This window comes from Pseudomonas sp. NPDC088885 (assembly GCF_044750025.1).
Taxonomy (GTDB): Bacteria; Pseudomonadota; Gammaproteobacteria; order Pseudomonadales; family Pseudomonadaceae; genus Aquipseudomonas; species Aquipseudomonas rustica.
In genome coordinates this window covers 1-57671 of record NZ_JBIVJB010000013.1, presented here as the reverse complement: position 1 = coordinate 57671, position 57671 = coordinate 1, and the positions used below count along the sequence as shown (strand labels likewise).

Annotated in this window: 52 protein-coding genes (1 of these 52 running past the window's edge); 26 read left to right on the top strand and 26 right to left on the bottom strand. The window is 58.9% G+C overall.

Annotated elements, in window-relative coordinates; genetic code table 11:
- The 6 genes from ACIP1X_RS09190 to ACIP1X_RS09165 form a co-directional block, all read left to right on the top strand.
- Positions 1-570 carry the 3' portion of a sigma 54-interacting transcriptional regulator gene (locus ACIP1X_RS09190; RefSeq protein WP_400751305.1) on the top strand. It extends 351 nt beyond the left edge of the window, so only the last 570 of its 921 coding nucleotides appear in the window; the start codon falls outside the window, past its left edge; the stop codon is at positions 568-570.
- Between the two features lie 257 nt (positions 571-827).
- Positions 828-1625, top strand: a complete 798-nt coding sequence (locus tag ACIP1X_RS09185; protein WP_007918708.1) for a MetQ/NlpA family ABC transporter substrate-binding protein — start codon at positions 828-830, stop codon at positions 1623-1625.
- Between the two features lie 558 nt (positions 1626-2183).
- Complete coding sequence (locus ACIP1X_RS09180; protein WP_053116495.1) at positions 2184-2849, top strand: amino acid ABC transporter permease; 666 nt, start codon at positions 2184-2186, stop codon at positions 2847-2849.
- Entirely contained in the window at positions 2830-3489 is a 660-nt protein-coding gene (locus ACIP1X_RS09175; RefSeq protein ID WP_400751302.1) for an amino acid ABC transporter permease, read from the top strand. The genes ACIP1X_RS09180 and ACIP1X_RS09175 overlap by 20 nt, the downstream gene beginning before the upstream one ends.
- Positions 3486-4268 (top strand): amino acid ABC transporter ATP-binding protein, encoded by a 783-nt coding sequence (locus tag ACIP1X_RS09170; RefSeq protein ID WP_122594061.1) that lies wholly within the window; start codon positions 3486-3488, stop codon positions 4266-4268. The genes ACIP1X_RS09175 and ACIP1X_RS09170 overlap by 4 nt, the downstream gene beginning before the upstream one ends.
- Positions 4265-5137 (top strand): transporter substrate-binding domain-containing protein, encoded by an 873-nt coding sequence (locus ACIP1X_RS09165; protein WP_053116498.1) that lies wholly within the window; start codon positions 4265-4267, stop codon positions 5135-5137. Before ACIP1X_RS09170 ends, ACIP1X_RS09165 begins: the two co-directional genes overlap by 4 nt.
- Positions 5138-5248: 111 nt before the next feature.
- On the opposite strand, the gene ACIP1X_RS09160 is transcribed toward ACIP1X_RS09165, so the two are convergent.
- Entirely contained in the window at positions 5249-6445 is a 1197-nt protein-coding gene (locus tag ACIP1X_RS09160) for an AAA family ATPase (RefSeq protein ID WP_400751299.1), read from the bottom strand.
- Here ACIP1X_RS09160 and ACIP1X_RS09155 point away from each other — a divergent pair.
- The 4 genes from ACIP1X_RS09155 (at position 6444) to ACIP1X_RS09140 (ending at position 11929) form a co-directional block, all read left to right on the top strand.
- The gene (locus ACIP1X_RS09155) at positions 6444-6569 is read left to right on the top strand and encodes a hypothetical protein (protein WP_400751297.1); all 126 of its coding nucleotides are present in this window, start codon (positions 6444-6446) and stop codon (positions 6567-6569) included. The genes ACIP1X_RS09160 and ACIP1X_RS09155 overlap by 2 nt on opposite strands.
- Before the next feature lie 88 nt (positions 6570-6657).
- A complete protein-coding gene (locus ACIP1X_RS09150) occupies positions 6658-7761 on the top strand; it encodes an efflux RND transporter periplasmic adaptor subunit (protein ID WP_400751295.1) in 1104 nt (367 codons plus the stop codon).
- Positions 7758-8822, top strand: a complete 1065-nt coding sequence (locus ACIP1X_RS09145; RefSeq protein ID WP_400751292.1) for an efflux RND transporter periplasmic adaptor subunit — start codon at positions 7758-7760, stop codon at positions 8820-8822. The genes ACIP1X_RS09150 and ACIP1X_RS09145 overlap by 4 nt, the downstream gene beginning before the upstream one ends.
- Positions 8819-11929 carry an efflux RND transporter permease subunit gene (locus ACIP1X_RS09140; protein WP_400751290.1) on the top strand — a complete coding sequence of 1037 codons (3111 nt, stop codon included), beginning with the start codon at positions 8819-8821 and terminating at the stop codon, positions 11927-11929. Before ACIP1X_RS09145 ends, ACIP1X_RS09140 begins: the two co-directional genes overlap by 4 nt.
- Positions 11930-12070: 141 nt before the next feature.
- On the opposite strand, the gene ACIP1X_RS09135 is transcribed toward ACIP1X_RS09140, so the two are convergent.
- Positions 12071-12697 carry a class I SAM-dependent methyltransferase gene (locus ACIP1X_RS09135; RefSeq protein ID WP_400751287.1) on the bottom strand — a complete coding sequence of 209 codons (627 nt, stop codon included), beginning with the start codon at positions 12695-12697 and terminating at the stop codon, positions 12071-12073.
- 225 nt (positions 12698-12922) lie between these two features.
- Between ACIP1X_RS09135 and ACIP1X_RS09130 the strand changes: the two genes are divergently transcribed.
- From ACIP1X_RS09130 to ACIP1X_RS09115, 4 genes are all read left to right on the top strand, one after another.
- Complete coding sequence (locus ACIP1X_RS09130) at positions 12923-15697, top strand: RHS repeat-associated core domain-containing protein (protein WP_400751284.1); 2775 nt, start codon at positions 12923-12925, stop codon at positions 15695-15697.
- Positions 15698-15766: 69 nt separating this feature from the next.
- A complete protein-coding gene (locus tag ACIP1X_RS09125) occupies positions 15767-17509 on the top strand; it encodes an RHS repeat domain-containing protein (RefSeq protein WP_400751281.1) in 1743 nt (580 codons plus the stop codon).
- Positions 17496-17687, top strand: coding sequence for an RHS repeat-associated core domain-containing protein (locus ACIP1X_RS09120; protein ID WP_400751278.1), 192 nt, complete (start codon positions 17496-17498; stop codon positions 17685-17687). Before ACIP1X_RS09125 ends, ACIP1X_RS09120 begins: the two co-directional genes overlap by 14 nt.
- Positions 17688-17916: 229 nt before the next feature.
- The gene (locus ACIP1X_RS09115) at positions 17917-18258 is read left to right on the top strand and encodes a hypothetical protein (protein ID WP_400751276.1); all 342 of its coding nucleotides are present in this window, start codon (positions 17917-17919) and stop codon (positions 18256-18258) included.
- Between the two features lie 65 nt (positions 18259-18323).
- On the opposite strand, the gene ACIP1X_RS09110 is transcribed toward ACIP1X_RS09115, so the two are convergent.
- The 11 genes from ACIP1X_RS09110 to ACIP1X_RS09060 form a co-directional block, all read right to left on the bottom strand.
- On the bottom strand, positions 18324-18968 hold the full coding sequence (locus ACIP1X_RS09110; protein WP_039756400.1) for a methionine ABC transporter permease: 645 nt from the start codon (positions 18966-18968) through the stop codon (positions 18324-18326).
- Positions 18958-20079, bottom strand: coding sequence for a methionine ABC transporter ATP-binding protein (locus ACIP1X_RS09105; protein WP_400751273.1), 1122 nt, complete (start codon positions 20077-20079; stop codon positions 18958-18960). Before ACIP1X_RS09105 ends, ACIP1X_RS09110 begins: the two co-directional genes overlap by 11 nt.
- A gap of 2 nt (positions 20080-20081) precedes the next feature.
- A complete protein-coding gene (locus ACIP1X_RS09100) occupies positions 20082-20891 on the bottom strand; it encodes a MetQ/NlpA family ABC transporter substrate-binding protein (RefSeq protein WP_159811987.1) in 810 nt (269 codons plus the stop codon).
- Between the two features lie 119 nt (positions 20892-21010).
- The gene (locus ACIP1X_RS09095; protein WP_400646133.1) at positions 21011-22369 is read right to left on the bottom strand and encodes an LLM class flavin-dependent oxidoreductase; all 1359 of its coding nucleotides are present in this window, start codon (positions 22367-22369) and stop codon (positions 21011-21013) included.
- Entirely contained in the window at positions 22369-23562 is a 1194-nt protein-coding gene (locus tag ACIP1X_RS09090; protein WP_400751269.1) for an SfnB family sulfur acquisition oxidoreductase, read from the bottom strand. The genes ACIP1X_RS09095 and ACIP1X_RS09090 overlap by 1 nt, the downstream gene beginning before the upstream one ends.
- A 36-nt stretch (positions 23563-23598) precedes the next feature.
- Positions 23599-24840, bottom strand: a complete 1242-nt coding sequence (locus ACIP1X_RS09085; RefSeq protein ID WP_400751266.1) for an SfnB family sulfur acquisition oxidoreductase — start codon at positions 24838-24840, stop codon at positions 23599-23601.
- A gap of 394 nt (positions 24841-25234) precedes the next feature.
- Positions 25235-25999: a hypothetical protein gene (locus tag ACIP1X_RS09080; RefSeq protein ID WP_400751263.1), complete on the bottom strand. Its 765-nt coding sequence runs from the start codon at positions 25997-25999 to the stop codon at positions 25235-25237.
- Positions 26000-26463: 464 nt separating this feature from the next.
- Positions 26464-27213 carry an L-cystine ABC transporter ATP-binding protein TcyN gene (gene tcyN, locus ACIP1X_RS09075; RefSeq protein ID WP_053116512.1) on the bottom strand — a complete coding sequence of 250 codons (750 nt, stop codon included), beginning with the start codon at positions 27211-27213 and terminating at the stop codon, positions 26464-26466.
- Positions 27214-27217: 4 nt separating this feature from the next.
- Entirely contained in the window at positions 27218-27934 is a 717-nt protein-coding gene (tcyL, locus tag ACIP1X_RS09070; protein ID WP_400751260.1) for a cystine ABC transporter permease, read from the bottom strand.
- Positions 27934-28734 carry a cystine ABC transporter substrate-binding protein gene (gene tcyJ, locus ACIP1X_RS09065; RefSeq protein ID WP_400751257.1) on the bottom strand — a complete coding sequence of 267 codons (801 nt, stop codon included), beginning with the start codon at positions 28732-28734 and terminating at the stop codon, positions 27934-27936. Before tcyJ ends, tcyL begins: the two co-directional genes overlap by 1 nt.
- 309 nt (positions 28735-29043) lie before the next feature.
- A complete protein-coding gene (locus ACIP1X_RS09060) occupies positions 29044-30036 on the bottom strand; it encodes a D-cysteine desulfhydrase (RefSeq protein ID WP_400751254.1) in 993 nt (330 codons plus the stop codon).
- Between the two features lie 190 nt (positions 30037-30226).
- Here ACIP1X_RS09060 and epsC point away from each other — a divergent pair, with 190 nt between their 5' ends.
- A complete protein-coding gene (gene epsC / locus ACIP1X_RS09055) occupies positions 30227-31153 on the top strand; it encodes a serine O-acetyltransferase EpsC (protein WP_212549991.1) in 927 nt (308 codons plus the stop codon).
- 409 nt (positions 31154-31562) lie between these two features.
- Complete coding sequence (gene betT, locus ACIP1X_RS09050; protein ID WP_171057266.1) at positions 31563-33524, top strand: choline transporter BetT; 1962 nt, start codon at positions 31563-31565, stop codon at positions 33522-33524.
- Between the two features lie 24 nt (positions 33525-33548).
- On the opposite strand, the gene ACIP1X_RS09045 is transcribed toward betT, so the two are convergent.
- Positions 33549-33809 carry a hypothetical protein gene (locus tag ACIP1X_RS09045; RefSeq protein ID WP_212549990.1) on the bottom strand — a complete coding sequence of 87 codons (261 nt, stop codon included), beginning with the start codon at positions 33807-33809 and terminating at the stop codon, positions 33549-33551.
- Between the two features lie 396 nt (positions 33810-34205).
- On the opposite strand from ACIP1X_RS09045, the gene ACIP1X_RS09040 reads away from it, so the two are divergent.
- Together ACIP1X_RS09040 and ACIP1X_RS09035 are read left to right on the top strand one after the other, a co-directional pair.
- A complete protein-coding gene (locus ACIP1X_RS09040) occupies positions 34206-34388 on the top strand; it encodes a type II toxin-antitoxin system HicA family toxin (protein WP_400751251.1) in 183 nt (60 codons plus the stop codon).
- A complete protein-coding gene (locus ACIP1X_RS09035; RefSeq protein WP_400751248.1) occupies positions 34385-34849 on the top strand; it encodes a type II toxin-antitoxin system HicB family antitoxin in 465 nt (154 codons plus the stop codon). The genes ACIP1X_RS09040 and ACIP1X_RS09035 overlap by 4 nt, the downstream gene beginning before the upstream one ends.
- Before the next feature lie 5 nt (positions 34850-34854).
- Here the strand turns inward: ACIP1X_RS09035 and ACIP1X_RS09030 are convergent, their stop codons facing one another.
- Complete coding sequence (locus ACIP1X_RS09030) at positions 34855-35892, bottom strand: LacI family DNA-binding transcriptional regulator (protein WP_400751246.1); 1038 nt, start codon at positions 35890-35892, stop codon at positions 34855-34857.
- A gap of 206 nt (positions 35893-36098) precedes the next feature.
- On the opposite strand from ACIP1X_RS09030, the gene ACIP1X_RS09025 reads away from it, so the two are divergent.
- The 3 genes from ACIP1X_RS09025 (at position 36099) to mgrA (ending at position 40877) form a co-directional block, all read left to right on the top strand.
- Entirely contained in the window at positions 36099-38324 is a 2226-nt protein-coding gene (locus ACIP1X_RS09025; RefSeq protein WP_400751355.1) for a TonB-dependent receptor, read from the top strand.
- A 2-nt stretch (positions 38325-38326) separates the two neighbouring features.
- The gene (locus ACIP1X_RS09020) at positions 38327-39646 is read left to right on the top strand and encodes an LLM class flavin-dependent oxidoreductase (protein ID WP_400751243.1); all 1320 of its coding nucleotides are present in this window, start codon (positions 38327-38329) and stop codon (positions 39644-39646) included.
- 193 nt (positions 39647-39839) lie between these two features.
- Positions 39840-40877 (top strand): L-glyceraldehyde 3-phosphate reductase, encoded by a 1038-nt coding sequence (gene mgrA, locus ACIP1X_RS09015; protein WP_016983660.1) that lies wholly within the window; start codon positions 39840-39842, stop codon positions 40875-40877.
- A gap of 222 nt (positions 40878-41099) precedes the next feature.
- On the opposite strand, the gene tauD is transcribed toward mgrA, so the two are convergent.
- The 7 genes from tauD to ACIP1X_RS08980 form a co-directional block, all read right to left on the bottom strand.
- Positions 41100-41942, bottom strand: coding sequence for a taurine dioxygenase (gene tauD, locus ACIP1X_RS09010; protein ID WP_034151870.1), 843 nt, complete (start codon positions 41940-41942; stop codon positions 41100-41102).
- 142 nt (positions 41943-42084) lie between these two features.
- Positions 42085-42924 (bottom strand): taurine ABC transporter permease TauC, encoded by an 840-nt coding sequence (gene tauC, locus ACIP1X_RS09005; RefSeq protein ID WP_158829996.1) that lies wholly within the window; start codon positions 42922-42924, stop codon positions 42085-42087.
- Positions 42921-43715, bottom strand: coding sequence for a taurine ABC transporter ATP-binding subunit (tauB, locus tag ACIP1X_RS09000; protein ID WP_400751238.1), 795 nt, complete (start codon positions 43713-43715; stop codon positions 42921-42923). The genes tauC and tauB overlap by 4 nt, the downstream gene beginning before the upstream one ends.
- A 16-nt stretch (positions 43716-43731) precedes the next feature.
- Positions 43732-44709: a taurine ABC transporter substrate-binding protein gene (tauA, locus tag ACIP1X_RS08995; RefSeq protein ID WP_053116525.1), complete on the bottom strand. Its 978-nt coding sequence runs from the start codon at positions 44707-44709 to the stop codon at positions 43732-43734.
- 437 nt (positions 44710-45146) lie between these two features.
- Positions 45147-46730 (bottom strand): glutamate--cysteine ligase, encoded by a 1584-nt coding sequence (gene gshA / locus ACIP1X_RS08990; RefSeq protein WP_400751235.1) that lies wholly within the window; start codon positions 46728-46730, stop codon positions 45147-45149.
- Between the two features lie 318 nt (positions 46731-47048).
- A complete protein-coding gene (locus ACIP1X_RS08985) occupies positions 47049-47432 on the bottom strand; it encodes a PaaI family thioesterase (RefSeq protein WP_053116527.1) in 384 nt (127 codons plus the stop codon).
- Positions 47432-49756 carry a Tex family protein gene (locus tag ACIP1X_RS08980; protein ID WP_400751232.1) on the bottom strand — a complete coding sequence of 775 codons (2325 nt, stop codon included), beginning with the start codon at positions 49754-49756 and terminating at the stop codon, positions 47432-47434. The genes ACIP1X_RS08985 and ACIP1X_RS08980 overlap by 1 nt, the downstream gene beginning before the upstream one ends.
- A 360-nt stretch (positions 49757-50116) precedes the next feature.
- Here ACIP1X_RS08980 and ompR point away from each other — a divergent pair, with 360 nt between their 5' ends.
- Positions 50117-50857 carry a two-component system response regulator OmpR gene (gene ompR, locus ACIP1X_RS08975; RefSeq protein WP_008080479.1) on the top strand — a complete coding sequence of 247 codons (741 nt, stop codon included), beginning with the start codon at positions 50117-50119 and terminating at the stop codon, positions 50855-50857.
- 114 nt (positions 50858-50971) lie between these two features.
- Complete coding sequence (locus tag ACIP1X_RS08970) at positions 50972-52285, top strand: ATP-binding protein (protein WP_053116529.1); 1314 nt, start codon at positions 50972-50974, stop codon at positions 52283-52285.
- A gap of 130 nt (positions 52286-52415) precedes the next feature.
- On the opposite strand, the gene rimK is transcribed toward ACIP1X_RS08970, so the two are convergent.
- From rimK to ACIP1X_RS08955, 3 genes are all read right to left on the bottom strand, one after another.
- Positions 52416-53321, bottom strand: coding sequence for a 30S ribosomal protein S6--L-glutamate ligase (gene rimK / locus ACIP1X_RS08965; RefSeq protein WP_007949201.1), 906 nt, complete (start codon positions 53319-53321; stop codon positions 52416-52418).
- Positions 53318-53737 (bottom strand): ATP-dependent zinc protease, encoded by a 420-nt coding sequence (locus tag ACIP1X_RS08960; RefSeq protein WP_231982547.1) that lies wholly within the window; start codon positions 53735-53737, stop codon positions 53318-53320. Before ACIP1X_RS08960 ends, rimK begins: the two co-directional genes overlap by 4 nt.
- Positions 53738-53814: 77 nt before the next feature.
- On the bottom strand, positions 53815-54594 hold the full coding sequence (locus ACIP1X_RS08955; RefSeq protein WP_400751352.1) for an EAL domain-containing protein: 780 nt from the start codon (positions 54592-54594) through the stop codon (positions 53815-53817).
- Between the two features lie 116 nt (positions 54595-54710).
- Here ACIP1X_RS08955 and ACIP1X_RS08950 point away from each other — a divergent pair, with 116 nt between their 5' ends.
- On the top strand, positions 54711-55118 hold the full coding sequence (locus ACIP1X_RS08950; protein ID WP_053116531.1) for an RNA-binding S4 domain-containing protein: 408 nt from the start codon (positions 54711-54713) through the stop codon (positions 55116-55118).
- A 151-nt stretch (positions 55119-55269) separates the two neighbouring features.
- On the opposite strand, the gene ACIP1X_RS08945 is transcribed toward ACIP1X_RS08950, so the two are convergent.
- Complete coding sequence (locus ACIP1X_RS08945) at positions 55270-56070, bottom strand: phosphatase PAP2 family protein (RefSeq protein WP_400751230.1); 801 nt, start codon at positions 56068-56070, stop codon at positions 55270-55272.
- Positions 56071-56175: 105 nt separating this feature from the next.
- Between ACIP1X_RS08945 and hslO the strand changes: the two genes are divergently transcribed.
- Both hslO and ACIP1X_RS08935 read left to right on the top strand, forming a co-directional pair.
- The gene (gene hslO / locus ACIP1X_RS08940; RefSeq protein WP_400751228.1) at positions 56176-57078 is read left to right on the top strand and encodes an Hsp33 family molecular chaperone HslO; all 903 of its coding nucleotides are present in this window, start codon (positions 56176-56178) and stop codon (positions 57076-57078) included.
- Between the two features lie 182 nt (positions 57079-57260).
- A partial coding sequence (locus ACIP1X_RS08935; RefSeq protein WP_400751225.1) for a phosphoenolpyruvate carboxykinase (ATP) occupies positions 57261-57671 on the top strand: 411 nt, incomplete at its 3' end.

Genomic DNA, 57671 nt, shown 5'->3' with positions numbered 1-57671 from the left:
GCCAATGGCGGGACGTTGTACCTGGATGAAATCGGCGATCTGCCGCTGCCGATTCAGATCAAATTGCTCGCCGCATTGGAAAACCACGAGGTCACTCGCGTCGGTGCACATCAGCCGAGCCCGGTCGACGTGCGCCTGGTCGCAGCCACCAGCATTGATCTGGCACAAGCGGTGGACGCCGGAAAATTCCACGAGCGGCTCTATCACTATCTCAGCGAAGGTCATCTCGAGTTACCGGCGTTGCGCGCGCGGATCGGCGATATCCTCTCGCTGGCCGAGTATTTCCTCGGCATCTATAGCCAGCGCCTCGACCTGCCGGTGCCGCTGATCAGCGAAGCCGCGCAACACGTGCTCGAACAACACAGCTGGCCGGGCAACACCCGTGAGCTGGAAAACGTCATTCATTTTGCGTTGCTGGTAAGCACGGGCGACGAGATTCTGCCAGAGCACCTCAATCTGCCACCGCTCTTGACGCAGATCGAAACCCAGATCAAACAAATCATCGCTACAGGCTCTACGACTGACCAGGCCGCCCTCAAACAGCTCCTGAAAAACGCCGGCCTCCTGTAGGAGCTGGCGCAGCCTGCGATCCTTTGATCTTGCTTTTCGACGTTTTAACTTGTTGAAAATCAAAAGATCGCAGCTTCGGCAGCTCCTACACGTCTAAACCGCGTGTATGAACAAAATGGAATATCAACGTGAATAAACGTTATTGTCCGGGAATATAAAATCCCGGTATTGTCCGACCCACGCCAGCGATATCACTTCACTGGCACTCGTATTAGATGCCGTCGTCGATGACGACCGATTTTCGATAAGGACACTGCATGAAAAAGGTTCTGTTGTTTACCGCATTGGCGGCTGCTCTGACGGCTTCCCTGGCCAACGCTGGCGAGAAACTGGTGGTTGCCGCAACGCCAGTGCCGCATGCTGAAATTCTTGAGCTGATCAAACCGACCCTGGCCAAAGAAGGCGTGGATCTGGAAATCAAAGTCTTCACCGACTACGTTCAGCCGAACGTGCAAGTGGGCGAGAAGCGTCTGGATGCCAACTACTTCCAGACCCTGCCGTACCTGAACAGCTTCAACCAGGGTAAATACAAGGACGACAAATCCAAGTACCTGGTGACTGTGCAAGGCGTGCACGTTGAACCGTTCGGTGGTTACTCGAGCAAGTACAAAACCCTGGCTGAACTGCCAGACGGCGCGACCATCGCCATCCCGAACGAAGGCAGCAACAGCGGCCGTGCACTGATCCTGCTGCAGAAGGCTGGCCTGATTGAGCTGAAAGACCCGAAAAACGCTCTGGCAACGCCGAAAGACATCGCCAAGAACCCGCACAACTTCAAGTTCAAGGAACTGGAATCGGCCCTGCTGCCACGCGTTCTGAAGGAAGTTGATCTGGACATGATCAACACCAACTACGCGCTGGAAGCCAAGCTGAACCCGCAGAAAGATGCGCTAGTGATTGAGGGCGCTGACTCGCCGTACGTGAACTTCCTGGTGGCCCGTGAGGACAACAAGAACAGCGACGCGATCCAGAAACTGGCCAAAGCCTTGACCAGCCCGGAAGTGAAAGCGTTCATCGAGAAGAAGTACAACGGCGCGGTACTGCCGGCGTTCTGATCTGACGCTTGAACCACCCCCTTCAAGGTGTGAAAACGCCGATGGCCAGTGATGGGCATCGGCGTTTTTGTGTGTGCAAAATCAGCAGCCAGAAGCAGAAGATCGCAGCCTTCGGCAGCTCCTACAGGGAAATGAACACCTGTAGGAGCTGCCGAAGGCTGCGATCTTTTGATCTTTATTGCTCAGGCCACTCCAGCCTTCAACGCCCGCCTCAACGCCACCAACAATTTCAAAATCTCCTGCGGATCCAGCCGCTGCGGCGCTTTTACGTCCATGTTCTCTTCCTTGTAATTGGTTTCGGCCGGAGGAGTCTGACCAAAAGCTGTGCGTCCTTGGAGGGCCTAAATCAAAAAAAGATCCGTCCTACAGCGCAAGGAAAAATAGCCTTCTTATTCCTTCCCGGCAAACCGACAGGATAGTTTTTTGAGTGATATCAATATGCTTTAACGGTATTTAAATTCTTGTTTTTATACCTATAAAGTCAGTGCCTGCCGGACAGCCACCCGCTGTCCATGGACTGCACGACCGTCGCTTACCGAGCGATGTCCAGGACGCTTCATGACCTTCGATTACGCTTTTATTCTCAGCACGCTGCCCGCGTTTCTCAAAGCCGTGGGTGTGACGCTGCAGGTCGGTTTCATCGCCATTGGCACCTCGCTGGTGGTGGCGCTGCTCAACGCGACGATTCTGGTGTTCCGCACGCCGTACCTGCAAAAACTGGTCGGCCTGTACGTGGAACTGGCGCGCAACACGCCACTGCTGATCCAGCTGTTTTTCGTCTATTTCGCCTTGCCGGCAGTAGGGATTCAGGTGTCCGGTTTCACCGCTGCGATCATCACCATGACCTTCCTCGGCGGCGCCTACCTCACCGAAGTGCTGCGCGCCGGTGTCGACGCGGTGCCGCAGGCGCAACTGGAATCCGGGCGCTCCATCGGCCTGTCCCACGGGCAGTTGCTGCGCTATGTGATCCTGCCGCAAGCGGGGATTCTCAGCCTGCCTTCGCTGTTCGCCAATTTCATTTTCCTGCTCAAGGAAACCACCGTGGTCTCGGCGGTGGCGGTGCCGGAAATTCTCTACACCACCAAAAGCTACATCGCGCTCTATTACAAAACCTACGAAATGCTCGCCGTGCTGACGCTGATCTGCGTGCTGTTGTTCTTGCCGCTGTCGCTGTTGCTCAGCCGTCTGGAAAGGAGGCTCCAGCATGGCCAGTTCGGGTCTTGAATTACTCTGGGTATCGTTGCCGCAACTGGCAAAAGGCGCCGGGCAAACCTTGTCGATCTCGTTTCTGAGCATCGCCATCAGCACCGTCGGCGGCGTGCTCTACGGTGTATTGCGCACGTTGAACGTGACGTGGTTGAACGCGATTCTGCGGGTGTATCTGGAGCTGTTCCGGGCGATCCCGGTGCTGGTCTGGTTGTACCTGTTGTTCTTCGGCTTGCCGATTTTCTTTGGCCTGAGCATTCCGAGTTTCTGGTGTGCCGTGCTGGTGCTATCGCTGTGGGGCGCGAGCGAGGTCGGCGAAGTGGCGCGCGGCGCATTGCATTCGTTGCCGCGTGGGCAGCGTGAGGCGGGGCTGTCGATTGGACTGAACGCTGCGCAACTCTACGGCTACGTGTTGCTGCCGCAAGCGCTGAAACGCATGACGCCGCCGACCATCAACGTCTACACACGAATCATCAAAACCAGTTCGCTGGCGGTACTGATCGGTGTGGTGGATGTAATCAAGGTCGGCCAGCAGATCATCGAACGCACCTATGAATCAGTGCTGATCTACGGCGTGCTATTCCTGTTTTTCTTCTTCATCTGCTACCCGCTCTCGGCCGCCTCGCGCGCGCTGGAGCGGCGCTGGACGCAAGCATGAGCGCATTGATCGAGTTTCACGGTTTCAACAAATTCTACGGCGAGCAGCAGGTGCTCAACGGCATCGATCTGCAAGTGCAGAGCGGTGAAGTGATCGTCATCCTCGGCCCCAGCGGCTGCGGCAAAAGTACGCTGCTGCGTTGCCTCAATGGCCTCGAAGTCGCCCACAGCGGCAGCCTGAAATTTGTCGGCCGTGAGCTGCTCGACAAGGCCACCGACTGGCGTGATATCCGCCAGCAGATCGGCATGGTGTTCCAGAGTTATCACCTGTTCCCGCACATGAGCGTGCTCGATAATTTGCTGCTCGGCCCGCTCAAGGTGCAAAAGCGTCAGCGTCGCGAAGCGCAGCAGCAAGCCGAAGCGTTGCTCGAACGCGTGGGTCTGCTGGACAAGCGCGATGCCTTCCCGCGTCAGCTCTCGGGCGGTCAGCAGCAACGCATCGCCATCGTCCGTTCGCTGTGCATGAACCCGCGCGTGATGCTCTTCGACGAAGTCACCGCCGCCCTTGATCCGGAGATGGTCAAGGAAGTTTTGCAGGTCATTCAGGGCCTGGCCCGCGAGGGCATGACCCTGCTGATCGTCACCCACGAAATGGCCTTCGCCCGCGCGGTGGCCGACCGCATCGTGTTCATGGATGCCGGGCGCATCCTTGAACAGACCCCACCCGAGATTTTCTTTACGAACCCGCAAACCGCACGCGCGCAGCAGTTTCTGGAGAAGTTCTCCTTCGTTGCAACACTGCCAAAAACGAATCCGACAAAGGAACTGGAACTGTTATGAAAACTGCCGCTTTTTTACTGCCCCTATTGAGCCTCGCCTTGCTTGCCGGTTGCAGCAAAACCGAAGAACCGCCAAAGCCGAAAGTCGCCAGCGAAAGCACCGCGCCGGCCGGTTATCTGGACAAGATCAAGGCCCGCGACAAACTGATCGTCGGCGTGTTTACCGACAAGCCGCCGTTCGGTTTTGTCGATGAAGCGGGGCGTTACGTCGGTTTCGATACCGACATCGGCCGTCGTTTCGCCAAGGATCTGCTCGGCGATGAAAACAAGGTCGAGTTCGTTGCCGTCGAACCGGCGAGCCGCATTCCGTTTCTGCAAAGCGACAAGGTCGACCTGATCCTCGCCAACATGACCGTCACGCCTGAGCGCAAGGAAGCGGTGGAATTCACCAACCCGAACCTCAAGGTTGCTGTGCAAGCGCTGGTGCCGCAAAGCAGCTCGGTGAAAAACCTGGATGACCTGGCGACCCGCACCACCATCGTCACCACCGGCACCACGGCCGATATCTGGCTGACCAAGAATCACCCGGACTGGAAACTGCTGAAGTTCGAGAAAAACTCCGAGTCGCTGCAAGCCCTGGCCAATGGTCGCGGCGATGCTTATGCGCAGGACAATCTGGTGCTGTTCAGCTGGGCCAAGCAGAACCCGGGCTATCGCGTGCTGGAGGATAAACTCGGTGCCGAAGCGCCGATTGCACCGGCGGTGAAGAAGGGCAATATCGAACTGCGTGACTGGGTGAATACCGAGCTGACGAAGTTGGGTGAAGAGAAGTATCTGCTCAAGCTGTACGACCAATACGTGCGTAAAGAACTGAGCGATGACACCAAGCCTGAGAGCGTGATTGTTGAAGGGGGCAAGTGGCAGGGGTGATTGTCTGATTCAGCGGCGACGCTTGAATCGCTTTCGCGAGCAGGCTCGCTCCCACAGTTGTACGCGATCTAATGTGGGAGCGAGCCTGCTCGCGAATCTATGTCGCGCCACTCAATCCGGCCAATACCACGCCGGCGTCTCCAGCACTTTCTGCCCGACAATCCCGGTCTCCCCCAGCGTCTTCTCCAGCACAATGCAATTGCACTCCGGATCCTCCTGCAACGCCGAAATCAACCGCCGCGCATGCGACACCACCCACACCTGACATTGCTCCGACGCACGAATGATCAACCGTGCCAATGCCGGCAGCAGATCCGGGTGCAGGCTGGTTTCCGGCTCGTTCAGCACCATCAGCGACGGCGGCCTCGGTGTCAGCAACGCCGCGACCAACAACAAATAACGCAACGTCCCGTCCGACAACTCCGCCGCCGACAGTGGCCGCAGCAAACCTTCCTGATAGAACTCGATGGCAAAGCGTCCACCCGCCTGAGCGTCGATATGCAAGCGCGCCCCCGGAAAGGCATCAGTAATCGCCGCACGCATCGCGTCGCCGTCACCGATTTCAATAATGGTCTGCAACGCCGCCGCCAGATCGCGGCCGTCGTGGTGCAGCACCGGCGTGCGCGTGCCCAATTGCGGTTGGCGCACCGGTGCGTCGGCGTCGCTGCGAAAGTGATCATAAAAACGCCAGCGACGAATGAACTCGCGCATCTGGAACACTTCCGGCGAGCTGCGCAGGCTGCCGACCTGATCGAACAGGCTGTCGAAGTTCGGCGTGTGCTGCGCCAGCACATCCCATTGGCGCTCGTTGCGCGCGCGAATCATCGGGCCGTCGCGATCGACCAACAGGCTGGCGGGGCGGTAATGCGGGCCGGCCCAGATGCATTCGCGCTTGATCTGCGGGTCGAGGCTGAAGCGCGAAGGGATTGGCCGCGAGTGCTCGGGCAGCATGAAATGGCCGTTGGAATCGGGCAGGCCGAGGCTGATCGAATAACTGAAATCTTCCCCGGCAAAGCCCAGGCGCAAACGCTTCACGCCTTGGCGCACCGTCGACTGGATTGGCACCTCGCCGTTGCGCATGCGCCGGCTGATGGTTTCCGGCCCGGCCCAGAACGTCGAATCCAGTCCGCCTTCACGCGCCAGTGCATTGACCACACCGCCCTGCGCGGTTTCCGCCAACAGGCGCAAGGCCCGATAGAGGTTGGACTTGCCACTGCCATTGGGGCCGGTGATCAGGTTGAGCCGGCCCAGCGGAATCACCAATTTGTTGATCGAGCGGTAATTGGCCACCGCCAGGATGTTGAGCATGAATGAGATCCTCGGAATCCGTCGCAGAATACCCCCTGTAGGAGCTGCCGAAGGCTGCGATCTTTTGATCTTTTCCGCAAAAAAGCAAAAGATCGCAGCCTTCGGCAGCTCCTTCGGTGTTTAATCTGTTATTCGCATGAGCAATGGTTGAACCCTGTTCTAAGCTCTGAAGTCGTATCGTCCTGATCGTCTAAAAATGCCAAGGAGTCTGCATGGCGGGTCCCGGAATTAAAGTGGTAATGGCTTTGAGCGCCATTGCCTTGCTGACCGCTTGCGGCGAAAAGAAGGCTCCCCAGGAGTACCTGCCGAGAGTCTTTGTTCAAGAGGTGAAACCCGCGGATTACGCGGCCTCGGTGACACTGACCGGTGATGTGCAGGCGCGCGTGCAGACAGAATTGTCGTTCCGCGTCGGCGGCAAAATCATCCAGCGCTCGGTCGATGTCGGCGACCGTGTCACGGCCAAGCAAGTGCTGGCCAAACTCGATCCCAAGGATTTGCAGACCAACGTCGATTCCGCTCAGGCTCAGGTCGTCGCCGAACAGGCGCGGGTCAAGCAGAGCGCGGCGGCGTTTGTGCGTCAGCAAAAACTGCTGCCCAAGGGCTACACCAGCCAAAGCGAATTCGATACCGCGCAAGCCGCGTTGCGCAGCAGCCAAAGCGCCTTGAGCGCGGCTCAGGCGCAACTGGCCAATGCCAAGGATCAGCTCAGCTACACCTCGCTGATTGCTGATGCGCCGGGCGTCATCACTGAGCGTCAGGCCGAAGTTGGTCAGGTCGTGCAAGCCACGGCGCCGATTTTCAGTCTGGCCCGCGACGGCGATCGCGATGCGGTATTCAACGTCTACGAGTCGCTGCTGGCCGAGCGGCCGACGGATAACAAGATCACCGTCAGCCTGCTCGACAATCCCGAAATCAAAACCACCGGCACCGTGCGCGAAATCACCCCGTCGGTGTCCGCGCAGTCCGGCACCGTGCAAGTCAAAGTCACCCTCGACAAACTGCCGCCGGGCATGCAACTCGGTTCGGTAGTGAGCGCGACGGCCAAGGGCACCGGTAAATCGGCGGTGGCTTTGCCGTGGTCGGCGCTGACCAAAAATGTCAGCTACCCCGCCGTGTGGCTGGTCGACGACAAGGGCGAAGCGCAATTGCACACGGTCACGGTCGGCCGTTACCTGACCGGCAAAGTGATCATCAGCGAAGGTCTCAATGGCGGCGAAAAAGTCATCATCGCCGGCGGCCAATTATTGCACCCGGGCATGAAAGTCGAGATTGCCGAGAACACCTACAAGGATCTGGAAATGGGAGCGCAGCCATGAAGCGTTTCGGGCTGTTGGCCGTCGGGCTGTTGCTCGCGGCATGCTCCAAGAAGGAGCCGCCTCCGGAGCCGGTGCGCCCGGTGTTGTCGGTCAAGGTCGAGGCCTTGAACGAAGAAACCCTCGGTCGCTTCGCCGGCAGCATTCAGGCGCGCTACGAGAGCAACACCGGTTTCCGTGTTGGCGGACGCATTGCCAGCCGTAACGTTGATGTCGGCACCGAAGTGGATAAGGGCACACTGCTCGCCACCCTCGACCCGTCCGATCAACAAAATCAGCTGCGTTCGGCGCAGGGCGATCTGGCAAAAATCGAAGCGCAACTGATCAACGCACAAGCCAATGCGCGACGTCAGCAAGCGCTGTTTGATCGCGGCGTCGGCGCGCAGGCGCAACTCGACGAGGCCACCACTAACCTGAAAACCACTCAGGCCTCGCTCGATCAGGCGCGGGCGGCGGTCAATCAGAGCAAGGATCAACTCGGCTACACCGAACTGCGCTCCGACCACAAAGCCGTGGTCACCGCGTGGAATGCCGAGGCCGGGCAAGTGGTGACGGCGGGTCAACAAGTGGTGACGCTGGCGCAACCGGACATCAAGGAAGCGGTGATCGATCTGCCGGACACTTTGGTCGATCAGATCCCCAAGGACGTGGTGTTTTTGGTCGCTGCGCAACTCGATCCGAGCATCAAAACCACCGCGGTCATCCGCGAAATCGAACCGCAGGCACAGAGCGCCACGCGCACCCGCCGCGCTCGTCTGACCCTGACTGATACGCCGGAAGGTTTCCGTCTCGGCACCGCGATCAGTGTGACCCTCAGCTCGGCGATCAAACCGCGCATCGAACTGCCGGCAACCACGTTGCAGGAAGTCGATGGCAAAACACGGATCTGGGTGATCGACACCCAAAACAAAACCGTCAGCCCCCGCGATGTCACCGTCGTCAGCCGCACCGACAGCACCGTGGTGCTGGCCGGTGGCGTGAAGAACGGCGAGCAAGTGGTCAGCGCCGGCGTCAACAGTCTCAAACCCGGACAATCAGTGAAACTTGACGAGGACAGTCAATGAAAGGCTCTTTCAACCTCTCCGAATGGGCCCTGAAACACCAGTCCTTCGTCTGGTACCTGATGTTCGTCGCGTTGCTGATGGGGGTGTTTTCCTACTTCAATCTGGGCCGCGAAGAAGACCCGTCGTTCACCATCAAAACCATGGTGATCCAGACCAAATGGCCGGGCGCGACCCAAGAGGAAACGCTCAAGCAGGTCACCGACCGCATCGAGAAAAAACTCGAAGAGCTCGACTCCCTCGACTACGTGAAAAGCTACACGCGCCCCGGTGAATCGACGGTGTACGTGTACCTGCGCGACACCACCAGTGCCAAGGACATCCCGGAAATCTGGTACCAGGTGCGCAAGAAGATCAACGATATTCGCGGGCAGTTTCCCCAAGGCATTCAAGGCCCGGGGTTCAACGACGAGTTCGGTGATGTGTTCGGTTCGGTCTACGCGTTTACCGCCGACGGCCTGACCATGCGCCAGTTGCGCGACTACGTGGAGCAGGCGCGGGCGGAGATTCGCAACGTGCCGGGGCTGGGCAAGATCGAAATGGTCGGCCAGCAGGACGAAGTGATTTACCTGAACTTCTCCACGCGCAAACTGGCTGCGCTGGGCATCGATCAGCGCCAGGTCGTAGAGAGCCTGCAATCGCAGAACGCCGTGACCCCGGCAGGTGTGATCGAGGCCGGGCCGGAGCGGATTTCCGTGCGCACGTCGGGGCAATTCGCCTCGGAGAAAGATCTGGCCGAGGTCAACCTCAAGCTCAACGACCGCTTCTATCGTCTGGCCGACATCGCCGAGATCAGTCGCGGTTATGTCGACCCTGCCACCCCGGAATTCCGTTTCGACGGCAAACCGGCAATCGGTCTGGCGATCGCCATGCAGAAGGGCGGCAACGTTCAGGCGTTCGGTAAAGCGTTGCATGAGCGCATCGATCAAGTCACCGCAGACCTGCCGGTAGGCGTTGGCATCCACACCGTTTCCGATCAGGCCGTGGTGGTGGAAGAAGCTGTTGGCGGCTTCACCAGCGCGCTGTTCGAAGCGGTGATCATCGTCTTGGTGGTGAGCTTTATCAGCCTCGGCGTGCGCGCCGGTCTGGTGGTGGCGTGCTCGATTCCGCTGGTGCTGGCGATGGTCTTCGTCTTCATGGAATACAGCGGCATCACCATGCAGCGGATTTCCCTCGGTGCGTTGATCATCGCCCTCGGCCTGTTGGTGGACGACGCGATGATCACGGTGGAGATGATGGTCACGCGCCTGGAAATGGGCGAGACCAAGGAGCAGGCCGCGACCTACGCCTACACCTCGACCGCGTTCCCGATGCTCACCGGTACGCTGGTGACCGTCGCCGGTTTCGTGCCGATCGGCCTCAACGCCAGCTCCGCTGGTGAGTACACCTACACGCTGTTTGCGGTGATCGCGGTGGCGATGATCGTTTCGTGGATCGTCGCGGTGTTCTTCGCGCCAGTGATCGGCGTGCACATCCTCAGCGCCAACGTGAAACCCCATGCCGCAGAACCAGGGCGCATTGGCCGCGCATTCAACGGCGGTTTGCTGTGGAGCATGCGCAACCGTTGGTGGGCGATCGGTATCACCGTGCTGCTGTTTGCACTGTCGATTTTCTGCATGCGTTTCGTGCAGAACCAGTTCTTCCCGGCCTCGGATCGTCCGGAAATTCTCGTCGACCTGAACCTGCCGCAAAACGCCTCGATCGACGAAACCCGCAAGGCCGTCGACAAACTCGAAGAAACGCTCAAGGGCGACCCGGACATCGTGCGCTGGAGCACCTACATCGGTCAGGGCGCGATCCGTTTCTACCTGCCACTCGACCAGCAATTGCAAAACCCGTACTACGCGCAATTGGTGATCGTCAGCAAAGGCTTCGAGTCTCGCGAGGCTCTGAGCGCACGGCTGCGTGAACGTCTGCGCAAAGAGTTCGTCGGCATCGGCAGCTACGTGCAGGCACTGGAAATGGGCCCGCCGGTAGGGCGTCCGATTCAGTACCGGGTCAGCGGCAAGGACATCGATCAAGTGCGCAAGCACGCCATCGACCTCGCCACCGAACTGGACAAAAACTCGCACATCGGCGAGATCATTTACGACTGGAACGAGCCGGGCAAAGTCCTGCGTATCGACATCGCACAGGACAAAGCGCGCCAGCTCGGGTTGTCGTCCGAAGACGTCGCCAACCTGATGAACAGCATCGTCAGTGGCTCGCCGTTGACCCAGGTCGATGACGATATCTACCTGATCAACGTGGTCGGTCGTGCGGTGGATTCCGAACGCGGTACCCCGGAAACCCTGCAGAACCTGCAGATCGTCACACCGAGCGGCACCTCGATCCCGCTGCTCGCATTCGCCACGGTTCGTTATGAGCTGGAGCAACCGCTGGTGTGGCGTCGCGATCGTTTGCCGACCATCACCATCAAGGCTTCGGTGCGCGACGAGATTCAGCCGACCGACCTGGTGAAAATCCTCAAGCCATCGATTGATGCCTTCGCGGAAAAACTGCCGGTCGGCTACAAAGTCGCCACCGGCGGTACGGTCGAGGAAAGCGGCAAGGCCCAAGGGCCAATCGCCAAGGTGTTGCCATTGATGCTGTTCTTGATGGCGACGTTCCTGATGATCCAGTTGCACAGCGTGCAGAAGATGTTCCTGGTGGCGAGTGTCGCGCCGCTGGGGCTGATCGGCGTGGTGCTGGCGCTGGTGCCGACCGGTACGCCGATGGGCTTCGTGGCGATTCTGGGGATTCTCGCGCTGATCGGCATCATCATCCGCAACTCGGTGATTCTGGTCACGCAGATCGATGAATTCGAACGCAAAGGCTATGAGCCGTGGGATGCGGTGGTGGAAGCGACCGAGCATCGACGCCGGCCAATCCTGCTGACCGCTGCGGCGGCGAGCATGGGCATGATCCCGATCGCCCGCGAAGTATTCTGGGGGCCGATGGCCTACGCGATGATCGGCGGGATTGTCGTGGCGACGCTGCTGACGCTGCTGTTCCTGCCGGCGCTGTACGTGGCCTGGTACAAGATTCGCGAACCGAAAAAAGATCAAGTCAACAACGACCCTCACCCTAACCCTCTCCCGGGGGGAGAGGGGACTGACCGAGGCGTCTGACGCTATCCATCGACCTGAAGGACCGGGTCGATTATGGATTCAGCGAAGTTTGGTCAAGTCAGTGTATTTCCTGAATACCCCCCAATCGGCCCCCTCTCCCTCTGGGAGAGGGCTGGGGTGAGGGGCTTTCCCTGACCCGACTCAACCCTTACGCCAAACACTCGCCAACCAAGGCTGCTGCTCGCGCGGCAGCCCCGCCGGCCGGAAGTAATGCTCCAGCTCGACAAACCCCGCCGCCGTCAACAACCCCTGCCAAGCCGCCAGATCGTGATACGAGCCATAACGCGGCCCGTTCCAGCCCTCACGGTTATCCCCGCGCGGATTGGAACTGAACAACACCCCACCGGGTTTTAAAGCGCCATGCAATTGCTTGAGCACCCGCGGCAACTCCTGCAACGGCACATGAAACAGCACCGCATTGGCGAAAATCCCGTCAAAGCGTTCAGCCGGGAGATCCAGCTTCAGAAAATCCTGCTGCAACACCTCACAGCCACTGTCCTCACGCGCCATCCGCGCAAATTCCTCAGAGCCATCCAGCCCCACCGCAACGTGACCCATACGCGTAAACGTCTGCAAATCCCGCCCCGGCCCGCAGCCGAAATCCAGAATCGTCAACGGCGCTGAACCCTGAATATGCCGCAGCAGCGCATCGATATTCTGGCTGACATCGTGATCACGTGTGCCTTCACGGAAGTCTTCGGCCACCGAGTTGTAGTGGCCGAGGGTGGTGGCGGTGATCTGTTCGAGGTCGGTGGGAGTCTGCTTCATGGTCGGCTGCATGTTCAGGGAGAGATGTGCCGACTATAAGCGAAAAGATCGCAGCCTGCGGCAGCTCCTACAGGCGTTCATCCAACGGTCGGCCTCGATCCTGTAGGAGCTGCCGCAGGCTGCGATCTTTTGATCTTGCCTCAATACCGACCTGTTACTTCTTACAGTATCGACCCGATGAAAAAACCTTCAGGCTACCCCTAAGCCTGGAGGACGTTCACAGCCATGAAGGCGACTCAGCACTCACCTCATCCCACACTGTCCGTCGTCGACCCGCGAGCATTGGCGATTCGCAGCGTTGCCTATTGCCAGCACCCGGACAAACCCGAGGTCGATCCGCGCATCACTCGGCAGATCTTCGATGAGGCGGGGCGCGAAGTGGCGGCGTGGGATCCGCGCCTGTGGGGCGCCGCACCCAAACCGAACATGGCCACCGTATACGGTTTGAGCGGTCAGGCGTTGCTGACAGACAGCGTGGATGCCGGTTGGCAATTGAGCTTGCTGGAACAGGCGGGATCAACGCTTTCGTCCTGGGATGCACGGGGTACGCAGCGACATTATGAGTACGACACACAACGTCGCTCAGTCTCCGTTACAGAGCAGATGGTCAGCCACCCAGCAAAAATTGTTGAGCGACTAATTTATGGCGACGCCGATGAAGCGCTCGCGCAACACAACCAGTGCGGCCGATTGATCCGCCACGATCATCCCGCAGGTTCGCGGAAATGCCCCAGCTATGGCATAGCCGGTTCCATATTGACGGTGCAGGAGCGATTCCTCGAGGCTCTTGACGCGCCTGACTGGCCCGTCGATCTCGCCGGACGCGATGCGCTATTGGAAGAACCGACGTTTACGACGCGCTCGGAATTCAATTCCGCAGGGCAATTGCTCAAGCAGATCGATGCTCGGGACAACGCGCAAAGGTTCGGTTATGACATCGCTGGCAGATCTCGCGAGGTCTGGCTGCAAATGGCGGGAGAGGCAACGACGCTGCGAAGTCTGGTCAGCGATATTCGTTACAACGCTCAGGATCAGGTTGAATTCGAAACCGCTGGGAACGGCGTTATCGCCCGTGCTGGCTATGACGCCAGGGATGGCCGGCTGACTCGGTTGACCGCTGCCATCCACCCTCAGAAACCCTTGCTGGATCTGCATTATTGCGTCGATCCGGTGGGCAATATCGTCGAGCTGGAAGACAAGTCCCAACCTGTCACTTACTTCAATAACCAGCGCATTGCTCCGGTCTGTTCATACCGTTACGACAGTCTCTATCAACTGATCGAAGCCAAGGGTTGGGAGGTCAGCCAGCCAAGTCACGGGCCGGCATTGCCCGAGCTGATTGCGACACCGCTGGATCCTGCTCAGCGCCGCAATTATCTCCAGAAGTTCGTCTACGACAGCGGCGGCAATCTCGTTTCCCGTCAGCACAGCGCAACGGCCGGATTTGCGATGTTCACCTCCGGCAACAGCAACCGTAGCCTCGGGCAGCGCGATGATGGTTCGTTGCCAGGAGAGCCGGAAATCAATGCCGGATTCGATAAGTGCGGCAATCAAATTGAATTGAATCGCGGCCAAAAATTGGTCTGGGACACTCACAATCAACTGCATGAAGTGGCAGTGGTTTCGCGAGAAAACCAACAGGACGATTTTGAGTGTTACCGCTACGATCGGGTGGGTCACCGAGTGCGCAAAGTTTCAGTTGCCTGCGCGGCAGGTCGGGCGCTGCGTAGCGAAGTCCGTTATCTGCCGGGACTGGAGTTGCGGCGGCACAACAGTGGTGAAGAACGCCATGTCATCAATGTCATCGCCGGGCGCAACTCAGTACGGATGCTGCATTGGCCCGACGGAACACACGCCGATCAAGTGCGCTATGGCCTCAGCGATCATCTGAGTTCCAGCACGCTGGAACTGGATGACGAGGGCGCAATACTGACGCTTGAACACTATTATGCATTTGGCGGTACGGCCTGCTGGGCAGCAAAAAACGCTTCAGTGGCGAGGTACAAAACCCATCGCTATAGCGGCAAGGAACGTGATGCGACAGGGCTTTATTACTATGGATACCGGTATTACGCGCCTTGGTTGCAGCGATGGATAAGCTCGGATCCTTTTAAAGATATCGACGGATTGAATATCTATTGCGCAATGAAGAATAATCCTGTCACTTTATTCGATGTTGAGGGAGGTGCGGTCTTAACTGGATTGTTTTATCTGTATGACGGAACACCTCGGCACAATAAAATGGTTGTGGATTATGAGCTTCCCGATCTTTCTCCTGGTGCGAAGTTAAAATATTATTTGGCTCAGTCGCAGCCAGGCAATGCTTTTGGAGGAATAATTAATATTAAAACAGGTGTTGTGAATATCTATCCTTTGAGTCGTGTCAGGCCAGGGATAATGCCTGATTCCTGGAGAACTGATTACCAAGGAACAACGCATGACAAAAAGCCTGCTATTGTACAGCCACCTCCTCACCTCGGCATTGTGACGTCCCATGAGTTAACAACAAAAAAATTCTCCGGAAGAAAAGAGGATCAAGTAGGTTTCACTTTTCAAGATGTCAGGGGAGTGGATGAATATTTCGATCGCAGGCGCAGATATCGTACAACAGCGCCTGTATTGGGCGTCTCACGATCATTGAACCAGCCACATGGCCTTCAGGCGCCTCCTAAGTTTGTTTCATCAGGTTCTAATAGGGAGGATTTCCAGAAAGTTCGTAATTTGTATTCTCCTCCCTTTGACGAGGCGCTTGCAGTCCAGGCGATCCCATTAGAACTCCATAAACCGCTGCTGCAAATGTTTTCGGATGCAAGTAAAGATATGGGGCACAACGCAATAGCACTTCGGGAGCTATTTGATACTGAGCTGAGCAGGCCAGAATTTCAGTTGCCAGACATCCCGAAAGTGGAATCCTTACAGTCTCTAAAAAAGCCTGCAATTAAAGCGAAAAATACAGGTGAAACGAAAGGCGTGATGTCGAGAATCAGATCATTTTTTTGATAAGGCGATGCTACAAACCAGGCTGGTTTTTGACTTGAAGCGTCTCTTCTAACGGAGATGGCTCATACGGTGTCTCAACTTGCAGGTAAAGAGCTAATGGATGACGGATCTTTTCAGCCATTGAATGCAGGACTGCACTCACCTCATCCAAAATTATTGGTCATAGATCCGCGCGCCTTGGCCATTCGTAGCGTTGCGTACTGCCAGCACCCGGACAAACCCGACGTCGCCCCGCGAATCACCCGGCAGATATTCGATCAGGCGGGGCGCGAGGTGGCGGCGTGGGATTCACGGTTGTGGGGCGCCGCGCCGAAACCGAATCTGAGCACCGTTTACGGTTTGAGTGGTCAGGTGTTGTTGACGGACAGCGTGGATGCCGGTTGGCAGTTGAGCATGTGCAATGAAGCGGGTTCGCAACGTTCCTTTTGGGATGAACGGGGTAGCCAATGTCATCGTGAGTTTGATGATTTGCAGCGTCCGGTAGCGCTGACGGAGCAGGCCTTTGGTGAGCAACTTCAAGTGGTTGAGCGCTGGACTTATGCCGACGCCACGGAGAGTTTTGCCCAGCACAATCAGTGTGGGCAACTGATCCGGCATGACGACCCGGGCGGTGGCCAGTTCCTAGGCGATTATGGTTGGTCGGGTGCAGTGCTGGAGAAGTCTCGACGTTTTCTCATTGAGCTGGATGCGCCGGACTGGCCGCTTCTACTGGACGCCCGAGACGAACTTCTCGAAGAAAAAGCCTACGTCACTCGCTACGCGCTCAATCCAACGGGCGAGCCGCAGCGTCAGATCGATGCAGCGGGTAATGTACAAATTTTCCATTGCAACGTGGCGGAAAAATTCTCTGCGACATGGCTTTTGCAAGACGGTGAAGGTCAGCATCCACAGTGTCTTGTCAGCGAAATCCGTTATAACGCACAAGATCAGATCGAAAGTGAAACGGCAGGCAACGGCGTTGTTTCACGTGCGGATTACAGCCCTGAGGATGGTCGCCTGCTGAGGCTTTTCGCGGGTGTCGCCGGGCAACAGTCTTTGCAGGATTTGAATTACTCCTACGACCCGGTGGGCAATATTGTCGGGCTCGAAGACAAGTGCCAAACCGTCAGTCACTTCAACGGCCAGCGCATCGAGCCGGTCAGCCGTTATCGCTATGACAGCTTGTATCAGTTAGTTGAGGCCAAAGGCTGGGAGGTCAGCAAACCGAACCATGGCCCGGCGCTACCCGAGCTATTGCCCGTACCGGTGGATCCCGCGCAGCGGCGCAATTACACGCAGAAGTTTGCTTACGATGCGGCAGGTAACTTGATCACGCGGCATCACAGTGGCGCGCCTGGGTTTTCGATGTTCACTTCTGCGCGCAGCAATCGGAGTCTGGCGCAGCTTGACGATGGATCCCTGCCGGGAGAGGCGCAGATAACGGTTGGGTTTGATGCGGCGGGTAATCAGCTGGAATTGCAGCGTGGGCAGGCCATGGCGTGGAATGTGCGCAATGAGTTGAGTCGGGTGACGTTGGTGCAGCGTGGGGCTGAGGCGGATGACTTTGAGTGTTATGTCTACGATCAGCCGGGGCATCGGTTGCGTAAGACGCAAATCAGTCGGGCATCCGGGCAAACCCTGACAACAGAAGTGCGTTATCTGCCGGGTCTTGAGATTCATTGCGAAGTCGGCGGTGTAGAGCGGCATGTAGTCAGTGTCGACGCGGGGCGTAATCAAGTGCGTTTACTGCATTGGCACCGCAGGTGCTGTAAACGATCAATGGCGTTACAGCCTAGGCGATCATCTTGGTTCCAGCTCGATGGAGTTGAATGAGAACGCGGGGATATTGAGCCTGGAACACTACTACCCGTTTGGCCGTACGGCGTGTTGGGCGAGCAACAATGCGTTGGGCGCGAAATACAAAAGCATTCGTTATTCGGGGAAGGAACGGGATGTAACCGGGTTTTATTATTATGGGTTTCGGTATTATGCGCCGTGGCTGCAAAGATAGATTAGTGCGGACCCGGCGGGTGACATCGATGGGTTGAACCTGTACGCAATGGTCAGGAACAATCCCGGCACAAGACGGGACGCTAATGGGTTGTTGTCGGAAAGCGAAGACCGAATAATTCTTAATGCATTGACATCAGGCAGAGATACTGTAGCCGGAGCTCGTTATCTTCTTGACTCAATGCCCCAAGTGGCGAACAAAATCATGCAAACATACTTTGGTGACAGCCATGATGATGTTCAATCCGGCGCTGGATTCTAAACAAATTCTAAGCGGTACGGGCCTGAAAGCAGGTGATATTGATGATGCGGAGGCTATGTTCAAAGCAATCGCAGGTCTTAAATACTATTCAGTTCATTACATTGAAACGGTAGAAGGAGATAACTCGATAGAGGACGTGATGCTGTATGGGAAAAGCGAACTTATGCGACTCGACGATGCGGCCCATATTTTCAATAGTGACAGGCGCCTCCAAGCGCAGATTTCGGCAAAAAATGCGGACTCTTTGGCTTATGCTGCTATGGATCTCGGAGAAAAGTTCGATTCAATAATGGCAAGGGCGGGGCGCTAATTCGAATATGGATCGTCCATGGCTAAGGAACTTCCCCCTAGCCACAGTCATTACTCACAGTTTTATTAGCGCTTATTCAACCCCCGAGCCAACCGATCCCCGCCCAACTGAATCACCGCCACCAACGCCACCAGCAACACAATCACCGTCAGCATGATCTGGCTATCAAACCGCTGATACCCGTAGCGATACGCAATATCCCCCAATCCGCCCGCACCAATCGCCCCGGCCATGGCGGATGAGTTGATCATCGTCACCAGCGTAATCGTGAACCCACCGACAATTCCCGGCAGCGCTTCCGGCAACAACACATGCCAGACAATGTGCCAACGCCGGCACCCCATCGCCTGCGCGGCTTCGATCAAACCATGATCAACCTCACGCAAACTCACTTCAGCAATCCGTGCAAAGAACGGCGTCGCCGCAATCGTCAGCGGCACAACCGCCGCCCAGACTCCGTACGTAGTGCCGACAATCAACCGGGTAAACGGAATCAGCGCGACCATCAGAATCAGAAACGGGATCGAGCGAAACAGGTTCACGAAGGCGCCCAAGGCACGGTTCAACAGCGGTGCTTCGTAGATGCCGCCCTTGTCGCTGGTGACCAGAATCACCGCCATGGGAATCCCTACCAGCAGCGCGATCAGCGACGACACGCCGACCATCAGGAACGTGTCGATAAACCCCTGCAACAAGCGATCAAACCACATAACCCAACACCTCCACTCGTTGCGCCCACGGTGCGGCGCGTTCGCGCAATTGTTCGGCGCTGAACGCTGAGCCGCTGACGGCCAATAACAGTTGCCCCAGTGCGTGCCCCTGAATCCGTTCGACGCCACCCTGCAACAATTTCACCCGGCCACCGAGGGCTGTAAAAAGTGCCGCCAGATCCGGTTCGTCGCTGGCACTACCGGTGAACTGCAAACGCAGCACCACCGCTGCGTCGGAGGAGGGCGGCTGCGGGTGCAAACGGCTCTGCAATTCTTCCGGCAAGGCGTGTTGCAGCGGCGCGAGCAAGGTCTGGCTGACCTCGTGTTGCGGATTGCCGAACACTTCCCACACTGGGCCTTGTTCGACGACGCGGCCGTGCTCAAGCACGACGACGCGGTCGCAGATTTCGCGGATGACTGCCATCTCGTGAGTGATCAACACGATGGTCAGGCCCAGGCGTTGGTTGATCTCGCGCAGCAGGCCGAGGATCGACTGGGTGGTCTCTGGATCGAGCGCCGAGGTGGCCTCGTCGCAGAGCAGAATATCCGGGTCATGCACCAGCGCGCGGGCGATGCCGACGCGCTGTTTCTGGCCACCGGAAAGCTGTGCCGGATAGGCTTTGTGCTTTTCTTGAAGACCGACCAGTTCAAGCAGTTCTCGCACCTTTTTCTCGCGTTGCTCTTTCGGTACGCCAGCCACTTTCAGCGGCAGTTCGACGTTCTGCCAAACGGTCTTGGCCGACATCAGATTGAAGTGCTGGAAGATCATGCCGATGCGTCGGCGCAGCGCCACGAGGCGGTCTTCATCGAACTCGCCGATGTCGACCTGATCGATCAACACGCGCCCCGACGTTGGTTGTTCCAGGCGATTGATGGTGCGGATCAGCGACGATTTGCCGGCGCCGCTGCGACCGATGATGCCGAACACTTCACCGCGCTGAATCGCCAGATCGATGCCCTGCAACGCGGCGACCGGGCCTTGTCGACCGTTGTAGGTTTTGCCCAGACCGATGAAGCGCACATGAGCGCGATTCAGTTCCGGATGCAGTTCGGTTTTTTCAGCATAGTGTGGCTCTGGAATTTCCAGTCGCCGTTGGATCGCGGCCGTCATGCTCAGCTTTCCCAACCGGCTTGATACAGCTTGCCGTGGGCCTTATCCAGCGCAGCGCGAACGGCCGGCGAATGCTGGTAGATGTCGACGAATTTGATCAGGCGCGGATCGGTTTTGCTCTTCGGCTGGATGACGAACTGGATCACGTATTCCTTGTGGTCGAGGCCGTCGAACAGCAGCGCCGAACCGGCATCGAAAGTCTTCGCTAAACGAATGTAGGCCGGGTAGCCCTGCACCAGATCGGCGTCGTCATAAGCGCGCACCAGTTGCACCGCTTCGACTTGCAGGATTTTGATTTTCTTCGGGTTGGCGACGATGTCGTCTTCGGTGGCTTTGTAACCGACGCCCGGTTTCAGGGTGATCAAACCGGCCTTGGCCAGCAGCTGCAAACCGCGACCGCTGTTGATCGGATCGTTGGCGATGGCGACGCTGGCGCCTTCTGGCAGCTCGTCGAAGCTTTTGTATTTTTTCGAGTAGAGGCCGACGTTGTTGATGATCCCAGGGGCGAACGGCACCAGGTCAAAACCGGCGGCGGCCTTGGCGTTTTCGAGGAACGGGATGTGCTGGAAGTAGTTCACGTCGATGTCGCCGGCGGCGAGGCTGACGTTGGGTGCGATCCAGTCAGTGAACTCGACCAGCTCGACTTTGAGGCCTTGTTTGGAGGCTTCTTCAACGGCGGCTTCCAGCGGGATGGCGAAGGCGGCGGTGGTGCCGACTTTGAGTGGGGCGTCGGCGGCGAAGAGTGTCGAGCTGAACAGGCCGAGGGCCAGGGCCAGTGCTTTGACTGGGTGGGACAGGAGTTTTTTGGTCATGATGGTTTTTCCAGTCAGTGCATAAATTTTGGGTGTCTGGTCGGGCCTCTTCGCGAGCAAGCCCGCTCCCACATTTTGGAATGCGTACCCCTGTGGGAGCGGGCTTGCTCGCGAAGCTTTTAGCGGCGAAATGCGGAACCCGTATGTTGCTCAGGCAGTTGCGCCTCCCCGTGAAACAGCTTCTCGCGCAAGCTGCCGCTGTCGTACGCGGTCTTATACGACCCACGCCGCTGCAACTCGGGAATCACCAGCTCAATAAAATCGACATAGCTTTCCGGCGTGACAATCCGCGTCAGGTTGAAACCATCCAGGCCGGTCTCAGCGATCCACGATTCCAGCTCATCCGCGACTTGCTCAGGCGAACCGACCACGGTGATGTAGCGGCCACCGAGGGCGTGCTGGTCGAGCAATTTGCGTCGCGTCCAGTCGTTGTTCTGCAGGTTTTTCGTCGCCGATTGAATGGCGTTGCTCTTCACGTACTGGATCGGTTCGTCGATTTCGTACTGAGAAAAGTCGATGCCGGTCGACGCGGAAAAATGCGCCACACCGGCCTCGGCACTGGCGTAACTCAGGTACTCGGCGTGCTTGGCCCACGCCGCTTCTTCGGTCGCGCCGACGATCACGTTGAGGCCCATGAACACCTTGATGTCCTCAGGATTGCGCCCGGCTTCAACGGCACTGGCGCGCACCTTGTCGACCTGAACCTTGGTCGACGGTTTGTTCTGACCGCTGATGAACACGCACTCGGCGTGACGCCCGGCAAAGAGCAAACCGCGATCGGAGCTACCGGCCTGAAACAACACCGGCGTGCGCTGCGGCGACGGCTCGCAGAGGTGATAACCCTCGACCTGATAGAACTCGCCCTTGTGCTCGACCTTGTGCACTTTCTCCGGCTGCGCGTAGATCCGCTGCTCGCGATCGTTGAGCACCGCGCCGTTTTCCCAGCTGCCTTCCCAGAGCTTGTAGAGCACTTCCAGATACTCGTCGGCCTGATCGTAACGACGGTCATGCTCGACTTGTTCGCTGAGGCCCATGGCTTTGGCGGCGCTGTCGAGGTAGCCGGTGACGATGTTCCAGCCGACACGGCCGCGACTCAAATGATCAAGCGTCGACATGCGTCGGGCGAACAGATAGGGCGGCTCGTAGGTGAGGTTGGCGGTGAGACCGAAGCCGAGGTTTTTGGTCACGGCGGCCATGGCTGAAACCAGCAGCAGCGGGTCGTTGACCGGCAATTGGATCGACTCTTTCAGCGGCACATCGACCGAGTTCTGATAGACGTCGTACACGCCGACGATGTCGGCGATGAACAGTCCGTCGAACAGGCCGCGCTCCAGCAATTGCGCCAGTTCCGTCCAGTACTCAATGGTGTTGTAGCGCGTCGAGGTGTCGCGCGGGTGCGTCCACAAGCCGTGGTTGATGTGGCCGATGCAGTTCATGTTGAACGCGTTGAGCAGGATCTTCTTTTTCGCCGCGCTCATCAGATCGTCCCTCGCAGTGGAGGGTTTTCATCGTTGAGGTAGTAGTTGCCGACGGCGTGATATTTCCAGCGCACCGGATCGTGCAGGGTGTGCACGCGGGCGTTGCGCCAATGACGGTCGAGACCGTGCTCAATCAGCGTGGCCTGACTGCCGGCCAATTCGAACAATGTGCTGCCGGCGGCTAGGGAAATTTCAGTGCTGATCGCGCGCGCTTCGGCGACGGCAATCGATGCCGCAGCGACGGTTTCGGCATTGCTCTCGGCTTGTGCGGCGTCGAGAAATTCGCCGGCGCGTTCGAGCAAGGCTTCGGTGGCGTGCAGACGAATGCTCAAGTGGCCGAAGCTCTTCAGCGTCAACGGGTCTTCGGTGGCTTTGTCGTTGCCGGAGTCGATCCATGGCCGGGTTTTGCTGCGCACAAAGTGCAGCGCGTCTTCGTACGCGGCGCGGGCGATGCCGGTGTCGATGGCGGCGTGAAGGATCTGTGCCAACGGGCCAACCGTGGTCGGACGTTCGAAGGCGCTTTGAAATGGGATCACGTCTTCAGCGGCGACGTAGACGTCTTCAAACACCACCGAGCCGCTGCCGGTGGTGCGCTGACCAAAACCGCTCCAGTCGTCGATCACGCTCAGCCCTTTGCTGTCACGCGGGACGAACGCCAGTTGCTGCACACCGTTTTCATCGACGACCGAGGTCGGGATGCGCTGCGCGTAAATCGCGCCGGTCGCATAGAACTTGCGGCCGTTGATGCGATAACCGTCGCCGTCGCGTTTGAGGCTGGTGACGCGGTCGTGAGCGGTTTTGGTGCCCAGTTCCGCCAGTGCATTACCGAAACGTTGGCCGGCGAGTACTTCGGCGTACAGCCGTTGTTTTTGCGCGTGGCTGCCGTTTACCCGCAGCACTTCCAGTGCATAAAAATGGTTCTGTGGAATCTGCCCGAGCGAGCCGTCAGCCTGAGCGATCAGGGCGATGACTTTCGCCAGAGTGACGTTGGACACGCCAGCGCCGCCGTATTCCTTCGGCACGCTGATACCCCACAGACCCGAGCGGGAAAACACGTCGAGCTCCGGCAGTGGCAAGCGACGTTCACGGTCGCGCACGGCGCTGTCGCGTTTGAAATCTTCGGCCAGGTCGCTGGCGACGATCAGGGCTTGTTCATCGCTGGTGATGACCGCGACGTGATGGGAAAAAGTCATAGGTTTCTCCATTGCACTTGAGAAAGTGTGCGGTCGTCAGATCCAGGAATGGCGAGCCGGTAAAGTACCGTTGAGGCGATAGGCGCCGACCGCGTGATATTTCCAGCGCACCGGGTCGTGCAGCGTGTGCACGCGGGCGTTGCGCCAGTGACGGTCGAGGTTGAATTCGCCGAGGGTCGCGCGGCTGCCGGCCAGCTCGAAAAGTTTTTCGCTGGCGATTAGAGAGATTTCTGTGGTCAGCACTTTCGCTTCAGCCACGGCAATCGAGGCGCGCGCGGCGGATTCGGCGGTGAGCGGCGCGGCGTGCACCTGATCAAGGACTTTGCCGGCCTTGCGCAACAGCGCTTCGGCGGCGTGCAGTTCGATTTTCAGTTTGCCGATGTCGGCGATCACGTAGAGGTCATCGCTGGCGCGTTCGACTTTGGCGTCGATCCATGGCCGTGCACGGGTTTTGACGAAATCGATAGCATCGTCGATAGCGCCACGGGCGATACCGGCGTCGATCGCTGCTTGAATCAGCTGCGACACCGCGCCTTGGGTGTTGGGGATTTCGTTGATCTTCCAGTTGTCGACGACCAGGCTCGATTCAACCCGAACGTTGTTCAGCAAAATCGTGCCGCTGGCGGTAGTGCGCTGACCGAAGCCCGACCAGTCATCGACGATGCGCAAACCCGGGGTGCCGCGACGGACGAAGGCCAGCACTTGCTTGCCGTCATCGTTGAGCGCTTTGACCGCAACCCAGTGCGCAAACAGCGCGCCGGTGGAATAGAATTTTTGGCCATTGATCACGTAATCGTCGCCGTCGGCGGTGATGCGCGCTTTCAATTCCAGGGTGTTTTTGGTGCCGCGTTCCGGGCCGGCATTGCCGATGCGCCAGCCTTCCAGAACGCTCTGGAACAGCTGTTTTTTCTGCGCTTCGGTGGCGCTGCCGAGCACCAGATTGATGATGCCGAACTGGTTTTGTGGAATCTGTCCCAGCGCCGGGTCGGCGGCGGAAATGATAGCGAACACCTCGGCCAAGGTGACGAATGAAACCTGCGGGCCACCGTATTCGCGCGGGATGGCGATGCTGCCTAAACCACTGCGGGTGAACTGCTCGATTTCCGACCACGGCAGCTTGCGCTGACGGTCGCGTTTGGCGGCCTGCAGGCGGGCAATTTGCGCCAGCTCATGGGCGGCTTTGATGGCTTGTGCGTCGTTGCGCAAAACCTGCGCGGGCAACAACAACGGGGCGATGTCCAGATCCGACTGGACGTTTGCGTCTGCCAGACTGGACATCAGTGCCGCTCCTTGGCTGCACGCAATGCCCTGGCGATCTGCACTGGGGTGATTGTGTTCCGGACCATACTACCTACCTCACATCTTATGAAAAACGCCGCAAAAGTGCGGCGAACGAAAGAATGTCCGGTGGTCCGGTTCATATACCCTAAGCGTGTATAAATATTAAATAAACTAACTTTTAGGAATATGTATAGAAGGGGTGATGGTCGGGTTGGTTAACAAAATTTGTAAGCGCCAATGCGATCCCTGTGGCGAGGGGATTTATCCCCGTTGGGCTGCGAAGCGGCCCCAAAATCAGACAACGCGGTGCATCAGACACACCGCGTGTTATGGGTTTACGACTGCTTCGCAGCCGAGCGGGGATAAATCCCCTCGCCACAGGGGAGTGAAGTCAATATTTGCGGGATTCGGCGGCCTTGAGTTCGGCCTTCAGCGGCACTTTCAGATAAGGATTCGCGCATCCAATCTTCAATGTCCGTGGCGGTGCCCAGCGCGAGTTGTTGCCCACCCGATCAATCACGCAGTACGTCACGTCCAGGCGCAAATCCTCGCCCGCTTCGACAATCACCGCCGGCGGTACCCACACCTGAATCGCCCGCCCAACATCGGCCGCCGTGACTGCCGGCAGATCCATGCGCACATCGCCCCAGCGCAAGGTGATTTCGTCGTTCTCGGCCATGTTCACGTAGGGCTCGATGGTCAGCGGCACACCGCGTTTGATCTGGTTCGGATTCACGCCCTGACGGCGAATAGTGTCGGGCAGAGTGACGGGTGCCAATTGCTGGTTTTCGTCCCCAGACAGCGCTGGGGGCTGGCCGCCCGGGCAATCGAGTTTGACCTGCACCCGCGTCGCCGCCGACAGCGCCGGGCCTTGGCCAACCTGCATGAGCCGGTAATGAATGCTCGCCGTACCGTCGACGATAAAACTCTCCGGCACACGCAGACTGACGGCCTCGCCCACCTCGTCGCGGGTGAGTACACGGGAGGCGACGTAGCAGCGATTCCAGAACAGTTCGATCAGATCGCCGGCGTCCATGCCGGGGTAGGGCGCTACCTCGATCAGCAGGTGTGCAGCCGCAGACAGGTTGATGCCGGTTTTTTGCGCGGACGCGAGGATCGGCGCCGCCAGTTCGGGGGTGTTCGAAGTGCGAGTCATCGGTTTCTCTCCTTGAAGCCTTGCAGCGAAGTCCGTTTCTGAAAAACAAAAGGCGTGAATTGCCAGGCAATACAACAGCGAACTTCTGTTGCGTCAGAATGCTGGTTGATTGAACTAATAAACGTCGGTTGGCGACTAGATAAGAGCGTGCGGGAAGTGGAGTCAATAGAGGCGTTAAGCTAATCCGTGAATTACGAATTAATCAGAACCTTCCTACGCTTGCGAGGCATTCTGCCTAGGAGGATTGGCGAATGAGACCACGATTATCCGGGCGTTTTGCCGGTTTCGAGGGCGAGACTGTTTGAACCCAATCATGGTTTGAGCAGGGTTTTCTATTGATATGTGTCTGTTGCAGAACATATAAGTGCACTGCATTTAGGGTGTTTGTTATTGCAGGAAGTTTATTCGGCGGGATAAGCCTAACTTCCATCCGTGGAAGTTATCGTTTAACGCATTGAACAGATTCAGGCGTGATTCAGAAACTTGCTGAGAAACTGTTTGGTGCGTTCCTCTTTAGGGTTGGCAAACAACGCTTTGGCTTCGCCTTGTTCGACGATCACGCCTTTGTCGAAAAACACCACACGGTTGGCCACGTCGCGGGCAAAACCCATTTCGTGAGTCACGATAACCATGGTGCGTTTCTCTTCGGCGAGACCACGAATGGTCGCCAGCACTTCACCCACCAGTTCCGGATCGAGGGCTGAAGTCGGCTCGTCGAACAGGATCACTTCCGGCTCCATCGCCAGCGCCCGGGCAATCGCCACACGCTGTTGCTGACCGCCAGACAGACGACGCGGATAAGCGTCCTCTTTGCCCGCCAGACCGACCTTGGCCATCAGCTTTTTGCCCAGGGCAATGGCGGCGTCGCGCGGCATCTTCTTGACCACGACCGGGCCTTCGATGACGTTTTCCAGCGCGGTGCGGTGCGGGAACAGATTGAAGTTCTGGAACACGAAACCCACGTGCTGGCGCAAATTGCGCACCAGACCCTGCTGCTGGTTCAACGGGCGGCTGGTATCGATTTCGATATCGCCGACCTTGATCCGGCCGCTGGTGGGTTGTTCAAGGAAATTCAGGCAGCGCAGGAACGTCGTTTTCCCCGAACCGCTGGGGCCGATGATCGCGACGACTTCGCCTTCCTTGACCTCGAGGTCGATGCCGTTGAGCACGACCTGACCCTTGAATTGCTTGGTCAGTTTTTCCACGACAATCATCGTGTCAGGACTCCTGGTCGTGCCGATTGACCCGCTCTTCCAACTTGTTCTGGAAGTGCGAAAGCACCGTGGCCAGAATCCAGTAGATCAGCGCGGCGGCAAGATACATGGTGAATACTTCGAAAGTCCGGGCGGTAATCAATTGCGCCTGACGGAACAGCTCCGGCACCTGAATGGTGGCGGCCAGTGCTGTGTCCTTGACCAGCGAGATGAAGCTGTTGCCCAGCGGCGGCAGCGCCGTGCGCATTGCTTGCGGCAGGATGGCCCGACGCAAGGTTTGCGCGCGGGTCATGCCGATGCTCGCGGCGGCTTCCCACTGGCCACGCTCGATCGAACCGATCGCGGCGCGCAGAATTTCACAGGCGTACGCGGCCATGTTCAGCGAGAAGCCGATCAGCGCTGCGGGTAACGGATCCAGTTCGATTCCCAGTTGCGGGAAGCCGTAATAGATCACGAACAACTGCACCAGCAACGGCGTCCCGCGAAAGAACGACACATACACGCGCGCCAGCCAGCTCACTGATTTGAAGCGCGACAGGCGCATCAACGCCAGGCCGAAGCCCAGCAGCAAGCCGAAGAACATCCCGCCAAGGCTGAGGACTACCGTGTAGTACGCGCCCTTGAGCAGAAAGGGCGCGGAGTTCAGCAACAGCGCCGATGTTTCGGCGAGTTGCTGGCTCAACTGCGGGAAGTTCGCTTCGAATTGAAATCCAACTTCCATTATTTAGTGACGTCTGCGTTGAAGTACTTCTCGGACAGCTTCTTCAACGTGCCGTCTGCACGCAGTTCGTCGATGGCCTTGTTCACGGCAGCCAGCAGTTCCGGCTCACCTTTACGCAGGGCAACACCGGCTTCCTGACGGGAGAACGCTTCACCGGCGGCGACGGTTTTCGGGGCTTTCTTGGCGTATTCCAGCGCGGCCAGACGGTCGATCAGGATGGCGTCGGTGCGACCGTTGTTGAGGTCGGCGAACTTGGTCGGATCATCATCGTAAGTGCGCACGTCAGCGCCCGGCACGTTGGCGCGAACCCATTGTTCGTAGTTGGTACCCAGGCCCACACCGACTTTCTTGCCGGACAGGTCAGCGGCGGTCTTGATGTTGAGTGCGGACTCCTTGCTCTTCAGCACCAGTGCCTGAATCCCGGAAACGGTATACGGCTCGGAGAAGTCATACTTCTTTTTGCGCTCGTCGGAGATGGTCACCTGGTTGACTACGACGTCCAGACGCTTGGATTCCAGCGCGGCGAGAATGCCGTCCCACTTGGTCGGCTGAATCTTGGCTTTGACGCCGAGTTTTTGCGCGATCGCTTCCGAGAGCTCGACTTCGAAACCGGACAGTTTGCCGTCGGCATCGACGAAGCTGAACGGAGGGTAAGTGCCTTCCAGGCCGACGTTGATAACGCCTTTGTCCTTGATCTGTTGCAGTTGCTCACCGGCGACTGCTTGGCCGATCAGACCGGCGCTCAGCGCCAGACCCAGTGAACCCACCAGCAGATTGCGACGTAGTGCGGAAAAATTCATGACGAGCCCCTGTGTTTTCTTATGGAAGACGCTAAAGGAAAGTTGGCGAATTCGTGATTCGTGCGCCTGCGTTATCGTGCCCTAAAGCAGCTTATGCGTCTTGCGCGAAATTCGCCTGCGGCGAGACTATAAGATGTCTTCGTTAGACTTGAAAATACTTAATATTTAATTTGTTAGATCTTATTTGAATATTGATCGTTCCCACGCTCTGCGTGGGAATGGCTCTGGGGACGCTCCGCGTTCCAGCTTTAAAAGGGACGCGGAGCGTCCCAGGCTGCATTCCCACGCAGAGCGTGGGGAACGATCTCGTTACAGAAAATCCCTATAGGCAAACAACGCCGGCGCGCCGCCGGTGTGCAGGAAAATGATCGGGCCTGCATCAAAGCGCTGACGACCAATCCCATCCAGCAACCCCGCCATCGCCTTGCCGGTATAAACCGGATCCAGCAACACCGCCTCCTGACTCGCCAGCAACTTCACCGCCGCCAACGTACCGGCATTCGGCTCGCCATAGCGCGGGCCGAAATATTCGTCCCACAATTCGACTTTGAAGCTCTCCGGCAGTTCGACGCCAAGCAGCTCCGCCGTGCGTTCCGCCAAGCCCTGCACTTTCGGCCGCTGATCTTCTTCACTGCGCGAAACCGTCACGCCGATCACCGGCAATTGCGGCAGCACTTCGCTCAACGCCAGGGCCAGACCGCTGTGCGTCCCGGCACTGCCCGAGGCCAACACCACGGCGGCGAAATTCAGGCCGGTGTCTTTGATCTGCTCGGCCAGTTCCAGGCCGGCGCGCACATAACCCAGCGCACCGAGCGCATTTGAGCCGCCAATCGGCACCAGATACGGTTTCTTGCCATTGCTGCGCAAACGCACGGCGAGGGCGGCCAGTTGTTCATCAGCGTTGTCGAGGTTGTCGACCAGCTCGACCTTGGTGTCGAACAGATCCAGCAGCAGGCGGTTGCCGTTGCCGGTGTAGTTGCTGTCGTCGGTGCCCAGCGGATTATCCAGCAACGCCACGCAGCCGAGACCGAGTTTGGCGGCCAGCGCAGCCGTTTGGCGAACGTGGTTCGATTGCAGCGCGCCGGCGGTGATCAGCGTATCGGCGCCTTGCGCCAAGGCATCAGCGGCGAGGTATTCGAGCTTGCGCAGTTTGTTGCCACCCATGGCCAGCGGCGTCAGGTCATCGCGCTTGATGTACACCTCGCGGCCGAGCCATGCGGACAGGCGTTCGAGTTTTTCCAGTGGCGTCGGGTGGCCGAGCAGGTCGAGACGGTTAAAGCGGTCCAGCTGTTGTTTGATCATGAGTCCGTACTGGCGGAGAAAGATGAAAGGACTATAGGCACGGGTTTTTGCAGGGGCAACCGCGAATTGCTTATAGCCAAATGAACTGAGCCCAGCACTATCGGTTCTTAATTCGCCCTCGCGAGCATGCCGTAAAGTAGTCGCCGTTGACGCGGCCAGACAGTCCGGCCGCCCGTGAGGAGTCTTTACCGTGAGCGAGCGTTCCAGCCATTGGCAATTGCAGACCATCGTCAGTCAACTGCGCAGCGCGCGGGATCAGTGGCGGGCACAGAACGGCCGGGCGTCCGGCGAGCAGGGTGGTCGCGAGTTGCCGTCGCGGGCGGCGATGGCGGAAATTCTCGAAGCGCTGTGTGGTGCGCTATTCCCGATGCGGTTGGGGCCGGTGGATCTGCGCGAAGAGAGTGAGGATTTCTACGTCGGTCATACCCTTGATGTCGCGCTGAATGCCTTGCTAGCGCAAACGCGCCTGGAGCTGCGTTATGTCGCCCGCCACAGCGCTTCGGATGACACCGAAGTCGAAGCCCGTGCGATTGAGATAATCCAGGACTTTGCCCTGGCCTTGCCGGGCTTGCGCACACTGCTTGATACCGATGTGCTGGCCGCTTATCACGGTGATCCGGCGGCGCGCAGTGTTGATGAAGTGCTGCTGTGCTATCCGGGGATTCTGGCGGTGATTCACCATCGTCTGGCGCACCATTTGTATCGCGCGGGGCTGCCGTTGCTGGCGCGGATCAGCGCGGAAATCGCGCATTCGGCGACCGGTATCGATATCCATCCGGGGGCGCAGATCGGCCGCAGTTTCTTTATCGATCACGGGACGGGCGTGGTGATCGGCGAGACCGCGATCATTGGCGAGCGTGTGCGGATTTATCAGGCGGTGACGTTGGGCGCCAAACGCTTCCCGGCGGACGAAGACGGCCAGTTGCAGAAGGGCCATCCGCGTCATCCGATTGTTGAAGATGATGTGGTGATTTACGCCGGGGCGACGATTCTTGGGCGGATTACCATTGGCAAGGGTTCGACCATTGGCGGCAATGTGTGGCTGACGCGCAGTGTGCCGGCGGGGTGCAATCTGACCCAGGCCAACTTGCAGCATGATGACGGGACGCAGAAGTAGGCTCTGAAATTGCGTTGCGGCATCTGGCCTCTTCGCGAGCAGGCTCGCTCCCACATTGGATCTGTGACCGGCACAAATCCCTTGTGGGAGCGGGCTTGCTCGCGAATGTTTTCAAGCCAAATCGAGATAATGGCCATCAGCCAATTCTGCAGTGAACGAATCCCCTCAAACCTGCGTCATACCCATCCTTGAGCTAGCGTAGGAAAACTACCGCCTAGCCGTACGATTAGTCCTTACCCCCCCATCCATGTTTAACTTGAACGTTCATTCAAGTTAAACCGGTGGTTCGCTGCCCGCTCACAACAGGAGGCTTGCCTTTGCTGAGTCCGATCATTTCAGCCACGTCTAAACCCCTCGAGGTGCACGTTTCATGAGTGCATCGTCTACCCCCGCCAGCGGTCTGGTGCGCATGAATCCGCCGGTGTTCTATTTCGCCGCGACGGTGATTCTGCTGTTTGGTCTCGTGGTCATCGCCATGCCTGAACAGGCAGGCGCCTGGTTACTGGAAGCGCAAAACTGGGCGGCTAACACGGTCGGCTGGTACTACATGCTCGCGATGACCCTGTATCTGGTCTTCGTGGTGGTCACCGCCTTATCCGGCTACGGCAAGATAAAACTCGGTGCCGACCACGACGAGCCCGAATTCAGTTACCTGTCCTGGGCCGGCATGCTGTTCGCCGCCGGGATCAGCATCACGCTGTTCTTCTTTTGCGTGTCCGAACCGCTGACCCACATGCTCCAGCCGCCGCAAGGCGAGGCCGGCACCGCGGATGCGGCGCGTCAGGCGATGCAGATTCTGTTTCTGCACTGGGGCCTGCATGGCTGGGGCGTGTTCGCCTTCGTCGGCATGGCGCTGGCCTACTTTGCTTACCGCCACAACCTGCCGCTGGCGCTGCGCTCGGCGCTGTATCCGCTGATCGGCAAACGCATCAACGGCCCGATCGGTTACGCGGTCGATGGCTTCGGCATCATCGCCACGGTGTTCGGCCTCGGTGCCGACATGGGCTTCGGCGTGCTGCACCTCAACTCCGGTCTCGACTACCTGTTCGGCATCGCGCACACCCAGTGGATACAGGTCGGCCTGATCACGCTGATGATGGGCGCGGCGATCATTGTTGCGGTCTCCGGCGTCGATAAAGGCGTGCGGGTGATGTCCGACATCAACATGCTGTTGGCCTGTGCACTGCTGCTGTTTGTGTTGTTCGCCGGGCCTACCCAGCACTTGCTGAACACTTTGATCCAGAACATCGGCGACTACCTCGGCGCCTTGCCGATGAAGAGTTTCGACCTCTACGCCTACGACAAACCGAGCGACTGGCTCGGCGGTTGGACAGTGTTTTACTGGGCCTGGTGGATCGCATGGTCGCCGTTCGTGGGTCTGTTCATCGCACGGATTTCCCGTGGCCGCACCATCCGCGAATTCGTTTTCGGCGTGCTGTTGATTCCGCTCGGTTTCACCCTCGCGTGGATGTCGATCTTCGGCAACAGCGCCATCGATCAGGTGCTCAACCACGGCATGAGTGCGCTGGGCATGTCGGCTCTAGACAACCCGTCGATGAGTATTTACCTGCTGCTGGAAACCTATCCATGGAGCAAAACCGTCATCGCCGTGACGGTGTTTATCAGCTTCGTGTTCTTCGTCACCTCTGCCGACTCCGGCACCGTGGTGCTCTCGACTTTGTCGGCCAAGGGCGGTAGCCCGGACGAAGACGGGCCGAAATGGCTGCGGGTGTTCTGGGGCGCGATGACCGCGCTGATCACCAGTGCGCTGCTGTTCTCCGGCAGCATTGATGCGCTGAAGTCAGCGGTGGTGCTGACCTCGTTGCCGTTCTCGCTGATTCTGTTGTTGATGATGTGGGGCCTGCACAAGGCGTTCTATCTCGAGTCGCAGAAGCAGATCGCGCAGTTGCATTCGTTGGCGCCGGTCTCCGGTTCGCGACGCGGCACGGGCGGCTGGCGTCAGCGTCTGAGTCAGGCGGTGCACTTCCCGTCACGCGACGAGGTGTACCGCTTCATGGACACCACGGTGCGCCCGGCGATTGAAGAAGTGACGGCGGTGTTTGTCGAAAAAGGCTTGAATGTGGTCACCCAGCCGGATCCGGCGAATGACAGCGTCAGCCTCGAAATCGGCCATGGCGATGCGCATCCATTCATCTATCAGGTGCAGATGCGCGGCTACTTCACGCCGTCCTTCGCGCGTGGCGGGATGGGCTCGAAGCAGCTCAACAATCGTCGCTACTACCGCGCCGAAGTGCATTTGAGCGAGGGCAGTCAGGACTACGATCTGGTCGGCTACACCAAAGAACAGATCATCAACGACATCCTCGATCAGTACGAACGGCATATGCAGTTTTTGCATTTGGTGCGTTAATTGGCAGTTGAGCGCCGGGACGTTTTACGACCTGGCGCTCAGCACCATGAACAACACCATCGCCGCCATCGGCACGCCAAATACCGCACTGCCAATCGCTATTTCGGAACCCAGCGGTTGCTTCGCATGCACCACACCCACCGCGCCGTTAATCACCGTCAACGCTAGCCACAGAGCGGCGAAGCTGTAGGCCATGGTCTGGCGACTGAAACCGATGCGCTCGCCGATGTAGAGCATCAGGGCGAGCAGAACCAGGCCGAAGAAAATGATGATAGCGGTGTGCATGGTGGTGCCTGCGGGATAGGCGCTGCTTGATCGGCCGCCTTCGCGAGCAAGCCCGCTCCCACAGGTTTCAGTGTTGAACACAGAATTGTGAACGACGCAAAAACCCTGTGGGAGCGGGCTTGCTCGCGAAGGGGCCACCTCGGTGTCAGTTAGAGCATAGCCAATCCCGCCCCCGCCACTGCCCGTCCTGCTTCTTTACTGAACACATTTTGCGACTCCTGCACAGAGTTCGGTCGGCGACGTGTTTTGCTTGCTTGCCCGCGCCTGCCGTTGATCTGTCCCATAACCGAGCGTTTGTTCAGTACGCTAGTATTTATCTAAATGTGTATCGTGTGTATAAAAGTCGCCTGCGTCCCCTAGAGTAAACAGCTCCAGCGGTCGAACAGGGCAAAGGAAATGCGCAGTCGGGAAATGATCAGGATGATCGAGGACGATGGTTGGTATCTGGTGGCGGTGAAAGGCAGTCACCACCAGTACAAGCATGCGTTCAAGCAGGGAAGGGTGACGATCCAACACCCCGACTCCGATCTGCCCAAGGGCACGATCAACAGCATTTTGAAACAGGCGGGCCTGAAATGAGGCCCGTTATTGGAAACGAAGGCCGTTTTAAGGGCCTGTCAGAGGAAGGACTCACTCACATGAAATTCCCGGTCGTTCTGCACAAGGATGCCGACTCAGACTACGGCGTGATCATCCCGGATGTACCGGGCTGCTTCTCTGCGGGCACTACGGTCGCCGAGGCGTTTGAGAATACTCAGGAAGCGTTGGCGCTTCATTATGAAGGCTTGGTCGCCGACGCCGCGCCGTTGCCGCAAGTGCGGGAGATTGATGCTCATCTCGATAACCCGGATTACGCGGGAGGGATCTGGGGTGTGGTCGATTTTGATATCACCCCGTATTTCGGCAAGTCAGTGCGGTTTAATGCCACGCTGCCTGAACAGCTGCTTGAGCGTATTGACCAGACTGTGCGGCGTGACCAGCGCTATCGCTCCCGCTCCGGTTTCCTCGCGGCAGCCGCCTTGCGCGAATTGTCGGTATAACGAAGTCAGGTGCTTTCCCGTTCGATGACTTGGCACTGCAGCAGATTCAGCCGTTGCACTTCATCGCTCGGCAACACACCAAGACTTTCCAGCACGCGTGTCGCCGCCAGCACACCGATCTCCAGCGCCGGCGGCTTGATCGTGCTCAGGCTCGGCAGCAGCATCTCGGCGAACGGGTAATCACCGAAGCCGAGAACGGCGCAGTCTTCAGGGATTTTAATGCCCGCGCGTTGCCCGGCGAGGAGGCCGCCGGCGGCGAGGTTGTCGTTGGCGAAGATGATCGCGTCGGGGCGCGGTGAGGCGTTCATCAGGGCGTCCATCGCCTGTTTGCCGGCTTCGAAGGGCGTGCGATCAACGTCGGGGGCAAAGACCCACGGCTCCACGCCGGCCTCTCGCAAGGTCGCCGCGTAACCGTCGCGGCGTTCCAGGGCGCTGAAGTCTCCCGGCGCGCTGTTCTGCACGAACGCAATGCGTCGATAACCTTTTCCCAGCAGATAATTCGCCGCCGTCACGCCTACGTCGAAATGCGAAAAACCGATCTGCATCGGCTCCCGCTCCGGCTGGTAATCCCACGTTTCAATCACCGGAATATCCGCCTCGGCGATCATTTTTTCCGTACCCGCGCTGTGAAAGTGACTGGTCAGCACCAGTGCTGCCGGCGACCAGCCGAGAAACGCGCGCACGGCGTTTTCTTCCTGTTCGGTGCTGAAGTAACTCGACGCCAGCAACAGCTGATAACCGTGACGGCTGAGCGTATCGCTGAAGCCCTGAATGGTGTTGGCGAAGATCGGCCCGGAAATGTTCGGAATGACCATGCCGACGATTTTCCCCCGCGCCGAGGCCAGCCCGCCGGCTACCAGATTCGGTACATAACCCAAATCAGCCACCACTGCCGCGATCCGCTCGCGGCGTTCAGGCGACACCTGTTCGGGCTGATTGAAGTAGCGCGACACGGTGATCGCCGAAACCCCGGCCTCGCGCGCCACGGCATTCAGGGTCACACGTCCGGCGCCACGGCGTTTGCGCGGCTTTTCTTCGCTCATGGTTCGATCCTTGTTAAAAACCAAATCGCATATAAAACTAATTTTTCAGTATTGGACGGTCTATGTGCGGATGGCCAATATTGGTGATGTTAGCGCTAACAAAGCGCGTTGTCTGCTACTCGCTCGAGCGAATGCCCAAGACACCGATTCAGGCGCTGTCGTCGCAGAACGGCAGCGGATCAGGGCCAATTTCGAGCGGGCAGAACATGCACAACATTCCTGGGGCGACACACAAACTGGCGCAGTCGATTCGCGCCGCTGGCTGGTTACTGACGGGGTTGGCGGTGTTGCCGTTGCCCAATGCATTCGCTGCTGACAGCAGCGATCAGGAGCCGACGCTGAAGTCGGTCACCGTCACCGCGACCCGCCGCGAAGAGTCGCTGCAAAAGGTGCCGGTCGCGGTCTCGGTGATCGACGGCGAGCAGCTTGAGCGCGATAACCGCAACGGCGTGGCGAGCATTGTTCAGCAAGTACCGTCGCTGAATTTCCGCACCGGCGCATCGAACAAAGACACCTCGTTGTTCGTGCGCGGCGTTGGCACAATTTCCACTTCTCCAGGCGTTGAGCCGACCGTAGCCACGGTGATCGATGGCGTGGTGTATGCGCGTCCGGGACAGGCAACCATGGATCTGCTGGATCTGGAGCGCGTCGAAGTTTTGCGCGGCCCGCAAGGCACGCTGTTCGGCAAGAACGCCTCGGCTGGCGTGCTCAACATCACCAGCAAGGCACCCACCGCCGAGACCCACGGCTACATCGATCAGTCGTATTACAGCGGCAACGAAAGCCGCACCCGATTCGGCCTCGGCGGCAGCCTGATTCCTGAGACGTTGAAGGGCTCGATCAGCACGCTGTTCGGCACCTACGACGGCAACGTCGACAACGAGCACAACGGTCAGGAGGTCAACGGCTACAACCATCGTGGCGTGCGCGGCAAACTCGAATTCACGCCGAATGACGACGTCACTTTCACCCTGATCGCCGACTACATGCAGTCCCACGACGACGGCCCCAATGGCGTGGTCAGCAAGTCACTGACCCCGGCGTTCGCCAACGCGCTGACCCCGGCGTACGCCTCCAGCCACAACCGCGACATCAACACCGACACCCGCACTCACGTCGAGGACATCAACAAAGGTTTGTCCGGCCAGCTCGACTGGCAACTGGGCGATTACACGCTGACGTCGATCACCGCGTGGCGCGGCTGGGACAACACCCAATATCAGGACGGCGACCGTCTCGGCACGGTGACCGCAGCGTTCCCGGGCACGGCGGACAAGGGCGATCTTGCCTTCGATCAATACTCGCAAGAGCTGCGTTTGGCCTCGCCGAAGGGCGAATTTCTCGAATACGTCGGCGGCCTGTTCTACATGCACGGCAAGGACGAAGAGACCTATCAGCGCACGTTGACAACGACCACGCGCACCGATCGCGGCGTCGCTGATTACAGCACCACCAGTGACAGTTACGCCGTGTTTGGCGAGAGCACGCTGAACTTCACGTCCGACTTTCGCGGCATCGCCGGCCTGCGCTACACCCACGATGATCTCGAATACGATCACCGCCGCGTTTCGACTTCGGCGACCACCGTCAGCGGCATCCAACCGGCGACCAGCAGCTCAGGCTCGGTCGACGAAGACGGCTGGTCCGGTCGTCTCGGTGTGCAGTACGACTTGAGCGATGCCGTCACCACTTACCTGACCTACTCGCGCGGCTACAAAGGCCCGGCCTACAACGTGTTCTTCAACATGCAGCCGCGCGACACCGAAGCGCTTAAGCCCGAGACGTCCAACACTTGGGAGGCGGGGATCAAAGCCACGTCGTGGAACAATCGCCTGACCACCAACCTCGCGGTGTTCCACAGCGAGTACGACAACTACCAGGCGAATTTCTTCGACACCGTCGCCGGCCAGGTTGTGACGCGTCTGATAAACGCCGGCAGCGTCAGCACCGAAGGCGTCGAGCTCGATTACGCCTTGCAGGCGACCCAGCAATTGAAACTGTCCGGCGCACTGGCTTACACCCGCGCCCGCATCGACGAATTCGCCTGCCCGGCGGGCGCGGCGGCGTCGTGCAACGTCAACGGCAAACCGCTGCCGTTCAGCCCGGACTGGAAAAGCTACGTGCGCGCTGACTACACCATCCCGCTGGATAACGGACTGGATATCGAACTCGGCACCGACTACAGCTGGCAGAGCGAAGTGCAGTACGACATCAGCCAGAACGTCGACACCAAACAGGGTGCTTACGGCATCTGGAACGCCAGCATCGCACTGGCCGATTACACCAACGGCTGGCGGGTCGCGCTGCTGGGCAAAAACCTGGCCGACAAATCCTATTCGCCGGTCCTCGCCAGCGGTGGCAACTACATCTACCGCGCCGTGCCACGGGATGACGAGCGCTACTTCGGCGTGCAACTGCGCAAGGATTTCTGACGATGAGCAGACAGTTGAAACTCGGCGCATTTCTCATGGCCACCGGGCACCACGTGGCGGCGTGGCGTCATCCGCATGTGCCGGCGAATGCGGGTCTGGATTTCGCCCATTACAAGCGGTTGGCGCAGATCGCCGAGGCAGCGAAGTTCGATGCGCTGTTTGTTGCCGACAGCGTCGCCGCGCCGACCCAGGACATCGCCAGCCGCATGGCGCGCTCGGATCACTTTGAACCGCTGACCTTGCTCTCGGCCCTCAGTGCCGTGACCGAGCACATCGGCCTGATCGCCACGGCGACCACCAGTTACAACGAGCCGTATCACGTGGCGCGTAAATTCGCTTCGCTCGATCATCTCTCGGGTGGTCGTGCGGGGTGGAATCTGGTGACGTCGGACAATGCTGCCGAGGCGCTGAATTTCGGCCGCGACGAGCATATCGGCCACGCCGAACGCTACAGCCGTGCGCGCGAATTTCATCAGGTGGTCACCGGGCTGTGGGACAGTTGGGAGGACGATGCGTTTGTGCGCGACAAGGCTAGCGGGGCGTATTACGAGCCTGCGAAGTTGCATGTGCTGGATCATGTGGGTGAGCACTTTCGGGTCAAAGGCCCACTGAACGTTGCGCGCTCGCCGCAGGGGCAACCGGTGATCGTGCAGGCGGGATCCTCCGAAACCGGACGCGAGTTGGCGGCGCAAACGGCTGAGGTGGTGTTTACCGCGCAGACTTCATTGGCCAACGCTCAAGCGTTTTACGCCGACCTCAAGGGACGTCTGCCCAAGTACGGTCGCAGCGCCGATTCGCTGAAAATCATGCCCGGGGTTTTTGTCGTGGTTGGCCGCACCGAAGCCGAAGCGCAGGAAAAATGTGAAACGTTTCAGCAATTAGTCGAACCTGAGGTTGGCGTGGCTTTACTTGGGCGTATGCTGGGTAACTTCGATTTGTCGAAGTACCCGCTGGACGGGCCGTTACCGACGTTGCCACTGACCGAAAGCGGCCAGCAGAGTCGGCAGAAATTGCTGACTGAACTGGCGGGGCGGGAGAGCCTGAGCCTTGCCGAACTGGGTCGCAAGATTGCTGGCGGGCGCGGGCATTACAGCCTGGTCGGTACGCCTGAGCAGATTGCAGATCGTTTGCAGGAATGGTTCGAACAGGGCGCGGCGGACGGCTTCAACGTGCTGGTGCCGCACCTGCCGGGCGGGCTCGAAGACTTCGCCGATGGCGTGGTGCCGGAACTGCAACGGCGTGGGTTGTTCAGAACGGAGTATGAAGGCCGGACATTGCGCCAGAACCTCGGGCTCGCCCGACCTGTAAACCGTTTCGCATGATTGGTAGAGCTTTTGTGGTGAGGGGATTTATCCCCGATGGGTGGCGGAGCCGCCCCAAGACCTGAAGCTTCGGTCAACCTGATGTACCGAGTGCGCTGGTTTTACGACTGCTTCGCAGCCGATCGGGGATAAATCCCCTCGCCACAAAGGTGTTCGGTTTCAGATGACTAAAAGACAGACAAGAGAGGATTCGATGACTTACACCGCTGCCGAAAATCGCTATGACTCCATCCCTTACCGCCGCGTCGGGCGCAGCGGTCTGGTGCTGCCGGCGCTGTCGCTGGGCCTGTGGCACAATTTTGGCGACAGCACGCCGATCGACACCCAGCGCGCGTTGTTGCGTACCGCGTTCGATCTGGGCATCAACCACTTCGACCTGGCCAACAACTATGGCCCGCCATACGGCAGTGCCGAGATCAATTTCGGCCGTTTGCTGCGTGAAGACTTCAAGCAGTATCGCGACGAGTTGATCATCTCCAGCAAGGCCGGTTGGGACATGTGGCCCGGCCCTTACGGTCAGGGCGGCGGCTCGCGCAAGTACGTGCTGGCCAGCCTCGACCAGAGCCTGCAACGCCTCGGTCTGGACTATGTGGATATCTTCTATTCGCACCGCTTCGACCCGGACACCCCGCTGGAAGAAACCGCCAGCGCCCTTGCCACTGCGGTGCAACAGGGTAAGGCGTTGTACATCGGGATCTCGTCGTATTCGGGCGTGAAAACCCGCGAGATGGCCGCGCTGCTCAAAGAGTGGAAAGTGCCGTTGTTGATTCATCAACCGGCGTACAACCTGCTCAATCGCTGGGTGGAAAAGGATCTGCTCGATACCACTGACGAACTCGGCACGGGCGTGATTGCTTTCACTCCGCTGGCGCAAGGGCTGCTCACCGACAAATACCTCAACGGCGTGCCGGCGGATGCGCGGGTCAATCGTCCGGGCGGTGGTTCGTTGCAGGCTTCGCACTTGTCCGAGGCCAACATCGCTCACGTGCGGGCGTTGAACGAGATTGCCAAGCGTCGTGGTCAGAGTCTGGCGCAACTGGCGCTGGCGTGGACGCTGCGCGATCCTCGGGTGACCTCGGCGTTGATCGGCGCTAGCCGGCCGGAGCAGATTATCGAGAACGTTGGGGCGTTGAAGAATTTGAGCTTCAGTGCTGAAGAGCTGGCGGAGATTGATCGGTTTGCCCAGGAGGGCGGGATCAATCTGTGGGAGAAACCTTCGACGGCGGAGTGAGCCTCTCGAAGCTGATCGTTCCCACGCTCCGCGTGGGAATGCATCCACGGACGCTCCGCGTTCGGCTTTAGATGGGACGCAGAGCGTCCCGGGCGGCGTTCCCACGCAGAGCGTGGGAACGATCAAGGTATCAGGTCGGCGTACTTCTACAGCATCCCCCATTCAGTCCCCTCTCCCTCCGGGAGAGGGTTAGGGTGAGGGGCTTTTGGCTGTAAAAATGGCTCAACGAAAAAACGGTACATCCCCCAACACCGTCGCCCGCTGCATCACCCGCCGCGCCGGGCGGTAATCATCCACCGCGTAATGCTGGGTCACGCGGTTATCCCAGAACGCAATATCGTCCTGTTGCCAGCGCCAGCGAATGGTGAATTCCGGCCGCGTCGCATGGGCGAAGAGAAACTTCAGAATCGCCTCGCTCTCGGTTTCCGACAGCTCATTTATCTTCGACGTGAACCCTTCATTGACGAACAACGAGCGTCGCCCACTGACCGGGTGCGTACGAATCACCGGGTGCGACAGCGGTGGATTCTTGCGTCGCGCCTCTTCCCACTGCGCCAGCGCTTCAGGCGTGTTGCCGTAACGCTCCAGCGGAAACGAACGAGTGAAATCGTGAGTCGCGGTCAGCCCTTCGAGCAAACTTTTCATCGGCGCCGACAGCGCTTCATACGCAGCAATCCCGCTGGCCCACAACGTGTCGCCACCAAACTCCGGCAGCAACTTGGCGCTGAGCACCGCGCCCATCGCCGGGGTTGGCAGGAAGGTCACGTCGGTGTGCCAGATCGCGTTGTCGCGCACGTCGGTGACGGCGGTGTCGAGGATCAGCACTTCCGGTTGTTCCGGCACGTTCGGGTAGATCGGGTGAATGTGCAGATCGCCGAAATACGCAGCGAAGCGCGCCTGTTGCGGCGGCTCGATTGGCTGGTTGCGGAAGAACAGCACTTGATATTTGAGCAGCGCCTGCTCGATGGCGTCGCGGTGTTCCAGACTCAGCGGCTGGCTGATGTCGACGCCGCTGATCTGTGCGCCGAGGGCCGAGCTTAATGGGGTGATGTTGAGGCTGCTCATGGTCTTTCTCGTCAATTGCGGATAACCACCTCCCTGTAGGAGCTGCCGCAGGCTGCGATCTTTTGATCTTGTTTTTAAGAGGATCAAGATCAAAAGATCGCAGCCTTCGGCAGCTCCTACAGGGGGGATTCAAAAAGATGTTTTAGTGGGCCTGGCCGTGCCACGGCACCAGTTTGCGTTGCAGGGCGCGCAGGCCCATTTCCATGGCGAAGGCGATCAGGGCGATGACCAGAATCCCCAGCACCACGACATCGGTGACCAGGAATTGCGCGGCCGACTGCACCATGAAACCCAGGCCACTGGTGGCAGCGATCAATTCGGCAGCAACCAACGTCGACCAACCAACCCCCAGACCAATGCGCACGCCAGTGAGAATGTCCGGCAACGCGCTCGGCAAAATCACATGACGAATCAGCTGCAAACGCGTCGCACCCAACGACTGCGCCGCGCGCAATTTCGCCGGGTCAACCGTGCGCACACCGGTTGCGGTAGCGATGGCAATCGGCGCGAAAATCGCCAGATAAATCAACAGCACTTTCGACAACTCGCCGATGCCGCACCAGATCACAATCAGCGGCAGATAAGCCAACGGTGGGATCGGGCGGTAGAACTCGATCAGCGGATCGAGCACGCCACGGGCGATGCGGTTGGCACCAATGGCAATGCCCACCGGCACAGCGGTCAAAATCGCAAAACCCAGACCCAGACCGATACGGCTCAGGCTCGCACCAAGGTGCTGCCACAACGTCGAATCCATGTAACCGGTGGTCGCCAGCAACCAGCCTTTTTGCAGCACGGCGGACGGTGGCGGCAGGAACAATGGTTCGATCAGACCGGTGGCAGTCACTGCCCACCAGATCGCTAACAATGCAAACAGCGTCAACAGGCTGATCCAGCGCGTGCTGAGGCTGCGGCGCACGGGAATCACCACCGATGCGCTGACCGGTTTTACCGCAGCCGAGGAAACGTCGTAACTGCTCATGCGCGCTCCTGCCGTTGCCCGGCGCTGCGTTGCGAGAACACTTTGCTCAGTACGTGTTCACGGGTTTCGATAAAACGCGGATCGGATTTGATCGCGCGGGCGGACTCGCCAGCGGCGTAACGCTGACCGAAATCCAGGTGCAGACGCTCAACGATCTGCCCCGGGTTCGGCGCGAGCAGAATCAGGTCAGTGGCGAGGAACACCGCTTCTTCAATGTCATGGGTAATCAGGAAAACCGGCTTGGCGGTGCGCTGCCAGACTTGCAGCAACAACTCCTGCATCTGTTCGCGAGTGAACGCGTCGAGCGCGCCGAAGGGTTCGTCCATCAGCAATACGCGCGGGTCAGCGGCAAGGGCGCGGGCGAGGCCGACACGCTGTTTCTGACCACCGGAAAGCTGCCAGATACGGCGGCTTTCGAAACCGGAAAGATCAACCAGCGCGAGCATTTCACGGGCGATTTTTTCGCGTTTGTCCTTGGCGAAGCCGGCCAGCTCCAGGCCGAATGCGACGTTGGCCAACACATCCTGCCAAGGCAGCAACGCGTCGTCCTGGAACACCACGCCACGTTCGGCGCTCGGGCCTTTGACCGGCACGCCGTCGAGGGTGATGCGCCCGGCGCTCGGTTCGACGAAACCGGCAATCAGGTTCAACAGCGAAGTCTTGCCACTGCCGGACGGGCCGAGGGCGACCAGCAATTGCTGAGGCCCCAGGGTCAGAGAAATATCCGCCAGCACCGGTGTCGGGCTGCCCGGGTACTGTGCGCTGATGCGCTCCAGCTGTAGCAAGGCCATCGCGGTTAACTCCCGATCAGTTGGTGATGAACTTGGCGCTGACGTACGGCGCGTAGTCCGGCAGAACGGCTTCGACCTTGCCTTGCTCCTTGAGGAACGCAGCGGTGTCGGTGATGGCTTTGGTGGTCGGTGCGCCGAGGGTGACGACCTGATCAGCCGCGAGCGGGTAGACGTTGCCTTGCAGCAGCAGCGGAATATCGCTGGCCTTGGCGCCGGAGAGTTTCACCAGTTTGTCGACGTTGGATTGATCGGCGAGCCAGGCTTTCGGGTCTTTGCGGTAATCGGCGTAGGCGTCGAGGGTAACCTTGGCGAACGCGGTGACAATTTCCGGGTGCTTCTCGGCGAAGTCTTTGCGCACGATCCACGCATCGAAAGTCGGCGCGCCGAACTTGGCCAGTTCGCCGGAGGTGATCAGCACTTTGCCGTTTTCTTTGGCCACGCCGAGTGCAGGATCCCAAACGTAAGTGGCGTCGATATCGCCGCGTTTCCACGCAGCAACGATGGCTGGGGGCGCGAGGTTGAGGATGGTGACTTTCGATGGATCGATGTTCCAGTGCTTAAGTGCGGCGAGCAGGCTGTAGTGACCGGTGGATACGAACGGCACAGCGATTTTCTTGCCGACTAGATCCTGCGGGGTCTTGATGCCGGAACCGTCGCGGGCGACCAGTGCTTCGGCAGCGCCGATCTGAGTGGCGATGAGGAAGGTTTCCACCGGAACTTTGCGGGTGATCGCGGCGGTCAGCGGGCTCGAACCGAGGTAGCCGATCTGCACGTCACCAGAGGCGATGGCAGCGATGATGTCGGCGCCGTTATCGAACTTGCGCCAGGCGATATCGGCTTTCGTGGCTTTCTCGTAAGCGCCGTCGGCCTGAGCGACTTTCGCCGGGTCAACGGTGGTTTGGTAGGCGACGGTGAGGTCGGCGGCCTGAGCCAGAAAACTCGCGGCGGCCAGGGAGGCTGCGGCGAGCAGGCGAAGCGGGAAATTCAGTTTCATTGAAGAGCTCCATATCAGGCGACCGAGCGTCGGCGTGAAAGGAGACTAAATGATCTAAGAATCAGTAAATAAATAACTTTTTCGAATGAGCTTATGAGCGGAAAAATCTAAGAGCGAGGGAGCAGATCGTCCCCACGCTCTGCGTGGGAATGCAGCCGGTGACGCTCCGCGTCACCTGGACGCGGAGCGTCCCTTGAGGCGTTACCACGCGGAGCGTGGGAACGATCAAAATTGTGGATATTTCGGATCTAGCGTTCGACGTTAGATCTTTGCCCCCTCACCCCAGCCCTCTCCCCCAAGGGGGCGAGGGGAAAGGGGGCCGATCTCTGTGCTTTTCAAGGCCTGAGTTCGGCTCGGTATTTCAGGTCGGCGTAACTTTCATGAGCACCTAAATCAGTCCCCTCTCCCTCTGGGAGAGGGCTAGGGTGAGGGACTCTTCAGTTGCTGATCGCCAAAATACTCGCCTGATACGACCCGACAAACACATCAAAATCCCCAACCTCGTTCTGCTCCAGCTCAGCCTGCGCAGCCAGCGAAGTACGCGCCAACTCCTCAAACCTAGCCTGCTCATCCGCCGCCAAAGGCTCGCTACGGAAGAACTCCGCGTGCGCCTGACTCTGACGCAACGAGAACTGCGCAAAGCTTTCCTTATGCTCAGCCATCGCCGCCAAAACCTGCGCGGACGGCGTCAGGGACGGATCGCTGACTTTGGCCAGTTGCGCATCCAGTGCCTTGCTGTGCGCATCGCCGCCATGGCTCTGATCCAGCAACGCCGCCAGCGGGGCGATTTGCTCCAGCAGTTCGGCAGCCCAGGTCTTCATCTCGACCGACTCACCGTCACGCTGCAACTCCAGACCCGGACGACGACCTTCTTTGACCACGCTGAGGAAGTTCGACGTGGCGTTGCCGCACGAAGTATTGGTCAGCAGCGGGCTGTCGTTCAGCGCGCAGAACAGCAGGAAAGCGTCGAGGAAGCGCGACTCGGTGAGGTCGATGCCCATCGGCAGGAACGGGTTGATGTCCAGGCACCGCACTTCAACGTACTGAATGCCACGGGCCACCAGCGCCTGAATCGGCCGCTCGCCGGTATAGGTCACGCGTTTCGGGCGGATGTTGGAGTAGTACTCGTTTTCGATCTGCAGGATGTTGGTGTTGAGCTGCACCCACTCACCATCCTTGTGCGTGCCGACTTCAACATACGGCGCGTAAGGCGTGGCCACGGCTTTGCGCAGGCTGTCGGTGTAGCTCGCCAGGTCGTTGTAGCACGGCGTCAGGCCGGCCTGAGCGTTGCTCTGGTAACCGAGGTCGCTCATACGCAGGCTGGTCGCGTACGGCAGATACAGGGTGTCCGGATCGAGTTGTTCGAGTTGATGCGAACGACCACGCAGGAAACCGGCGTCCAGCGCAGGCGAGGCACCGAACAGGTACATCAGCAGCCAGCTGTAGCGACGGAAGTTACGGATCAGCGCGATGTAGGAAAACGACTGGAAATCGCGATCCGTGCCGACAAAACCTTCGGTTTCGCGCAGCAGCGGCCAGAGCTTTTCCGGCAGGGAGAAGTTGTAGTGAATCCCGGCAATGCACTGCATGGTCTTGCCGTAACGCAGGGCCAGGCCCTTTCGATAGACGTACTTGAGCTGACCGATGTTGGAGGTGCCGTAATAGGCAATCGGGATATCTTCCTCGGCCGGCAACGGGCACGGCATCGATGGACTCCACAGGTACTCGTTGCCGAGTTTGCTGTAGGCAAAACGGTGAATCTTGTCCAGGCTCGCCAGCGTATCAGCCGGGTCAGGCAGGGCGGGCGTGATGAATTCCAGCAGCGACTCGGAGTAGTCGGTGGTGATCTGTTCGTTGGTCAGCGCGGAACCCAAGGCTTCGGGGTGCGGCGTTTGCGCCAGGCGACCTTCGCTGGTCACGCGCAGGCATTCACGTTCGATACCGTGCAGGCACTGCTCGAGCAGAGAGAGGTTAGCGCGCTCGCCGAGCAGAGCCAGGCGGCGGTTGAGAAGTTCGCTCAATTTGGATTCCTTCACGCGTCAGTCGCCCCAATATGGGGGTGGGCAGGACGGTCTACAAGGGTGAAGTTGAAACTGGCGTTATCGCCTGGTTTTTCGGGTTCACGAAGCCCCTTTCGAACCGCCGACTTCAATCCCTGAATCTGGCAGATGCACGCGAAGATTATGCGATCCCTGTGGGAGCGGGCTTGCTCGCGAAGAGGGCGTGTCAGTCAACATTAAGTCGCCTGACACACCGCCTTCGCGAGCAAGCCCGCTCCCACAGAAAAGCTCGACGCTGCGATCACAGCGCCGAAATTAACTCAAATTGATGGCGTCTAGCTACAGGACAGCGAACGTGCCTTGTGCTTTTGCGACCAGTTTGTCGCCCTGCATCACGTCGGCCTCGACCACCAACGTGCGGCGGCCCGGGTGAATAACCCGCGCCGTGCACATGACCTCGCCGTCGGAAACGGCGCGGATATAGTTGATCTTGCACTCGATGGTCGCGCTCTGCTGATCGAAGCCGTGAGTGCTGGAACAGGCCAGCCCCATGGCGATATCGACCAGACTGAACAGCGCGCCACCGTGCAATTTGCCGCCGCGATTGCGCAGTTCGGGTTCCAGCACCAGGGCGACTTGCGCCACCCCGGTTTCCAGGCTGTGCAGGCGGCAGCCCAACAGCTTGAAAAACGCGCTCTCGACGAGCCCGGCCGGAATCTCCATCAGCGTTTCTTCAACTGCTTGGCGTTGGCGAACAGCGAGGCCATCGCATTGTTCACCGGCGCGGCGGTGGCGGTTTCCTTGCGTGGCGCATTGTTCGAAGGCTGGCGCTGGGCCGAGCCCGGACGCGAGCCACGCGCACCGTCGATCTTCTCGCCCGGGGTGTCGCCCATGCGCATCGACAGGCCAACGCGTTTGCGCGGGATATCGACTTCCATGACCTTCACTTTCACCACGTCACCGGCCTTCACCGCTTCGCGTGGATCCTTGATGAATTTCTCCGACAGCGCCGAGATGTGCACCAGACCATCCTGATGCACGCCGATGTCGACGAAGGCACCGAACGCGGTCACGTTGGTGACCACGCCTTCAAGGATCATCCCCAGTTGCAGATCCTTGAGGTCTTCAACGCCTTCCTGGAACTCGGCTGTCTTGAACTCCGGACGCGGGTCGCGGCCCGGTTTTTCAAGCTCTTGCAGAATGTCGGTGACGGTGGGCAGACCGAAGGTCTCGTCGGTGAATTTCTTCGGATCCAGACGCTTGAGGAAACTTGCATCGCCGATCAGCGAGCGGATGTCGCGGTCGGTTTCAGCGGCAATACGCTGCACCAGCGGATAGGCTTCCGGGTGAACGGCCGAGGAATCCAGCGGGTTGTCGCCGTTCATCACGCGCAAGAAACCGGCCGCCTGTTCGAAGGTTTTTTCGCCCAGACGCGCGACTTTCTTCAGGGCTGCACGGGTTTTGAACGCGCCGTGCTCATCGCGGTGAGCGACGATGTTCTGCGCCAGCGTCGAGTTGAGGCCGGAGATACGCGCCAGCAGCGCCACCGAAGCGGTGTTCACGTCCACGCCGACGGCGTTCACACAGTCTTCAACCACTGCATCCAGACCACGCGCCAGTTTCAGCTGCGAAACGTCGTGCTGATACTGGCCGACACCGATGGATTTCGGATCGATTTTCACCAGTTCTGCCAGTGGATCCTGCAGACGACGGGCGATGGAGACGGCGCCACGGATCGACACGTCGAGATCCGGGAATTCCTTGGCCGCCAGTTCCGATGCCGAGTACACCGATGCGCCGGCCTCGGAAACCATGACCTTGGTCATTTTCATCGCCGGGTATTTTTTGATCAGTTCGATCGCCAGTTTGTCGGTTTCGCGGCTGGCGGTGCCGTTGCCGATGGCGATCAAGTCAACCGAGTGCTTGGCGCACAGGGCGGCCAGAATGGCGATGGTCTGATCCCACTTGTTGTGCGGCACGTGCGGGTAAACCGTGGCGTGATCAAGCAGCTTGCCGGTGGAGTCGACCACGGCCACCTTGCAACCGGTACGCAGGCCCGGGTCGAGGCCCAGAGTAGCGCGCGGGCCGGCCGGCGCGGCCAGCAGCAAGTCGTGCAGGTTGTGGGCGAACACGTTGATCGCCTCGGTTTCGGCGCCGTCGCGCAGTTCGCCGAGCAGGTCGGTTTCCAGGTGTGTGTAGAGCTTGACCTTCCACGTCCAGCGCACCACTTCGCCGAGCCATTTGTCGGCCGGGCGGTTCTGGTTCTGGATGTTGAATTGCTGGCCGATCATGCCTTCGCACGGGTGCATGGTGCCCGGCAGCTCGTCGCCGACTTTCAGCGCGGAGCTGAGAATGCCTTCATTGCGGCCACGGAAAATGGCCAGCGCGCGGTGCGACGGCATGCTTTTCAGTGGTTCGTCGTGTTCGAAGTAGTCGCGGAACTTGGCGCCTTCCTCTTCTTTGCCAGCGATAACGCGGGCACTCAGGGTGGCTTCCTGTTTCAGGTAGTTACGCAGTTTTTCCAGCAGGCTGGCGTCTTCTGCGAAGCGTTCCATGAGAATGTATTTCGCGCCTTCCAGCGCAGCTTTCACATCGGCCACGCCTTTTTCGGCATCGACGAAACGTGCCGCTTCGGTTTCCGGGGCCAGGTTCGGGTCGTTGAACAGGCCATCCGCGAGGTCGCCGAGGCCGGCTTCCAGGGCGATCTGGCCCTTGGTGCGGCGCTTCTGCTTGTACGGCAGGTACAAGTCTTCGAGGCGGGTTTTGGTGTCGGCGAGTTTGATGTCGCGCTCAAGCTGCGGGGTGAGTTTGCCTTGCTCTTCGATGCTGGCGAGGATGCTGATGCGCCGTTCGTCGAGTTCTCGCAGGTAGCGCAGGCGCTCTTCCAGATGACGCAACTGGGTGTCATCGAGGCTGCCGGTGACTTCTTTCCGGTAACGGGCGATGAAGGGAACGGTTGAGCCTTCATCGAGTAGCGCGACGGCCGCTTCGACCTGTTGTGGGCGTACGCCGAGTTCCTCGGCGATGCGGCTGTTGATGCTGTCCATAAAACCACCTGACATATTGTGAAAGCAGGCTCGCAGGCGCGAAAATAAAGGCCCGGAGTCTGGTTGAGCGGCATGAAGATGGCCGCTGCCTGGGTCAAAAGGCACCCCATTGACCCGTGAAATCGAACAATTACTGCGGTTGCCATGAAAAAAACCGGCGATCACCTGCGGTAACGATTCAGACGTTGCCTGGCACAAAACGCCGCGCATTATAACCAGCGTTCTGCCATTCGGGGGTGTTGCAGTCTGTAGGCATAAACCCCGGTTTTCTGGCAGTGAAGGAAAAATCTGCTAACAATGCACACGGTGCGTATAACGGCAGCTACGCCATAATGCGCGCCGAGCTAAAAGGAGCATCTAATGAGCAGCACTGCACAAACTGCTGAAGGCGAAAAAATTCTTATCGTTGATGACGATCCGGGGCTGAGCAGCCTGCTGGAACGTTTCTTCGTCAGCAAGGGCTACCGCGCCCGTACCGTTCCGAACACTGAACAGATGGATCGTCTGTTGTCGCGTGAAGTGTTCAATCTGGTCGTTCTCGACCTGATGCTGCCGGGCGAAGACGGCCTGACCGCTTGCCGCCGCCTGCGCGCCGCGAACAATCAGATCCCGATCATCATGCTCACCGCCAAGGGCGATGAGATCAGCCGCATCAAGGGCCTGGAACTGGGCGCCGATGACTATCTGGCCAAGCCGTTCAACCCGGACGAGCTGATGGCCCGGGTCAAAGCCGTTCTGCGTCGTCAGGCCGCACCGGTGCCAGGCGCGCCGGGCAGCGAAGACGAAAACGTCACCTTCGGTGATTACGTGTTGTCGCTGGCCACCCGCGAACTGAAGCGCGGCGACGAAGTGCACATGCTCACCACCGGTGAGTTTGCGGTACTCAAGGCTCTGGTGATGAACGCGCGTCAGCCACTGACCCGCGACAAGCTGATGAACCTGGCCCGTGGCCGCGAGTGGGATGCCCTCGAGCGTTCCATCGACGTACAGATCTCGCGTCTGCGCCGGATGATCGAACCCGATCCATCCAAGCCGCGCTACATCCAGACTGTCTGGGGCGTGGGCTACGTGTTCGTACCGGATGGCGCCGCCACCAAGTGATCGGCGATTTGTAGGAGCGGGTCTGTCGGGCCCGGGTTGAATGACCCGGCCCGCAGACTCGCAATCCGCAATATGCGAGCATTGCTCGCTCCTGCAAGTGTGTAGCGGTTATTCATGAAAACCCCCGTCTGGTTCCCCCAAAGTTTTTTCTCCCGCACCCTCTGGCTGGTGCTTATCGTCGTGCTGTTTTCCAAGGCGCTGACCCTGGTTTATCTGTTGATGAACGAGGACGTGCTGGTGGATCGTCAATACAGCCACGGCGTCGCCCTGACGCTGCGCGCCTATTGGGCCGCCGACGAAGAAAACCGCGCGAAGATCGCTGATGCCGCGACCCTGATCCGCGTGGTCGGCGCTGGCGTGCCGGAAGGCGAACAGCACTGGCCGTATAGCGAAATCTACCAGCGGCAGATGCAGGCGGAGCTGGGCGCCGACACCGAAGTGCGCTTGCGCATGCATTCGCCGCCGGCGCTGTGGGTTCGCGCGCCGAGCCTCGGTGATGGCTGGCTGAAAGTACCGCTGTACCCGCACCCCTTGCGCGGCCAGAAAATCTGGAACGTGCTCGGCTGGTTCCTCGCCATTGGTTTGCTATCGACAGCGTCGGCATGGATTTTCGTCAGTCAGCTCAACCAGCCGTTGAAACGCTTGGTCTTCGCTGCGCGGCAACTCGGTCAGGGCCGCAGTGTGCGTCTGCCGATCAGCGATACGCCGAGCGAAATGACCGAGGTGTATCGCGCCTTTAACCAGATGGCTGAAGACGTCGAGCAGGCCGGACGCGAGCGTGAGCTCATGCTGGCGGGGGTTTCCCACGATTTGCGTACACCGTTGACCAGATTGCGGCTGTCGCTGGAATTGATGGGCGATCGCAACGACCTGACCGACGACATGGTGCGTGACATCGAAGACATGGACGCGATTCTCGACCAGTTCCTCGCGTTTATTCGTGATGGTCGTGATGAATCGGTGGAGGAGGTCGATCTCAGCGATCTGGTGCGTGAGGTGGCTGCGCCTTACAACCAGAATGAAGAGAAAGTCCGTTTGCGTCTGGAGCCGATTCAGCCGTTTCCGTTGCGCCGGGTTTCGATGAAACGACTGCTGAACAACCTGATCGGCAACGCCCTGAATCATGCCGGCAGCAGCGTGGAAGTTGCGGCTTATGTGAGCGGTGACGTCAGCGCGCCGTATGTGGTGCTGAGCGTGATGGACCGTGGGGCGGGGATTGATCCTTCGGAGCTCGAGGCGATCTTTAATCCGTTTACTCGCGGCGATCGTGCTCGGGGCGGGAAGGGTACTGGCTTGGGTCTGGCGATTGTGAAGCGGATTGCTTCGATGCATGGCGGCAATGTTGAGTTGCGCAACCGGTCTGGAGGAGGGCTGGAGGCGCGGGTAAGGTTGCCGCTTGGGTTGATGTTGCCGCGGGATGCTGTTTAAGGATTGAGAGTTCCGGTGGGGCTGATGGCCCCTTCGCGAGCAAGCCCGCTCCCACATTTTGGAATGCGTTCCACTGTGGGAGCGGGCTTGCTCGCGAAGACGGCCTTTCGGCCATCACATCTTTAGAGGATTAACCTTTACCCTTGGTGCGCGTCATATTCGGCCCACCATTCTTTTCCAGATGCTCAATGATGATCCCCGCCACATTCTTCCCGGTAGTGGTCTCAATCCCTTCCAGCCCCGGCGACGAGTTCACTTCCATCACCAGCGGCCCGTGATTGGAACGCAGAATATCCACACCCGCCACCGCCAGGCCCATGACCTTCGCTGCACGCAACGCCGTCATGCGTTCTTCCGGCGTGATCTTGATCAGGCTCGCACTGCCGCCACGGTGCAGATTGGAACGGAACTCACCCGGTTTCGCCTGACGCTTCATCGCCGCGATCACCTTGTCGCCGACCACGAAGCAACGAATATCCGCGCCGCCCGCTTCCTTGATGTACTCCTGCACCATGATGTTCTGCTTCAGGCCCATGAACGCCTCGATCACCGATTCAGCGGCAGTCGCGGTTTCGCACAGCACCACACCGATGCCCTGGGTGCCTTCCAGCACTTTGATCACCAGCGGCGCGCCGTTGACCATGTCGATCAGATCGGGAATGTCATCCGGCGAGTGAGCAAACCCGGTCACTGGCAAGCCGATGCCGCGACGCGAGAGCAATTGCAGCGAACGCAATTTGTCCCGGGAACGGGCAATCGCCACCGATTCGTTGAGCGGGAACACCCCCATCATTTCAAACTGACGCAACACGGCGCAGCCATAGAACGTCACCGACGCACCGATCCGCGGAATCACCGCGTCGAAACCTTCCAGCGGTTTGCCGCGATAGTGGATCTGCGGCTTGTGGCTGGCGATGTTCATGTAGGCGCGCAACGTGTCGATCACTACCATTTCATGCCCGCGCTCGGTTCCGGCTTCGACCAGACGGCGGGTGGAATACAGACGCGGGTTCCGCGACAGCACAGCGATCTTCATGCAACACCTGTGGAGGAGGTAGATACCGGGAACACCGGCTTGTCTTGTACATATTTGATACCCGGATTGACCACCAACTGGCCGTCGATCAGGGCTTTGGAACCGAGTAACAGGCGATAACGCATGGACTTGCGGCAGGCGAGGGTGAACTCGACCGGCCAGACCCGATCGCCCAAGGCCAGGGTGGTGCTGATCACGTAGCGCACCTGCGCATGGCCGTTGGAGCTTTTAATAGTTTTGCGCGTCACCAGCGGCGCTTCGCAGCGGCGGTGACGTAACTGCACCACCGTGCCCAGGTGCGCGGTGAAACGCACCCATTTCTCGCCGTCGCGTTCGAACGGTTCGATATCGGTGGCGTGCAGACTGGAGGTGCTGGCCCCGGTGTCGATTTTCGCCCGCAGGCCCGCGACTCCCAAATCCGGGAGCGCCACCCACTCGCGCAGACCGACAACGGTCAAATGGTCAAATGTCTTCAATAGATAAAAACCAACGATTAACGCGTCCAGGCCTCAGGTGCTACCTGGGCCAACGCTTTGAATGCAGGTCTGGCGAACCAATAGCCTTGCATCAGAAATATTCCACAGTCCGCCAGGAAATCCCGTTCACCGGCGCTCTCAATGCCTTCGGCAATGACTGTAACGTCCAACTCCGCACAGATTGTGACAATCCCCCGAACGATCGCCTGACGAACACGGTCGCGATCGACATCGCGGATCAGCGCCATGTCGAGTTTGATCAGATCCGGTTGGAAATCAGCCAGCAGATTGAGCCCCGAATAACCGGCACCGAAATCATCGATGGCGGTCTTGAAGCCGAATTCGCGGTATTCACGCAGAATATTGGTCAAATGGCGATAGTTATCTACGTGCTCGCTTTCCAGGGTTTCGAAAATCAATCGGTCGATCGGGAAATTGTGTTTTTTTGCCGCCTCCAGAGTGCTGCGAATGCATAACTCTGGACGATAGACCGCGTTGGGCATGAAGTTGATCGACAAGTGTGTCTGCATATTTAGAGTGGCAGCGCCTTCGATGGCGCGGGTTCGGCAGAGCTGGTCGAAACGGTAGCGGTTGTCTTCTGTAACTTGATCCAACACGGTAAACGCGCCTTCACCGGCCACACCGCGTACCAGCGCTTCGTGGGCGAAAACCGACTGATCGCGCAGATCCACAATAGGTTGATAGGCGAAGGCAAACTCGAAGCCCAGCGGCTCGCTTTGCTGGCAGCCTTGGCAACCGGCCTTGGGCGAAGTTAATGAAGATGGAAATTTTGTCACTCGATCTCTCCGTGCCGATGAACCGGCCTGGATCACAGTCTATCTGGAGGGCCGGGTTGTTGCGCCCGACAGAAACGGTAGTACAGTTCCGACTACTGGCTGACCGAGGAATTCATATGGCGCAAAAACAGGAAGAGGACGACAAGGTTCGTCTCGACAAGTGGCTGTGGGCCGCACGTTTTTACAAGACTCGCGCGTTGGCCAAAGCCGCCATCGAGAGTGGCAAGGTGCATTGTCGGGGCGAGCGCTGCAAGCCTGGCAAAGAGCCACGCATTGGCGATGAGTTCGAGATTCGTATGGGGTTCGAAGTGCGCACGGTGAAGGTCGAGGCGCTGTCGATCGTGCGCCGCGGTGCGCCCGAGGCGCAGACCTTGTACGCGGAGACTGCCGAGAGTGTTGCCAAACGTGAGGCGGCTGCGGCGATGCGCAAGGCGGGCGCGTTGGGCATGAGCACCGATGGCAAACCGAGCAAGAAACAGCGGCGGGATTTGTTCAAGTTTCGTGGCAGCAGCCACGACGAGTGAGAGCGAAGTTTTTGCGTTGTTGGTGCCGGCCTCTTCGCGAGCAAGTCCGCTCCCACATTGGATTGCATTTCAACGGAAGGAATGCGGTCAATTGTGGGAGCGGGCTTGCTCGCGAATCGAGTGCACGGCACTCGCCGGAGTCAACGCGGTATCAGGCGCTACGCACCACACTCATCCGCGACACCACCGGCAACTTGCCCAGCAGCGCAAAAACCGGCGCCGTCACCTTCAACCAGATATTCGCCGCGTGATACGCGAACGGCGTGTAATAACCCCAGCCCAACGCCCACACCGCCAGCAAAACCCCACCGATATAATCGTCCTGGCCCCAATGCGCACCAGCCACCAGTCGCGGCAACATGAACAGCACCGCCAAGCCCCACACCGCCAAAAACTGCCCGACCGTACGGCTGAACACGCCCATGAACAGCGCCCAGATCAACAACACCGAGGCGTGATCACCGGGGAAACTCTGGCTGGAGCGATCTTTAATTTCCCAGGTTTTTTCCAGATCCGGGAAGTAGTCGCTGATGTGCACGGCGCCCTCAAGCACCATCGACGGGCTGCTGTGCTGCCAATCCATATAGTCGGCGAACTTGGAAAACAGTGCGCGAATCACCACCATCAACAACAGAATTGACAGAAAACCAAAAAAAGCCCGGCGCACGTTAATCGCCTTGAACACCCAATCGCCCTTGATCAGCAGCGTCAGCAGGATCAGGCCAACGACGATGTCGAACGGACGCATACTTGCAATTGCCCAGATGTGGAGCCATATGGGGTTGCTGGCCAGCGGTGTATTGAGTGAGCGAAACAGCCACTCGTCGAAAATCACACACAGCGCGTTGCCCGTAGGCCATAACCAGAAAGCCAGTAGTGCTAATGGCACCACGTTGCACAGAACCAGCCGGCCGAGGTTCCACCTTGATTGGAACAAACCCGGATTGTTCATAAAATGCCTCCCATGGCAGAGCAGTCGGCACCAAAAGGGGTGCCAAGAAGCGCAAATTTTCACGTCTTGTAACCATTTTGTCACCACTTTCAGATACCCAGACCTATGACCGACCTACCGGATACCGATTTCACCCAACGCTTCATCTTTGATGACAGCGACACCCGTGGCGAACTGGTCGCGCTTGAGCGCAGCTACGCCGAAGTCCTCGCCAAGCGCCCGTACCCGGAGCCGGTTGCGCAATTGCTGGGCGAGCTGATGGCCGCCGCCTCGTTGCTGGTGGGCACCCTCAAGTTCGATGGACTGCTGATTCTGCAGGCGCGTTCCGAAGGCCCGATTCCGATGCTGATGATCGAGTGCTCCAGCGACCGCGACATCCGTGGTCTGGCGCGTTATCACGCCGATCAGATCGCCCCGGACGCTACCCTCGCCGACCTGATGCCGAACGGTGTTCTGGCCCTGACCGTCGACCCGACTGTCGGCCAGCGCTACCAGGGCATTGTCGACCTCGACGGCGAAACCCTGTCCGATTGCTTCACCAACTATTTCGTCATGTCGCAACAGGTCGGTACGCGCTTCAAGCTGTTCGCCGACGGTCGTCGTGCCCGTGGTTTGCTCCTGCAGCAATTGCCGGCCGATCGTCTGAAAGACGAAGAAGATCGCGCCGCCAGTTGGCAGCACATCACCGCGCTGGCCACCACCCTGACCGCCGATGAATTGCTCAGCCTGGACAACGAAACCGTGCTGCATCGCCTTTACCACGAAGAGCAGGTGCGTCTGTTCGATGTGCAGAATCTGCGCTTCCGTTGCAGCTGCTCGCGGGATCGTTCGGGCAATGCGCTGGTCAGTCTGGGTCTGGAAGATGCGCAAGCGTTGGTCGCCGAACAGGGTGGCACCGTCGAGATCGATTGCCAGTTTTGCAACGAGCGCTACCTGTTCGATGCAGCCGATATCGCTCAATTGTTCGCTGGCGCAGGTGTCGACACGCCATCCGACACCCGGCACTAAAACGGTTCAGCGCAGGTAAATTCACTGCTCAAACGCGCAATTACGCCGTTACGACGGGAGGGCCCTACTCTTTTTGGGCGTTTCTGGCATAATCCGGCCCACTTTTTGTCGCGGTAGTAGTGCACGACTTTCTACTACAAAACGTTTGGAGCACACTCGGCCACTGGCCGACGGGGAATCTCATGACGCAAGCCAATAACGCCGTGTACACCGATCTGAGTGTCGATGATCTGGTAAAAGAAGCCTTGAATCGCGGTGAGGGCGAGCTTGCCGATACCGGCGCTCTGGTTGTTCGCACCGGTCACCGCACCGGTCGTTCGCCTGTTGACCGTTTCATCGTTGAAGAGCCTTCCACCCAGGCTGCTATCGCCTGGGGCCCGATCAACCGCAAGTTCCCGGCCGACAAGTTCGACGCGCTGTGGGCTCGTGTCGAGGCGTTCAACAACGCGCAAGAGCACTTCGTTTCCCACGTGCATGTAGGCGCAGCTGAAGATCACTACCTGGCCGTGAAAATGACCACCCAGACTGCCTGGCAGAATCTGTTCGGTCGTTGCCTGTTCATCAACCCGGCCCAGTACAACCCGGCCGGTCGT

Bases quoted from the DNA above. Each gene is read 5' to 3' on its own strand.
- hslO (WP_400751228.1), top strand. From the start codon at position 56,176: ATGACCGACCTACCGGATACCGATTTCACCCAACGCTTCATCTTTGAT.
- ACIP1X_RS09180 (WP_053116495.1), top strand. From the start codon at position 2,184: ATGACCTTCGATTACGCTTTTATTCTCAGCACGCTGCCCGCGTTTCTC.
- ACIP1X_RS09160 (WP_400751299.1), bottom strand. From the start codon at position 6,445: ATGCTCAACATCCTGGCGGTGGCCAATTACCGCTCGATCAACAAATTG.
- ACIP1X_RS09145 (WP_400751292.1), top strand. From the start codon at position 7,758: ATGAAGCGTTTCGGGCTGTTGGCCGTCGGGCTGTTGCTCGCGGCATGC.
- ACIP1X_RS09080 (WP_400751263.1), bottom strand. From the start codon at position 25,999: ATGACTCGCACTTCGAACACCCCCGAACTGGCGGCGCCGATCCTCGCG.
- ACIP1X_RS09090 (WP_400751269.1), bottom strand. From the start codon at position 23,562: ATGACTTTTTCCCATCACGTCGCGGTCATCACCAGCGATGAACAAGCC.
- tauD (WP_034151870.1), bottom strand. From the start codon at position 41,942: ATGAGCAGCCTCAACATCACCCCATTAAGCTCGGCCCTCGGCGCACAG.
- ACIP1X_RS08970 (WP_053116529.1), top strand. From the start codon at position 50,972: ATGAAAACCCCCGTCTGGTTCCCCCAAAGTTTTTTCTCCCGCACCCTC.
- ACIP1X_RS09095 (WP_400646133.1), bottom strand. From the start codon at position 22,369: ATGAGCGCGGCGAAAAAGAAGATCCTGCTCAACGCGTTCAACATGAAC.
- ACIP1X_RS09100 (WP_159811987.1), bottom strand. From the start codon at position 20,891: ATGACCAAAAAACTCCTGTCCCACCCAGTCAAAGCACTGGCCCTGGCC.
- ACIP1X_RS09085 (WP_400751266.1), bottom strand. From the start codon at position 24,840: ATGTCCAGTCTGGCAGACGCAAACGTCCAGTCGGATCTGGACATCGCC.
- ACIP1X_RS09185 (WP_007918708.1), top strand. From the start codon at position 828: ATGAAAAAGGTTCTGTTGTTTACCGCATTGGCGGCTGCTCTGACGGCT.
- tcyJ (WP_400751257.1), bottom strand. From the start codon at position 28,734: ATGAATTTTTCCGCACTACGTCGCAATCTGCTGGTGGGTTCACTGGGT.
- ACIP1X_RS09035 (WP_400751248.1), top strand. From the start codon at position 34,385: ATGAGGCCCGTTATTGGAAACGAAGGCCGTTTTAAGGGCCTGTCAGAG.
- ACIP1X_RS09130 (WP_400751284.1), top strand. From the start codon at position 12,923: ATGAAGGCGACTCAGCACTCACCTCATCCCACACTGTCCGTCGTCGAC.
- ACIP1X_RS09030 (WP_400751246.1), bottom strand. From the start codon at position 35,892: ATGAGCGAAGAAAAGCCGCGCAAACGCCGTGGCGCCGGACGTGTGACC.
- ACIP1X_RS08945 (WP_400751230.1), bottom strand. From the start codon at position 56,070: ATGAACAATCCGGGTTTGTTCCAATCAAGGTGGAACCTCGGCCGGCTG.
- ACIP1X_RS09020 (WP_400751243.1), top strand. From the start codon at position 38,327: ATGAGCAGACAGTTGAAACTCGGCGCATTTCTCATGGCCACCGGGCAC.
- ACIP1X_RS09170 (WP_122594061.1), top strand. From the start codon at position 3,486: ATGAGCGCATTGATCGAGTTTCACGGTTTCAACAAATTCTACGGCGAG.
- ACIP1X_RS09040 (WP_400751251.1), top strand. From the start codon at position 34,206: ATGCGCAGTCGGGAAATGATCAGGATGATCGAGGACGATGGTTGGTAT.
- ACIP1X_RS09105 (WP_400751273.1), bottom strand. From the start codon at position 20,079: ATGACGGCCGCGATCCAACGGCGACTGGAAATTCCAGAGCCACACTAT.
- ACIP1X_RS09135 (WP_400751287.1), bottom strand. From the start codon at position 12,697: ATGAAGCAGACTCCCACCGACCTCGAACAGATCACCGCCACCACCCTC.
- ACIP1X_RS08980 (WP_400751232.1), bottom strand. From the start codon at position 49,756: ATGGACAGCATCAACAGCCGCATCGCCGAGGAACTCGGCGTACGCCCA.
- ACIP1X_RS09045 (WP_212549990.1), bottom strand. From the start codon at position 33,809: ATGCACACCGCTATCATCATTTTCTTCGGCCTGGTTCTGCTCGCCCTG.
- tauC (WP_158829996.1), bottom strand. From the start codon at position 42,924: ATGAGCAGTTACGACGTTTCCTCGGCTGCGGTAAAACCGGTCAGCGCA.
- tcyN (WP_053116512.1), bottom strand. From the start codon at position 27,213: ATGATTGTCGTGGAAAAACTGACCAAGCAATTCAAGGGTCAGGTCGTG.
- tcyL (WP_400751260.1), bottom strand. From the start codon at position 27,934: ATGGAAGTTGGATTTCAATTCGAAGCGAACTTCCCGCAGTTGAGCCAG.
- tauB (WP_400751238.1), bottom strand. From the start codon at position 43,715: ATGGCCTTGCTACAGCTGGAGCGCATCAGCGCACAGTACCCGGGCAGC.
- ACIP1X_RS09060 (WP_400751254.1), bottom strand. From the start codon at position 30,036: ATGATCAAACAACAGCTGGACCGCTTTAACCGTCTCGACCTGCTCGGC.
- ACIP1X_RS09110 (WP_039756400.1), bottom strand. From the start codon at position 18,968: ATGTGGTTTGATCGCTTGTTGCAGGGGTTTATCGACACGTTCCTGATG.
- ACIP1X_RS09155 (WP_400751297.1), top strand. From the start codon at position 6,444: ATGAATGAGATCCTCGGAATCCGTCGCAGAATACCCCCTGTAGGAGCT.
- mgrA (WP_016983660.1), top strand. From the start codon at position 39,840: ATGACTTACACCGCTGCCGAAAATCGCTATGACTCCATCCCTTACCGC.
- betT (WP_171057266.1), top strand. From the start codon at position 31,563: ATGAATCCGCCGGTGTTCTATTTCGCCGCGACGGTGATTCTGCTGTTT.
- ACIP1X_RS08950 (WP_053116531.1), top strand. From the start codon at position 54,711: ATGGCGCAAAAACAGGAAGAGGACGACAAGGTTCGTCTCGACAAGTGG.
- ompR (WP_008080479.1), top strand. From the start codon at position 50,117: ATGAGCAGCACTGCACAAACTGCTGAAGGCGAAAAAATTCTTATCGTT.
- ACIP1X_RS09140 (WP_400751290.1), top strand. From the start codon at position 8,819: ATGAAAGGCTCTTTCAACCTCTCCGAATGGGCCCTGAAACACCAGTCC.
- ACIP1X_RS09115 (WP_400751276.1), top strand. From the start codon at position 17,917: ATGATGATGTTCAATCCGGCGCTGGATTCTAAACAAATTCTAAGCGGT.
- ACIP1X_RS08985 (WP_053116527.1), bottom strand. From the start codon at position 47,432: ATGGAGATTCCGGCCGGGCTCGTCGAGAGCGCGTTTTTCAAGCTGTTG.
- tauA (WP_053116525.1), bottom strand. From the start codon at position 44,709: ATGAAACTGAATTTCCCGCTTCGCCTGCTCGCCGCAGCCTCCCTGGCC.
- ACIP1X_RS09175 (WP_400751302.1), top strand. From the start codon at position 2,830: ATGGCCAGTTCGGGTCTTGAATTACTCTGGGTATCGTTGCCGCAACTG.
- rimK (WP_007949201.1), bottom strand. From the start codon at position 53,321: ATGAAGATCGCTGTGCTGTCGCGGAACCCGCGTCTGTATTCCACCCGC.
- ACIP1X_RS09025 (WP_400751355.1), top strand. From the start codon at position 36,099: ATGCACAACATTCCTGGGGCGACACACAAACTGGCGCAGTCGATTCGC.
- ACIP1X_RS09165 (WP_053116498.1), top strand. From the start codon at position 4,265: ATGAAAACTGCCGCTTTTTTACTGCCCCTATTGAGCCTCGCCTTGCTT.
- ACIP1X_RS09150 (WP_400751295.1), top strand. From the start codon at position 6,658: ATGGCGGGTCCCGGAATTAAAGTGGTAATGGCTTTGAGCGCCATTGCC.
- ACIP1X_RS09120 (WP_400751278.1), top strand. From the start codon at position 17,496: ATGGAGTTGAATGAGAACGCGGGGATATTGAGCCTGGAACACTACTAC.